This window comes from Bittarella sp. HCP28S3_D9 (assembly GCF_052065655.1).
Classification (GTDB): domain Bacteria; phylum Bacillota; class Clostridia; order Oscillospirales; family Ruminococcaceae; genus Bittarella; species Bittarella massiliensis.
The window spans coordinates 1-55,774 of record NZ_JBQHTP010000014.1; the positions used below are offsets into that span (position 1 = coordinate 1).

At 60.8% G+C, this 55,774-nt stretch carries 57 protein-coding genes and 2 pseudogenes; 19 read left to right on the top strand and 40 right to left on the bottom strand.

Features of this window, described 5'->3' with window-relative positions:
• The 7 genes and pseudogenes from ACTNAU_RS08465 to ACTNAU_RS08495 all read left to right on the top strand — a co-directional run.
• Positions 1–226 (top strand): annotated as a pseudogene (locus tag ACTNAU_RS08465) (hypothetical protein); the annotation flags it as partial.
• Positions 227–260: 34 nt separating this feature from the next.
• The gene (locus ACTNAU_RS08470) at positions 261–731 is read left to right on the top strand and encodes a DUF4860 domain-containing protein (protein ID WP_441098158.1); all 471 of its coding nucleotides are present in this window, start codon (positions 261–263) and stop codon (positions 729–731) included.
• Positions 728–1,159 carry a hypothetical protein gene (locus ACTNAU_RS08475; protein WP_441098159.1) on the top strand — a complete coding sequence of 144 codons (432 nt, stop codon included), beginning with the start codon at positions 728–730 and terminating at the stop codon, positions 1,157–1,159. Before ACTNAU_RS08470 ends, ACTNAU_RS08475 begins: the two co-directional genes overlap by 4 nt.
• A complete protein-coding gene (locus ACTNAU_RS08480; RefSeq protein WP_441098160.1) occupies positions 1,156–1,617 on the top strand; it encodes a hypothetical protein in 462 nt (153 codons plus the stop codon). Before ACTNAU_RS08475 ends, ACTNAU_RS08480 begins: the two co-directional genes overlap by 4 nt.
• Positions 1,618–1,657: 40 nt before the next feature.
• Complete coding sequence (locus tag ACTNAU_RS08485; RefSeq protein ID WP_216401360.1) at positions 1,658–2,725, top strand: type IV pilus twitching motility protein PilT; 1,068 nt, start codon at positions 1,658–1,660, stop codon at positions 2,723–2,725.
• Between the two features lie 25 nt (positions 2,726–2,750).
• Positions 2,751–3,959, top strand: coding sequence for an AfsR/SARP family transcriptional regulator (locus tag ACTNAU_RS08490; protein WP_256136472.1), 1,209 nt, complete (start codon positions 2,751–2,753; stop codon positions 3,957–3,959).
• A gap of 245 nt (positions 3,960–4,204) precedes the next feature.
• Positions 4,205–7,288, top strand: a complete 3,084-nt coding sequence (locus ACTNAU_RS08495; protein ID WP_441098161.1) for an InlB B-repeat-containing protein — start codon at positions 4,205–4,207, stop codon at positions 7,286–7,288.
• A 564-nt stretch (positions 7,289–7,852) separates the two neighbouring features.
• Here ACTNAU_RS08495 and ACTNAU_RS08500 read toward each other — a convergent pair.
• The 12 genes from ACTNAU_RS08500 to ACTNAU_RS08555 form a co-directional block, all read right to left on the bottom strand.
• Positions 7,853–8,677 carry an NYN domain-containing protein gene (locus tag ACTNAU_RS08500; RefSeq protein ID WP_185914784.1) on the bottom strand — a complete coding sequence of 275 codons (825 nt, stop codon included), beginning with the start codon at positions 8,675–8,677 and terminating at the stop codon, positions 7,853–7,855.
• Positions 8,678–9,475: 798 nt separating this feature from the next.
• Positions 9,476–9,757: a DUF3781 domain-containing protein gene (locus ACTNAU_RS08505; protein WP_441098162.1), complete on the bottom strand. Its 282-nt coding sequence runs from the start codon at positions 9,755–9,757 to the stop codon at positions 9,476–9,478.
• A complete protein-coding gene (locus ACTNAU_RS08510; RefSeq protein WP_441098163.1) occupies positions 9,754–10,176 on the bottom strand; it encodes a pyridoxamine 5'-phosphate oxidase family protein in 423 nt (140 codons plus the stop codon). The genes ACTNAU_RS08505 and ACTNAU_RS08510 overlap by 4 nt, the downstream gene beginning before the upstream one ends.
• A gap of 56 nt (positions 10,177–10,232) precedes the next feature.
• The gene (locus ACTNAU_RS08515; protein WP_185914780.1) at positions 10,233–10,646 is read right to left on the bottom strand and encodes a DUF3788 domain-containing protein; all 414 of its coding nucleotides are present in this window, start codon (positions 10,644–10,646) and stop codon (positions 10,233–10,235) included.
• 378 nt (positions 10,647–11,024) lie between these two features.
• Entirely contained in the window at positions 11,025–13,268 is a 2,244-nt protein-coding gene (locus ACTNAU_RS08520; RefSeq protein ID WP_441098164.1) for an ATP-binding cassette domain-containing protein, read from the bottom strand.
• A gap of 531 nt (positions 13,269–13,799) precedes the next feature.
• Positions 13,800–14,510 (bottom strand): alpha/beta hydrolase, encoded by a 711-nt coding sequence (locus ACTNAU_RS08525; protein ID WP_441098165.1) that lies wholly within the window; start codon positions 14,508–14,510, stop codon positions 13,800–13,802.
• 276 nt (positions 14,511–14,786) lie between these two features.
• Positions 14,787–15,089 (bottom strand): HIRAN domain-containing protein, encoded by a 303-nt coding sequence (locus tag ACTNAU_RS08530; RefSeq protein ID WP_256136465.1) that lies wholly within the window; start codon positions 15,087–15,089, stop codon positions 14,787–14,789.
• A gap of 16 nt (positions 15,090–15,105) precedes the next feature.
• Positions 15,106–15,246, bottom strand: a complete 141-nt coding sequence (locus ACTNAU_RS08535; RefSeq protein WP_185914776.1) for a hypothetical protein — start codon at positions 15,244–15,246, stop codon at positions 15,106–15,108.
• Positions 15,247–15,407: 161 nt separating this feature from the next.
• Positions 15,408–16,418: a helix-turn-helix transcriptional regulator gene (locus tag ACTNAU_RS08540; RefSeq protein WP_441098166.1), complete on the bottom strand. Its 1,011-nt coding sequence runs from the start codon at positions 16,416–16,418 to the stop codon at positions 15,408–15,410.
• A gap of 15 nt (positions 16,419–16,433) precedes the next feature.
• Complete coding sequence (locus ACTNAU_RS08545) at positions 16,434–16,850, bottom strand: secondary thiamine-phosphate synthase enzyme YjbQ (RefSeq protein WP_185914774.1); 417 nt, start codon at positions 16,848–16,850, stop codon at positions 16,434–16,436.
• Positions 16,851–16,864: 14 nt separating this feature from the next.
• Positions 16,865–18,628, bottom strand: coding sequence for an Rqc2 family fibronectin-binding protein (locus ACTNAU_RS08550; protein ID WP_441098167.1), 1,764 nt, complete (start codon positions 18,626–18,628; stop codon positions 16,865–16,867).
• Positions 18,628–19,377, bottom strand: a complete 750-nt coding sequence (locus tag ACTNAU_RS08555) for a Nif3-like dinuclear metal center hexameric protein (RefSeq protein ID WP_441098168.1) — start codon at positions 19,375–19,377, stop codon at positions 18,628–18,630. The genes ACTNAU_RS08550 and ACTNAU_RS08555 overlap by 1 nt, the downstream gene beginning before the upstream one ends.
• Before the next feature lie 832 nt (positions 19,378–20,209).
• Here ACTNAU_RS08555 and ACTNAU_RS08560 point away from each other — a divergent pair.
• Positions 20,210–20,638: a hypothetical protein gene (locus tag ACTNAU_RS08560; RefSeq protein ID WP_441098169.1), complete on the top strand. Its 429-nt coding sequence runs from the start codon at positions 20,210–20,212 to the stop codon at positions 20,636–20,638.
• Positions 20,639–21,249: 611 nt separating this feature from the next.
• Here ACTNAU_RS08560 and ACTNAU_RS08565 read toward each other — a convergent pair.
• The 4 genes from ACTNAU_RS08565 to ACTNAU_RS08580 all read right to left on the bottom strand — a co-directional run bounded on the left by ACTNAU_RS08565 (position 21,250) and on the right by ACTNAU_RS08580 (position 24,887).
• Positions 21,250–22,566: a WD40/YVTN/BNR-like repeat-containing protein gene (locus ACTNAU_RS08565; RefSeq protein ID WP_441098170.1), complete on the bottom strand. Its 1,317-nt coding sequence runs from the start codon at positions 22,564–22,566 to the stop codon at positions 21,250–21,252.
• Between the two features lie 102 nt (positions 22,567–22,668).
• Complete coding sequence (locus tag ACTNAU_RS08570) at positions 22,669–23,325, bottom strand: class I SAM-dependent methyltransferase (RefSeq protein WP_185914770.1); 657 nt, start codon at positions 23,323–23,325, stop codon at positions 22,669–22,671.
• Positions 23,306–24,574 (bottom strand): MFS transporter, encoded by a 1,269-nt coding sequence (locus ACTNAU_RS08575; RefSeq protein ID WP_441098171.1) that lies wholly within the window; start codon positions 24,572–24,574, stop codon positions 23,306–23,308. Before ACTNAU_RS08575 ends, ACTNAU_RS08570 begins: the two co-directional genes overlap by 20 nt.
• Before the next feature lie 103 nt (positions 24,575–24,677).
• Positions 24,678–24,887 carry a DUF1858 domain-containing protein gene (locus tag ACTNAU_RS08580; protein ID WP_185914768.1) on the bottom strand — a complete coding sequence of 70 codons (210 nt, stop codon included), beginning with the start codon at positions 24,885–24,887 and terminating at the stop codon, positions 24,678–24,680.
• Between the two features lie 333 nt (positions 24,888–25,220).
• Here ACTNAU_RS08580 and ACTNAU_RS08585 point away from each other — a divergent pair, with 333 nt between their 5' ends.
• Positions 25,221–25,586, top strand: coding sequence for a winged helix-turn-helix transcriptional regulator (locus tag ACTNAU_RS08585; RefSeq protein ID WP_441098172.1), 366 nt, complete (start codon positions 25,221–25,223; stop codon positions 25,584–25,586).
• Positions 25,587–25,786: 200 nt separating this feature from the next.
• Here the strand turns inward: ACTNAU_RS08585 and ACTNAU_RS08590 are convergent, their stop codons facing one another.
• The 9 genes from ACTNAU_RS08590 to ACTNAU_RS08630 form a co-directional block, all read right to left on the bottom strand.
• Positions 25,787–26,179 carry a VOC family protein gene (locus ACTNAU_RS08590; protein ID WP_441098173.1) on the bottom strand — a complete coding sequence of 131 codons (393 nt, stop codon included), beginning with the start codon at positions 26,177–26,179 and terminating at the stop codon, positions 25,787–25,789.
• A 584-nt stretch (positions 26,180–26,763) separates the two neighbouring features.
• Complete coding sequence (locus ACTNAU_RS08595; protein WP_441098197.1) at positions 26,764–27,534, bottom strand: amino acid ABC transporter ATP-binding protein; 771 nt, start codon at positions 27,532–27,534, stop codon at positions 26,764–26,766.
• Positions 27,535–27,584: 50 nt separating this feature from the next.
• On the bottom strand, positions 27,585–28,400 hold the full coding sequence (locus ACTNAU_RS08600) for an amino acid ABC transporter permease (RefSeq protein ID WP_441098174.1): 816 nt from the start codon (positions 28,398–28,400) through the stop codon (positions 27,585–27,587).
• A 72-nt stretch (positions 28,401–28,472) separates the two neighbouring features.
• Positions 28,473–29,312, bottom strand: a complete 840-nt coding sequence (locus ACTNAU_RS08605) for a transporter substrate-binding domain-containing protein (protein ID WP_185914764.1) — start codon at positions 29,310–29,312, stop codon at positions 28,473–28,475.
• 1,009 nt (positions 29,313–30,321) lie between these two features.
• Positions 30,322–30,600, bottom strand: a complete 279-nt coding sequence (locus tag ACTNAU_RS08610; protein WP_185914763.1) for a zinc-ribbon domain containing protein — start codon at positions 30,598–30,600, stop codon at positions 30,322–30,324.
• Between the two features lie 85 nt (positions 30,601–30,685).
• Entirely contained in the window at positions 30,686–31,249 is a 564-nt protein-coding gene (locus ACTNAU_RS08615) for a sigma-70 family RNA polymerase sigma factor (RefSeq protein WP_441098175.1), read from the bottom strand.
• A 176-nt stretch (positions 31,250–31,425) separates the two neighbouring features.
• Positions 31,426–32,808: an MATE family efflux transporter gene (locus ACTNAU_RS08620; RefSeq protein ID WP_185914761.1), complete on the bottom strand. Its 1,383-nt coding sequence runs from the start codon at positions 32,806–32,808 to the stop codon at positions 31,426–31,428.
• A 656-nt stretch (positions 32,809–33,464) separates the two neighbouring features.
• A complete protein-coding gene (locus tag ACTNAU_RS08625; protein ID WP_441098176.1) occupies positions 33,465–33,980 on the bottom strand; it encodes a DUF4352 domain-containing protein in 516 nt (171 codons plus the stop codon).
• A 163-nt stretch (positions 33,981–34,143) separates the two neighbouring features.
• Positions 34,144–35,334 (bottom strand): serine/threonine protein kinase, encoded by a 1,191-nt coding sequence (locus tag ACTNAU_RS08630; RefSeq protein ID WP_185914759.1) that lies wholly within the window; start codon positions 35,332–35,334, stop codon positions 34,144–34,146.
• Between the two features lie 287 nt (positions 35,335–35,621).
• Between ACTNAU_RS08630 and ACTNAU_RS08635 the strand changes: the two genes are divergently transcribed.
• The 3 genes from ACTNAU_RS08635 to ACTNAU_RS08645 all read left to right on the top strand — a co-directional run bounded on the left by ACTNAU_RS08635 (position 35,622) and on the right by ACTNAU_RS08645 (position 37,985).
• Complete coding sequence (locus ACTNAU_RS08635; protein ID WP_216401378.1) at positions 35,622–36,050, top strand: XRE family transcriptional regulator; 429 nt, start codon at positions 35,622–35,624, stop codon at positions 36,048–36,050.
• 89 nt (positions 36,051–36,139) lie between these two features.
• Complete coding sequence (locus tag ACTNAU_RS08640; RefSeq protein ID WP_441098177.1) at positions 36,140–36,994, top strand: pentapeptide repeat-containing protein; 855 nt, start codon at positions 36,140–36,142, stop codon at positions 36,992–36,994.
• 130 nt (positions 36,995–37,124) lie between these two features.
• On the top strand, positions 37,125–37,985 hold the full coding sequence (locus ACTNAU_RS08645; protein WP_441098178.1) for a prepilin-type N-terminal cleavage/methylation domain-containing protein: 861 nt from the start codon (positions 37,125–37,127) through the stop codon (positions 37,983–37,985).
• An 88-nt stretch (positions 37,986–38,073) separates the two neighbouring features.
• Here ACTNAU_RS08645 and trxB read toward each other — a convergent pair whose 3' ends face one another.
• From trxB to ACTNAU_RS08660, 3 genes are all read right to left on the bottom strand, one after another.
• Complete coding sequence (gene trxB, locus ACTNAU_RS08650; protein WP_441098179.1) at positions 38,074–39,000, bottom strand: thioredoxin-disulfide reductase; 927 nt, start codon at positions 38,998–39,000, stop codon at positions 38,074–38,076.
• An 89-nt stretch (positions 39,001–39,089) separates the two neighbouring features.
• Complete coding sequence (locus ACTNAU_RS08655; protein WP_216401382.1) at positions 39,090–39,416, bottom strand: thioredoxin family protein; 327 nt, start codon at positions 39,414–39,416, stop codon at positions 39,090–39,092.
• Between the two features lie 294 nt (positions 39,417–39,710).
• Positions 39,711–40,340: a Crp/Fnr family transcriptional regulator gene (locus tag ACTNAU_RS08660; protein ID WP_441098180.1), complete on the bottom strand. Its 630-nt coding sequence runs from the start codon at positions 40,338–40,340 to the stop codon at positions 39,711–39,713.
• Positions 40,341–40,450: 110 nt separating this feature from the next.
• On the opposite strand from ACTNAU_RS08660, the gene ACTNAU_RS08665 reads away from it, so the two are divergent.
• The 4 genes from ACTNAU_RS08665 to ACTNAU_RS08680 all read left to right on the top strand — a co-directional run bounded on the left by ACTNAU_RS08665 (position 40,451) and on the right by ACTNAU_RS08680 (position 42,847).
• Positions 40,451–41,404 (top strand): nucleoside hydrolase, encoded by a 954-nt coding sequence (locus ACTNAU_RS08665; protein WP_441098181.1) that lies wholly within the window; start codon positions 40,451–40,453, stop codon positions 41,402–41,404.
• Between the two features lie 292 nt (positions 41,405–41,696).
• A complete protein-coding gene (locus ACTNAU_RS08670) occupies positions 41,697–41,921 on the top strand; it encodes a helix-turn-helix domain-containing protein (RefSeq protein WP_185914751.1) in 225 nt (74 codons plus the stop codon).
• Positions 41,922–42,158: a DUF6514 family protein gene (locus ACTNAU_RS08675; protein ID WP_185914750.1), complete on the top strand. Its 237-nt coding sequence runs from the start codon at positions 41,922–41,924 to the stop codon at positions 42,156–42,158.
• Positions 42,159–42,361: 203 nt separating this feature from the next.
• Positions 42,362–42,847, top strand: coding sequence for a hypothetical protein (locus ACTNAU_RS08680; protein ID WP_441098182.1), 486 nt, complete (start codon positions 42,362–42,364; stop codon positions 42,845–42,847).
• 118 nt (positions 42,848–42,965) lie between these two features.
• Here ACTNAU_RS08680 and ACTNAU_RS08685 read toward each other — a convergent pair whose 3' ends face one another.
• The 3 genes from ACTNAU_RS08685 to ACTNAU_RS08695 form a co-directional block, all read right to left on the bottom strand.
• On the bottom strand, positions 42,966–43,385 hold the full coding sequence (locus ACTNAU_RS08685) for a flavodoxin family protein (RefSeq protein ID WP_185914748.1): 420 nt from the start codon (positions 43,383–43,385) through the stop codon (positions 42,966–42,968).
• 391 nt (positions 43,386–43,776) lie between these two features.
• Entirely contained in the window at positions 43,777–45,072 is a 1,296-nt protein-coding gene (locus ACTNAU_RS08690) for a tyrosine-type recombinase/integrase (RefSeq protein ID WP_050005381.1), read from the bottom strand.
• Positions 45,073–45,226: 154 nt separating this feature from the next.
• Positions 45,227–45,913, bottom strand: a complete 687-nt coding sequence (locus tag ACTNAU_RS08695) for a helix-turn-helix domain-containing protein (RefSeq protein ID WP_432213950.1) — start codon at positions 45,911–45,913, stop codon at positions 45,227–45,229.
• Positions 45,914–46,085: 172 nt separating this feature from the next.
• On the opposite strand from ACTNAU_RS08695, the gene ACTNAU_RS08700 reads away from it, so the two are divergent.
• Both ACTNAU_RS08700 and ACTNAU_RS08705 read left to right on the top strand, forming a co-directional pair.
• Positions 46,086–46,301, top strand: a complete 216-nt coding sequence (locus ACTNAU_RS08700; protein ID WP_050005379.1) for a helix-turn-helix domain-containing protein — start codon at positions 46,086–46,088, stop codon at positions 46,299–46,301.
• Positions 46,302–46,560: 259 nt separating this feature from the next.
• Positions 46,561–47,976, top strand: a complete 1,416-nt coding sequence (locus ACTNAU_RS08705) for a MobA/MobL family protein (RefSeq protein ID WP_441098183.1) — start codon at positions 46,561–46,563, stop codon at positions 47,974–47,976.
• 100 nt (positions 47,977–48,076) lie between these two features.
• On the opposite strand, the gene hcp is transcribed toward ACTNAU_RS08705, so the two are convergent.
• The 6 genes and pseudogenes from hcp to ACTNAU_RS08735 form a co-directional block, all read right to left on the bottom strand.
• On the bottom strand, positions 48,077–49,729 hold the full coding sequence (gene hcp, locus ACTNAU_RS08710; protein ID WP_118040989.1) for a hydroxylamine reductase: 1,653 nt from the start codon (positions 49,727–49,729) through the stop codon (positions 48,077–48,079).
• A 33-nt stretch (positions 49,730–49,762) separates the two neighbouring features.
• A complete protein-coding gene (rd, locus tag ACTNAU_RS08715; RefSeq protein WP_118040991.1) occupies positions 49,763–49,924 on the bottom strand; it encodes a rubredoxin in 162 nt (53 codons plus the stop codon).
• A 16-nt stretch (positions 49,925–49,940) separates the two neighbouring features.
• Positions 49,941–50,078 (bottom strand): annotated as a pseudogene (locus tag ACTNAU_RS08720) (ferredoxin); the annotation flags it as partial.
• A 27-nt stretch (positions 50,079–50,105) separates the two neighbouring features.
• Positions 50,106–50,768: a cupin domain-containing protein gene (locus tag ACTNAU_RS08725; protein ID WP_333490518.1), complete on the bottom strand. Its 663-nt coding sequence runs from the start codon at positions 50,766–50,768 to the stop codon at positions 50,106–50,108.
• The gene (locus ACTNAU_RS08730; protein ID WP_118040995.1) at positions 50,765–51,343 is read right to left on the bottom strand and encodes a hypothetical protein; all 579 of its coding nucleotides are present in this window, start codon (positions 51,341–51,343) and stop codon (positions 50,765–50,767) included. Before ACTNAU_RS08730 ends, ACTNAU_RS08725 begins: the two co-directional genes overlap by 4 nt.
• A 7-nt stretch (positions 51,344–51,350) precedes the next feature.
• Positions 51,351–51,566 (bottom strand): DUF1858 domain-containing protein, encoded by a 216-nt coding sequence (locus ACTNAU_RS08735; protein WP_050006789.1) that lies wholly within the window; start codon positions 51,564–51,566, stop codon positions 51,351–51,353.
• A 92-nt stretch (positions 51,567–51,658) separates the two neighbouring features.
• Between ACTNAU_RS08735 and ACTNAU_RS08740 the strand changes: the two genes are divergently transcribed.
• Positions 51,659–52,321 carry a Crp/Fnr family transcriptional regulator gene (locus tag ACTNAU_RS08740; protein ID WP_050006791.1) on the top strand — a complete coding sequence of 221 codons (663 nt, stop codon included), beginning with the start codon at positions 51,659–51,661 and terminating at the stop codon, positions 52,319–52,321.
• A 59-nt stretch (positions 52,322–52,380) separates the two neighbouring features.
• Here the strand turns inward: ACTNAU_RS08740 and ACTNAU_RS08745 are convergent, their stop codons facing one another.
• The 3 genes from ACTNAU_RS08745 to ACTNAU_RS08755 all read right to left on the bottom strand — a co-directional run bounded on the left by ACTNAU_RS08745 (position 52,381) and on the right by ACTNAU_RS08755 (position 55,411).
• A complete protein-coding gene (locus ACTNAU_RS08745) occupies positions 52,381–53,904 on the bottom strand; it encodes a DUF438 domain-containing protein (protein WP_050006790.1) in 1,524 nt (507 codons plus the stop codon).
• A gap of 238 nt (positions 53,905–54,142) precedes the next feature.
• Positions 54,143–54,520 (bottom strand): TnpV protein, encoded by a 378-nt coding sequence (locus tag ACTNAU_RS08750; protein WP_050006599.1) that lies wholly within the window; start codon positions 54,518–54,520, stop codon positions 54,143–54,145.
• Between the two features lie 351 nt (positions 54,521–54,871).
• Positions 54,872–55,411 carry a hypothetical protein gene (locus tag ACTNAU_RS08755; protein ID WP_441098184.1) on the bottom strand — a complete coding sequence of 180 codons (540 nt, stop codon included), beginning with the start codon at positions 55,409–55,411 and terminating at the stop codon, positions 54,872–54,874.
• Between the last annotated feature and the right edge of the window lie 363 nt (positions 55,412–55,774).

Genomic DNA, 55,774 nt, shown 5'->3' on the forward strand with positions numbered 1-55,774 from the left:
GGGGTTTGTGTGGTATGTGTGGCGGCTGGGGGGCGCCGGGGCCGCGGCGGCGGTGCGCCGGGCGGTGGTGCAGTGCTACGCCGTCGAGGGGGCCTACCCCGCCGACTTGCAGTACTTGGAAGAGCGCTACGGGCTGCAGATCAACCACCGGCGCTACATTGTGGACTACAACATCCTCGCCCCCAATGTGGCGCCCCAAATCACCGTGCTGGAAAAAGAGAGTTGACGGCAAGATTGGCCGAGGAAAGGGGGAAACCGGTGTGAAAAAAAGGCAGGCGGGAAGTCAGTTCGCCTCGGTGACGGCCGTCTTCTTCTCCTTTTTGCTGGCGATGCTGCTCCTGGTCATCCTGGGCTCTTCCAGCTACCGGGACACGGTGGCCGGGATGGAGGGGAACCAGGCCGCCCGAGCCGGGCGCGCCTATCTGCTGACCAAGCTGCGCAGCGGTGACCAGGAGGGGATGGTCGCCGTCGAGACCGGGGCAGCAGGGGACGTCCTGGTCCTCTCCGAGCGGGCGGGGGACGAGGTCTTTGAGACCCGCATCTACCTGGCAAACGGCAACCTGGTGGAGGAGTACCTCCCCGCCGGGGAGGGGGGCGACCCCTCTCTGGCCCAGGTGGTCTGCCCTGCCGGGCAGTTTTCCGCCCGGCGGGAGGGGGACACCCTGCACCTGCAAATCGACGGAAGCGCCTTTTCCTACGCCCTGCGCAGCACAGAGGAGGGAGAGCCATGAGCCGCCGCAACCGGAGCGCCGCCTTTTATGTGGAGACGGCCATCACCCTCTTTTTCCTCCTCTGCACCGCCGCGGTCATCGCCCAGCTCTTCTCCACCGCCCTGCAAAACAGCCGCCTGGCCGAGGAGATGACCCGGGCCGAGTTCGCCGCCGAGGAGGAGGCGGAGCGGCTGGCCGCCGCCCCCACCCTGGGGGATTGGGCGGCGGCCGTGCAGGGCGCCGGGGCCCAGCTGACCCGAGACGGGGATCGCTACACCGCCCGCCTCCCCCTCGGGGAGGGCGACGGTTGGGTGCTGGTGGAGCTGCAGGCAGAGGAGACCGACGGCGGCCGGCTGGCCCGGGCCCAGATCTCCGCCGGGCGGGGGGAGAAGGCCAGCTTCTCCCTGGAGACCGGCCGGTACTGGCAGGGAGAGGGGGAACAGCCGTGAGGCGGCAGACAGCGGGCCAACAGCCGGTCAAAACCGGGGCCCTGACCATCTTGCTGGTGGTGATGAGCATCTGCCTGGCGGCCCTGGCAGTGCTCTCCCTCACCACCGCCGCAGCCGACCGCAAGCTGGCCGAGCGCAGCGGCGAGACCACCCGCACCACCTACGCCCTGGAGCTGGCGGGCCAGCAGTGGCTGGCCCAGCTGGACGCCCTCCTCCTCGAGGCGGGAGACCAAAGCCCCGCCGACTTGCAGGCCCTGGCCGCCCAGCGGCTGGATGGGCAGCTGCGGTGGGAGGGCGAGACCCTGGTCGCCACCCTGGGCGACCAGGGGGAACGGCAGCTGCAGCTCACCGTCGAACTGACCGGCGGCACGACCCGCTACCGGGTGCGCGGCTGGCAGGTGATCACCCCCTGGGAGGGGGACGGCCCCCAGGGCGATCTCTGGGACGGCCAGAGCTAGGGCCGTCAACGCAACAAACGAGCCGGGAGGTATCAGGCCAATGGACATCACAGCAATTCTAAAGCAGGCGGTGGACTGCGGGGCGTCGGACATCTTTGTCATCGCCGGGCTCCCCCTCTCCTACCGGCAAAACGGACACATCGTCCGCACCGAGGGGGAGCGGCTGATGCCCGACCGGACGGCGGCGGTGGTCAAGGCCGTCTACGAGATCGCCGGGAAGGAGCAGTCCCCCCACTTCGCCCTGGAGGGGGACGACGACTTCTCCTTCTCCATTCAAAACCTGGGGCGCTTTCGGGTGAACATCTTTCGCCAGCGGGGCAGTCTGGCGGCGGTGATCCGGGTCATCCGCTTCGGCCTCCCCCGGCCGGAGGACCTGCACATCCCTCCGGTGGTGATGCAGATCGCCGAAAAGACCAAGGGGCTGGTGCTGGTCACCGGCCCCGCCGGCAGCGGCAAGTCCACCACCCTGGCCTGCATGGTGGACCACATCAACCAAAACCGCGAGGGCCACATCATCACCATGGAGGACCCCATCGAGTACATCCACCGCCACCAGAAGTGCATCGTCACCCAGCGGGAGATCACCAGCGACGCCGGCAGCTATGTGCGGGCGCTGCGGGCGGCCCTGCGGGAGAGCCCGGACGTCATCTTGCTGGGGGAGATGCGCGACTACGAGACCATCGAGGTGGCCATGACCGCCGCCGAGACCGGGCAGCTGCTCTTCTCCACCCTGCACACCACCGGGGCGGCCAACACCATCGACCGCATCATCGACGTCTTCCCCGCCAACGCCCAGCAGCAGGTGCGGGTACAGCTGTCCATGGTGTTGCAGGCAGTCGTCTGCCAGCAGCTTGTCCCCACCCTGGACGGGGCGCTGGTCCCCGCCTTTGAGATCATGCTGGTCAACCCCGCCATCAAAAACATGATCCGGGAGCAGAAGAGCCACCAGATCGACTCGGCCATCTTCGCCGGGGCCGACCAGGGGATGCGCACCATGGACCAAAGCCTGCTGGAACTCTGGAGACAGGGGGCCATCTCGGCCGAGACCGCCGCCATGTACTGCCTCAATTTGGAGACCATGCAGAAAAAGCTGCAGGCCGGCCGCTAGGCCCGCGGGAGAAAGGAGCATTGCCGTGAACACACTGACTGTCCGCCTCTTTGGGGGGCTGCGCGCCGTGCAGGGCGACCGGGTCCTGCTGGAGAGCAAAGGCCGCCTGGGCCGCCCGGCAGAGGCCTTTGCCTACCTGCTGCTGCACCGGCAGGAGGCGGTGACCAACGAGCAGCTCATCGAGGCCCTCTGGGAGGACGAGGACCTGGAGAACCCCGCCGGCGCCCTGAAAAACGCCATCTACAACCTGCGCAAACAGCTGCGGGACGCGGGGCTGGAAGGCGACTGCATCCGCAGTTCCAAAAACCGCTACCAGTTGACCCCCGGCTTCCCGGTGGAGCTGGACACCGAGGAGGCCGAAGAGTGCTATCGCACCATCACCCGCCCCGGCGTGTCCGACGACGACCTCCTCCGGGCGGGAAGGGCCCTCTTCTCCCTCTACTCGGGGGACCTGCTACAAAACCTCCCCACCCAGCGGTGGATCGTGCAGTACAACGTCTACTACCGCCGCCTCTACCTGGACGCGGTGGACAGGGTCTGCACCCAGCTGCTCAAAGACCCCTCGCGCGAGCACTGCGAGGAGGTGCTGGCCATCTGCCGCAAGGCCAACCTCATCGAGCCCCTGCAGGAGCCCATCTACCTCTATATGTTCACCGCCATGCAGCAGCTGGGGATGAAGAAGGCCATCCTCAACTACTACCCCATCACCGCCAACCTCTTTTACGACGAGCTGGGGGAGCGGCTGTGCGCCGAGATCCGCCAGATCTACTTCTGGGCCAGCGAGGGCACCAACCTCATCGAGCAGGACCTGCAGCAGATCCAGGAAGACCTGGCCGAAATCACCAAGGACCAGCGCCCCATCCGCGGCGCCTACTTCTGCCCCTACGAGATGTTCAAGCACATCTACCACATGGTGGCCCGCAGCGCCGAGCGGGCGGGCAACAACGTGGTACTGCTCCTCCTGACCCTCACCAAGCCCAGCGGCGGGGTGCTGCCCAAAGACCTCAACGTCACCGCCATGCTCAAACTCAAGAGCGCCATCTCCCGCGCCCTGCGCAAGGGGGACGTCTTCTCCCGCTACTCCAAGAGCCAGTACATCCTCATGCTCTCGGTGCGCCAGTTCTCCGACGTGGAGATCATCACCGAGCGGCTGCAAAAATGCTTCGCCGCCGAACAGCCCCCCAAAGGGGTGCGGCTGCAGCCCAAAGCCCGAGAGCTCTCCCCCATCGTCTAGAGATACCGTTTCCTCCCCGCCGCCCCGGACGCTGCCGTCCGGGGCCTTTTTTGTCCCCCCCTCGCCCGCCTGGACGGCGCTTGCCCCCTCGCGCTGGCAGCCGGTAAAAATTCTTTCTTCCTTTTTTGTAAAAATTTCGGTTTCGTGACCGGTTCTGTGACCGCCCACCGATAGAATGGGGACAGAAACAAAGAGAGTGCGCCCTTCCAGGCGCTTGAAACACTGCAGTAGAGGAGGAAATTCACATGAAAAAACGAGTGCTGGCCTGCCTGACCGCCCTTGTTTTGGCACTGGGCTGCTTTCCCGCCACCGCCTTTGCCAACAAGCCGGAACCCGGCATCGGCTCTTCTTCGGTCACCGAGCAAAATTCCAAGTATGACACCGAAGTCAAGTTCGACCACAAGACCTACTCCCTCACCGCCCCCCACAACATCGAAACCGTCACCTACAAGCTGACTGCCTCCCTGGCCGCCAGCCCCGCCAACCTCTCCCTCAAAAACGGGGAGAGCGGGGACGTCGCCTTCACCCCTTCGCTGGAAAACACCGTCGCCAAGACGGTGAGCGACAAGGGCTTCCAGCTCGGCTACAAGCTGGTGCGCGCCTCCTACACCCACACCTACTATGACATCCACCACATCGACTACACCTTCACCCCCACCGGCCGGGGCGAGACGGTGCGCACCACCGTCAACTACCCCCTCGACGGCAATCACAAGCTGGAGGGCTGCGGCAACGGCTACTGGGTCGAACAGCAGTTCATTCTCGGCGCCGGCGGCGGCAACCACGTCGACTTGAAACCCGGCACCAGCTACAAAGTCTCTGTCAAAGTGTACACCAGAGACCGCAACAACATTGAACACTCCCTCATCGCCTGCCCTGAAGTCGACAACTTCGGCAGCGTCACCATCCCCGAGGCCTATGCCGCCGAAATCGGCAAGACCGACCTGAGCGGCAGCTACCTGACCTTTGTCGGCAACGACGACTTCGGCGTCTCCACCAAGGGGAGCGCGAACACCTACACCGTCACCAAACTGCAAAACAACAACGCATCGGCGGTCCTCACCGCCCAGCTGCACCTGAAAGACGGCACCGTCGTCGCCAGCGCCGACGTGGCTCTGGGCGGCCCCCGCCTCAACACCGTCACCTTCCAGGTGGACGAGAGCGCCGGCTCCATCGCCAGCGGCAAACCGGTGCAGTCGGTCTACGGCGCGGGCAATGTCAAGGTCCCCACCGTCAATGCCAAATTCGGCTACGTCTTCACCGGCTGGGCCGCAGAGGGCAGCAGCAAGATCGCCATCGGCCCCAACCAGAAAAACGTCAAAGCGCCCCTCGCCAGCGACATCACCTACGTGGCCCAGTTCGTCCAGCAGACCAACGTGGTCTCCATCTTCTATGAAAACAGCGCCACCGGAGCCCCTCTCGGCCAGGTGAGCGAGCTGGTGGGCGACACCGAACAGCCCCTGACGCTGATCGACGAGCAGCACGACAGCCTCCCCGTCGGCAGCGAGTACACCCTCCCCACCGCCAAGACCCTGGTGGGCTACACCTTTGAGGGCATCTACGACAACTACGGCAACAAGGTGACCGCCGCCGCGGTGGAGGTCAAAGGGATGGCCAACCAAAACGCCTACTTTGTCCGCTACACCCCGGTCAACTACAACGTCACCCTGCACTTTGACAGCGCCGCCGGCTCGGTGGAGAGCGAGTCGATCTCGGTCCCCCTCTACGGCAAGCTGGCCGCCCCCGCCTTCAGCGCCAACGAAGGCTATGTCTTCCACGGCTGGAAGCTGCCCGACAACAGCGCCTACGACCCCTCGGTCCGCATCACCTCCGACCTGGAACTGACCGCTGACATCACCCACCTGTCCTACCCCGTCACCTTCCTGCCCGGCGAGCACGGCGCTCTGGAAGGGGCGCTCGACCAGCAGGTCTACCACGGCGAAGCCGCTGTGGCCCCCACCCCTGTCCCCAATGAGGGTTGGGCGTTTGCCGGCTGGGACACCGACTTCTCGAAGGTCACCGGCAAGCTGACCGTCACCGCCCTCTGGGAGGAGAAGACCTTCACCGTCAACTCCCAAATCAGAGACACCGACGGCAACCCGCTGGAAAACGTCTCGGCTCTGCAGGGCGACCAGGAGTCCCCTGTCACCCTGGAAGACAGCTCCCTGCCCGTGCAGGAGGGCACCGTCCTCCACGGCATGACCGACCGCCAGCTGTTCCCCACCCTCATCGGCTATGAGGCGGTGGGCGTCTACGACAAGGACGGCAACCTGCTGACCACCGACCCCAAGGTCACCGGCGACAACACCTACACCCTGGTCTACCGGGCCAAGGAGAACACCGTGACCTTTGTCCTGCCCGCTGCTGCCGGCAGCCTGAAGAGCAGCACCGCCAGCGTTCCCAACTACGGCAAGCTGGCCGACCTGCCCACCCCCGTTATGAACGAGGGCTACACCTTCCAGGGCTGGGCCGACAAAGACGACAACCTCTACGACATCAACACCCGCCTCACCTCTGACATCGAGCTGACCGCCCTCTTCAACCGGGCCTCCTACACCGTCACCTTCCTGCCCGGCGAGCACGGCACTGTCTCTGGCGACGCCCAGCAGACCATCTGGCACGGCGAGGCCGCCGTGGCCCCGCAGGCCACCCCCGACGAGGGCTGGGAGTTTGCCGGCTGGAGCGCCGACTTCTCGAAGGTCACCGGCGAGCTGACTGTCACCGCCCTCTGGCGGGAAATCAAAACCGAGCAGCCCGTGAACCCCACCCCGGACAATGAGGAGCCCCCTGTGGGTCCGGTCAACCCCACCGTTCCGACCAATCCCACCGTTCCCACGAATCCCACCACTCCGGTCAACCCGACCAACCCCGCCACCCCGGCTGTCACCCCCGGCGGCAATACCCCCGCTGACAACGCGCCGGCCAATAACACCCCGGCCGACCAGGTGACCATTCCCGACAACGAGACCCCCGAGGCCCAGACCCCGGTCGACGGCCCCACCGAGGAGATCCTCGACAACGAGACCCCGCAGGCCCAGGCCCCCGGTGCTGACCGCATGACCCTGCTCGACCTAATCGGCGCCGCCGTCGCCCTGATCCTCGCCATCGCCGGCGCTTTGAGCAAAAAGCGCACCCTCGGCAAAAAGGGGATCCTGGCCGGCCTCGCCACTCTGCTGGTCGTCCTCTTCTTCGTGACCCAGCCCATGGTCTGGCGCTTCCGCATCGCCGACATCTGGACCATCTTCTTCGCCGTCGGCATCGCCGCCCAGGCTTTCACTCTCCTCTTCAAGAAAGATGAAGAGGAAGAAGAGGCCCAGGAGAACTGCTAATCGGTTCAGGCGAACCCACATTTTCGGCAGTCTTATCCCAAACCGGATAAGGTGATAAAAAGAAGCCCCTGCCGCCCTCCCCAAAAGGAGGGCGGCAGGGGTTTTCTGTCGAGCGGGGCAGGGCTTCTCCACAGGGCGGACAGAGAGCAAGGGCAAGGGCAAAGGACAAAGAGCCAATAGCAGACAACCAAATTTTTATCTAAAGGCCCCCGCCGCGCCCTTTCCCCCCTGCGCGCTCCTCCCCTTTGGCGGACAGACCAACCAAAAAGAGGGCCCTGCTGGAAGGGCCCCCTTTTGTTCTTGATACGCTTTAGTGAAACGACACCCCCCAGCTAAGCCGGAGAGAGTAAAGAAACTTTCGATTCAAGCATCGAGCGAAACGAGAAATGAGCAGGGATCTCACTGCCAAAACGTTTTCTTAGTGCGCAATTGCTCGTTTACGGGCTGTGGGGCAGATGATGCAGGCGGAAGAATTTTCGTGCCTCTTGAGGGGTTTGTCGGCGGTATGCCCTTCAACAAGCTCTTGGCTTTGCAGAGGGGCCTGACTCTGCAAGGGGGAAATGCCTACCGACCGCCCCTGCCGCCGGTCTTTTTCTGCTCCAAAAGGCGGACGTAGACCACTTTGCTGTTGCCGTCGGCCGAGCGGATACCCTTGATGTCCAGCATCCCCAGGGACTTGAGAAAGGGGGTCAGCTTTTTAAAGCCGAAGTTGCGCACGTCAAAGTCGGGATAGCGCTTGGTGAGCACGCTCCCCAGCTCGCCAGTAAAGGCCCAGCCGTCCTCGTCGGAAATCTCCTCCACAATGTTGCGGATGGCCTTGCGGATGGTCTTCTGCGAAGTCATCTGCTGGGAGCCGCCAGTGGCGGGAGCGCACTTGGCGGTCTCGGGCGCCTCGGCCTCCGCTTCCAGCTGCTCCGTCTCCTCGCTCTCAGCCGCCCGGGCGGCGGTCTCGGCCAAGATTTCCAGATAGCGGAACTTGTTGCAGGCGCTGATAAAGGGCTGGGGGGTCTTTTTCTCCCCCATCCCCACCACGTACATCCCCGACTCCCGCAGGCGGGCGGCCAGCCGGGTGAAGTCGCTGTCACTGGAGACGATGTAGAACCCCTCCACATTCCCCGAGTAGAGGATGTCCATGGCGTCGATGATCATGGCCGAGTCGGTGGCGTTTTTGCCGGTGGTGTAGCCGTACTGCTGGATGGGGAGGATCGAGTTGTCCAGCAACAGGCTCTTCCAGGACTGGAGGAGCGGGCTCGACCAATCCCCGTAGATGCGCTTGTAGGTGGCGATCCCGTCGCTGGAGACCTCGTCGAGGATGCACTTGATGTATTTGCCCGACACGTTGTCGGCGTCTATCAGGACGGCAAAGCGCCGGTCCATGCTGTTTTCCATATAATTCCTTCCTTTTCCCTTGATACTTTCCAGTATACACCATTCCCCGCGCCGGATGCAATCGAAAAAGGCCGCCGGGGAAAAGACGAGACCGGCAGTTGCCGTCTCGCGGGCAAGCCAGACGGCCGGCTAGACGGCTCGGCCAATTGGATCTGCGGCGGAAGACAAAAGGAAGGGCCTTCCCAAAAAGCAGCCCCCCCTCGCCCGCACGGGAAGAATTAAAAAGGACGGCAAATGCGCCCAAGGCCATTTGCTGGGAGCCTCCATCCGATGCCTTTGACCCCAATTGCCGGAAAGGGCAACCAAACGGCACTGTTTTCAACCCCTCTGTTTTCCGCTCGAAAGCGAAACTTCGCCCCATGCCAACCCCTCATCGCAAGCTGGCTGTGGCTATGGCAACTTGCAGACGGTAGACGGTGGAGTTGGCAGAGGAGACCCAGTGGTGGAAACCCGGCGACAGGAATCCGACAACAGAGGCCCAGCGGCAGGAACTCAGCGGCAGGAACTCGGTGGCAGGAACTCAGCGGCAGGAACTCAGCGGCAGGAACTCGGTGGCAGGAACTCGGTGGCAGGAACTCGGTGGCAGGAACTCGGTGGCAGGAACTCGGTGGCAGGAACTCAGCGGCAGGAACTCGGTGGCAGGAACTCGGCGGCAGGAACTCGGCGGGAGAGACCCGGCGGGAGAGACCCGGCGGCAGAGACTTGGCGGGAGAGACCCGGCGGCAGAGACCCAGCGGCAGGACATAAAGACAGCTATCAGCTAACCGACGGGAAGCTACCGCGGTGTTGCCGCTGTCTTTATGCCCTCCCCTCGCCCACTCTCCGCCTGTTTTGATGGGCGGTAATCACTGTATAGCTGTGTACATTTACCGTTATGGTGCAGCCGTCAATTTGCACATACCAGTTCTTGCCTGTCCTGGTGATGACGGCACCGGGAGCGGCTATCTTCTCCCGGCACCACCCGAGCACTTCACCGGTGTCCAAGGCCAGGTTCTTTTTGATTCGCACATCACCCCCCGGCGTGGTGTGCAGTCTCTCCAGATGGAAGAGCAGGTCCCCCGCCTTCTCCGCCCCGCTCAAGCGATTTCAAAGCTCTGCGAGCGAAAGTCTGTGTAGTAGCGGCCTCTGGTCGCCACAAACTTTAAAACGCAGTAGTCCGGATCGGTCACCCCCTCGGGGTAGTAAAGGGGGTCTCCCTCCCGCCAAATCATCTCCTTGCTGGCGGGGTCTTCCAACACCTCCATGCGGCCGACCAGCATAACCCCTCGAAAAAGGCGGCTGTCGCAAAAGTAGATGCTGGCTTTGGAGGTCTTTCTATACTGGGCGACCCGCATGGAAGAGGTGTTGGTAGTAAAGTAAAACTCCCGGATGCCCACCCGCTTGCGGGGCGGGAGCATCGCCTTCATATGGGGAAAGCCGTCCTTCGAGATGGAGGCGATAAAGGAGACCCCTTGCCGGTCAATAAATTCTCCAAGCGTTGTTTCAACATCGCACAACATCTGTCTGTCCTCCCTCTGTCCGGTATGGCAAGCATTCTGCCGGCCAACCGCGAATTTTATTTTCTGTTTGGTTTTCTCTTGAGGGCGAGCAGCCGAACAAAATCGTCAACCATCGAAAGGTCGGTCGGCTCAAACATCACCCATTTCCCGTCGCGGTAGGTTTTCGCCCTGTCGTAAACCGCCTGAACCCGCTGGGAGTACTGTTCCCGCTCCGCCTCAAACGCCGCCTGCTCCTCCTTCCCGAAAATCACCATAAAGCCAATCGCCTTCTCCCTTGCGTACAGTGCGCAGAGCGTTCTGCCGCCTCTGCGGTACTTGTACTCGTAGGTCCACGCCCTGCCGCCGCTGTTCCAGAGGCGGTCCATATCGTATTTCTCGTCGATGGCGGCACACAGCGCGGCCCAAATATCGAACAGGGGCCGACCGACCAAGGCGGTCATCTCCTCTGCATTCGGCACTCTCTCCAGCACGGCATCCCACTCCTCACAATATTCAAATTTTCCTCTTCCTCTTTGCCCTCGCGGTCTCCCGACAGCGGGCAGCCAAGGCGTTCGCCTCTCTCGCCGCAATCTGACCCGTGTGCGACGGCCCCGCTCTCCCGCAGAGCTCGATACCCGGTCGGAGGGCAGGGTCCCGTCGACCATTCCACATCGCCTCTGCACTCTTCCAGCGGCCTTTTCCCCAAAAGCCATTTTGGTCGCGGCCGAATCCGCGGGTAGGGGGCAAATCTATCCTCTACTGAAAAGCTGCCCAACACCGCAGCCCAGGGGCGCAAAAATCGTCTCCTTCTTCGGGCGGGGGAAACACGCGTTTTTCGCTCTTCTGACTGTCTTCCAGCCCTCCCTCCTTTACCGGCGACAGGCGGCCCGCAGACTGTCGGCCGTCAGCGTTTTTCCGCGGTGCAGCATCTCCGCCGGTGTGCCGGTAAACACCACCTCTCCCCCGTTTTTGCCGCCGTCGGGGCCGATGTCGACGATCCAGTCCGCCTGCCTGATTACGTCCAGGTTGTGTTCGATCACCAGCAGGGTGTTGCCGCGGGAGACGATTTGGTCAAACAGCTGTAAAAGGGTTTGAATATCCGACGGATGCAGCCCGGTGGTCGGCTCGTCCAGCACCAGGATGCCGCCCTTTTTCCCCAGGTTTTTGGCCAGCTTGATGCGCTGCCGCTCCCCGCCGGAGAGGGTGCTGAGCGGCTGGCCCAGCGCCAGGTAGGAGAGCCCTACCCGCTGCATCGCCTGTAGGCGCTTTTGAATCTTTGTGCCCTCAAACACCTCCATCGCCTGAGAGGCGGTCAGGGCCAGCAGCTCCACAATGTTTTTTCCCCTGTAAGTGCAGGCGAGCGCCTCCTCGCTGTACCGCGCGCCGCCGCAGGTCTCGCACTCGGTCACAATCGGGTCCATGAAGGCCAGTTCGGTGACGATGACCCCCTTGCCGCCACAGACCGGACAGGCCCCCGCGGAGTTGAAGCTGAACAGCCCTTCGGGCTTGCCGTTTTCCCGGGCCAACAGCTTTCGGATGTCGTCAAAAAAGCCGAGATAGGAGGCGGGGGTGGAGCGGCCGATGGCGGTGATGGGCTTTTGGTCGATCACGACTACCTCCCCCTCGTACTGCCTGGCAAACACCTGGGTGATGAGGGTGCTCTTGCCCGAACCGGCCACGCCGGTCACGGCGGTCATGACACCCAGGGGGATGTCCACATCCACCCCCTTTAAATTGTGGAGACAGGCACCCCGCACCGGCAGGCTGCCCGTCGGCCGGCGGGGTGTCTGCTTCACCGGCAGAGAACAGCGCATGGCCCGCGCCGTCAGGGTGTCGGCCTGTAACAGCTCCCGAAAGCTGCCCTCAAACACGATTTCCCCGCCGTTTTGCCCGTCCAGGGGGCCCACGTCGATCACGTGGTCCGCAATGGCGATCACATCTCTGTCGTGCTCCACCACCAGCACCGTGTTCCCCTTGTCCCGCAGCTGCCGCAGGAGGTCGTTCATCCGGTATACGTCGCGGGGGTGCATGCCGGTGCTGGGCTCGTCAAAGATATAGGTCAGGCCGGTCAGACTGCTGCCCATGTAGCGCACCAGCTTCAGCCGCTGGGCCTCGCCGCCGGAGAGAGAGGGTGTCTCCCGGTTTAGGTGGAGGTAGGGCAGGCCGATTGCAATCATCCGGTCCAGCCCCTCGACGATGGTCTGCACCAGCACACTCACCGTCTGGTCGTCGATCTGCAAAAGGACCTCCCGCAGCCGCGTCAACTCCATCTCACAGAGGTCGGCGATGGAGTAACCGTTTATCTTGCAGGCCAAAACCTCCGCGTTCAGTCGCTTTCCGCGGCAGTCGCCGCAGGCCACCTCGGTAACCAGCCGGCGCGATTTCTCCCGGGTGTGCTCACTCTTATTGCTGATGTCCCGGTTCAAAAGCGCCTTTTGGTACCTGTGATACAGCCCGGTCACCTTTGGGTGCTCCGGCTCTCCCTCGCCGTCTCGGGAGCCGTACAAAAGAAGGTTGTACTCCTCGCGGGAATACTCCCCAAGCGGCTTGTCGAGGTCAAAGAGCCCCGACTGGGCGTACTGCTTCCAGTACCAGGAGCCGGGGCGAAACAGGGAGTCCCTTACGCAGCCCTCATTCCAGGACCTGTCTGGGTCCAGGATGGCCTTCACGTCCACCTCTGTGACCTTGCCCAGGCCGGAGCAGGTTTTGCACATGCCGCCCGGGTCGTTGAAGGAAAAGCGGGAGGCCGGGCCCACGCGGGGCCGCCCAACTCTGGAAAACAGCAGCCGCAAGCTGGCGTACAGCCCGCTGATGGTGCCCACAGTGGAGCGGGCGTTCCCTCCCAGCGGCGACTGGTCCACCACCACCGAAGGGGTCAGATCGTCGATTCGCTCCACAGCCGGTTTGGGGTACTTCGGGAGCCTGGCGCGCACAAATGCCGGGTAGGTGGCGCTCATCTGCCGCTGGGACTCGGCGGCAATGGTGTCAAAGACAATGCTGGATTTGCCGGAGCCGGACACGCCGGTAAACACCGTGATCTTCTCTTTGGGGATTTTGAATGTGATGTGTTTCAGGTTGTTCTGGGTCAGTCCGTGCACAGTGATGTCGGCCATCTGTCGATCCCCCGCTCTCTCATCCGTCTGTCGCAGCGCCCGTTTTTGCAGAGCGCCACCGATTTTCAGTATAGCAGGTAAATCTGACCCCTTCATGACATATTTTGCGCGGTTTTGTACGACCTCACCGGCCGCCGACAGTCTGGGGGCATGGCACTTTTTGCCGCCCGGACACCCAACTTCCAAAAATGCACCGCCATTGTGGAGGGCACAGCTCCGGACAGCGGGGGGACATAGCCCTGGCAGCGGGGAAGTATGGCCCCGGTCTGTGGGAGACAGCCTCTCCCTTGCGGAGTTGAGAACGGTCTCTGCAAAATGCGACAGGGAAAGAGAGGCTCGGGACCCTGCCGGCGCAGAATATGCTCCTTTAACAGAAGGCTCGATGGGGCGTCGCCCCAAGTTTGCCCCGGCAAAGGCGACGGCCGGGCAGAGCTGCAGCAAAGCGGGGCGGCAAAAGCGCCGCCCCGCCCAGGGTGTCAAGCCGGTTTGAATTGCTGAAATCACAGCCGCCGGGGTCCCTCATTCGCCCCCTCAAAGGCGGCTCGCCAGCCAGCGCAGCGCCCGCTCGTGGCGGGCGGTGATCCCGGTGATGTGGCCGCCCGGATTCCACTCCAACACGCACTGGTCGGGGGTCTCCAGCCGCCCTTGCAGCTGTTTACAGAGGGTGCGGGTACAGTCCCCCACCGGGGCCAACCGCGCCATCCGGGTGTGCTCCTCCCCCTCCCCTAAAGAGAGGTAGAAGAGGTCCCGCCCCCGCTGTGGCAACTTCTCCTCGGCGTACTCTCGCCAACCGTCGTACCAGAGGGAGCCCGAGAGGCTGGCAAAGGCCGCGAAGGGGGCGTTCGGTTGGGCCGCCGCCCAGAGGGCAAAAAGTCCCCCCAGCGAGTACCCCAGCAGGGCCGACCGCTCGCCGTCGGCCCCCAGGGCAGCCTCTGCCGCCTCTTTGGCCCGGCAGAGGCGGGGCAGGTATCCCGCCGCGCCGCCGCCAAAAGGCCTGTCCCCCTTTTTCAGGTTGGGGGCGGGCCAGGGGGTGTAGTCGTCGTCCCGGTTCCCGGTGCTGTGCAGCACCAGGGCCAGGGGCGGCAGGGCATCCCCCTCCCCCTCCAGCCCGGCCAGCAGTTCGGGCAGCATCCCCTCCACCATCTTGCCGTCCAGCAGGTGAACGGCGGGCATCCCCCGCTCCCAGCGCGCGGGCAGATAGCAGCGGGTCCCCTCCGGGCCAGTGCGCAGCGTTCCCTTCACAGAGCATTCCTCCCTCCCGGCGCGCCAGATCGCGCCGGTTTTTCTCCAGTATACCCCTGCAGACAGGGGGGCGCAACTCCCCCTACTGCTCCGGGCAGACCCGGCAGATGAGCTGGCTGCCCGCCACGAAGAGAATTCGCACCCAAAACACATCGGGCACCTGGCCGCAGAGAGGCAACCGGCGCTCATGTGCCCACTACAGGTCATCCTCTCGGCGCGCCAGACTGCGCCAATTTTTCTACAGTACCCCTACAGACAGGGGGGCGCAACTCCTCCTCACTGCTCCGGGCAGACCCGGCAGATGACCTGGCTGCCCGCCACAAAGAGGACCCGCACCCGGAATATATCGGGCACCTGGTCGTAGAGGCGGCCGGCGCTCATGGTCCCCTTGGCCACCGTGTAGGGACTGTTGGCCAGGTATCCCGCCTGACAGCTGGGGGACACCCCCACCCAGACGGCTTCGGCGTCGTGTGGGTTCTGGGGCTCTTTTTTGCAGATGAGCACCTGTCCGGGGGAGAACACCTCCGCGCCCAGGTAGTGCTTTCCCCCCACGACGGTCACAAAACGCTTTTTCTTCATCTGTGGTCCCTCCTTTTTACGCGGCCCGGTCGGGCAGCATCCAGCCGTCCCGCAAGTCCCGCAGGGCCTCCTGCTCGGTGTCGGCGGAAAACTGAAACCTCCCGCCCCTGTCGTACACTTCCACATGGCCGTTCACATAGCGAATCTCGCAATCCATCTCCCGTCCTCCTCACAGGTCGTCGGTTTTTGTTCTCTCTGGTACCAGTATACAAAACCAACTGTCCCATAAAACGGACTGTTTTTCTTATTCCCCCCACTGGGCGGGATTCTTTCTGGAATGCGACAAAAAAGGAGACAGCCGCAGGCTGTCTCCCCTCTCTATTGTTCCCCTTCCCCCTCCCCATAGGGGGCCAAGGTCTCTCTGGCGTAGCGCAGGTAGGCGTTTACCGCCTCCGGCGGCTCGAGGATGCGCGCCCCGGCCCCCAGGCCGAAGAGCCAGGACCAAAACTGGGGGCTGACCCTCACCTTGACCCGCACCGCAAACCCCTCTCCCACAGGGCGCAGGGGCGTCTCGGGGCCAAAGCGGTCAGCCACCACCCCCGCCAGAGCGGGGGCAAACCAGAGCAGCAGGGTCTCCTCCTCCCCGCCGAACATCCCAAATACCCCCTTGGAGTAGGCGCCCATGTCGAAATTGGCAAAGGCGTCCGCCCCCTCCCGGGGCATCTCCGGCAGTGGGCGGATGTGGGCCATCTTGTCCACCCGGTAGTGGCGGATGGCCTCCGCCCGGCTGTCGAAGGCGATGAGGTAGTAGTTTTCGTCGTCCCAGGTGAGGGCCCAGGGGCTGACCCGATAGGCCTGCCCGTCCCTGCGGGCCCGGCGGACAAACCGCCTCCCCCCGGGGGCCAGGGCCCACTCCTCGTAGACAAAGGAGACCTGCACCCCCTGGGAGATGGCTCCGTGCAGGGCGTCCACACTGAAGTAGACCGCCTCGTTCTCGGTCTTGACCCGGCCGGCCACATAGACCTGGCGCTGCAGCTGGCGGGCCTGGTGGGCGCTGCAGAGCCCCTCCACCTTGCCGATGAGCTGGTCGGACTTGCGCCGGGTGATGAACTTGCAGGCCTGCACCGCGTCCACCAGCAGCTTCAGTTCAGGCAGCTGAAAGGGGCGCTCGGCCACAAAGTAGCGCCGTCCCTCCCGCATCACGTCCAGCCCGTAAAGGCGCAGGGTCTCGATGTCGTCGTAGAGGCTCTTGCGCTCGGCGGCCAGCCCCCGCCCCTCCAACTCGCCCTGCAGCTGGGCCAGGGTGAGGCCGTGCTCCTCGTCGGTCTGGCGCAAGAGGATCTCCCGCAGGGCCAGCAGTCGGCCCTTCTGTCCCCCGCTCTTGGCCACAGCCCTTCCCCCTCTCTACTCGCCGATGATCTTGATTAAAACCCGCTTGTCCCGCATCCCGTCGAACTCAAAGTAAAAAATCTGTTCCCAGGTGCCGAAATCCAGCCGGCCGCCGGTGATGGCGCAGACCACCTCCCGCCCCATGACGGTGCGCTTGAGGTGGGCGTCGGCGTTGTCCTCAAAGCCGTTGTGGTCGTACTGGCTGTAGGGCTTTTCCGGGGCCAGCCGCTCCAGCCAGCGCTCGTAGTCCCGGTGGAGACCCGCCTCGTCGTCGTTGATAAAGACGCTGGCGGTGATGTTCATGGCGTTGACCAGGCAGAGCCCCTCTCTGACCCCGCTCTCGTCGATGGCCTGCTGCACCTGGGGGGTGATGTTCACCAGTCCCCGCCGGGCAGGCAGGTGAAAGTGAAGCTCCTTGCGGTGGGATCTCACAGCGCTCTCTCCTCTCACTTCTTCTGCAACCGGCGGCAGAGTTCCGGGTCGGGGGTGACATAGGCCGAGTAGTTTTGCTCGAACACCACCATCCCCGGCTTGGCGCCGGCGGGTTTTTTGATATTTTTCACCAGAGTGTAATCCACCGCCACCTGGGCGGCATCCCCGGCCTTGGAGTGGGTGGCGGCGATGGTGGCCGCCTGGGTGAAGGCCCGCACCGGGATGGCGTCAAAGTCCTCCCCCCCGGTCAGCAGGATGGCGTGGCTGCCGGCGATGTCCTTGGTGTGAAACCAGATGTCGGTCTTCTCGGCCAACTTGGTGGTGAGCTGGTCGTTTTGGGTGTTGTTGCGCCCCACCAGCAGGGTGTAGCCGTCGTCGAGGACAAATTCCAGGGGGCCGCGCATCTTGGGGCGGTTCCCCTTCTTCCCAGCCCGGCGCAGGTAGCCCTGGTCGCAGAGCTCCTGGCGGATGACCGCCAGCTCGTCCTCCCCGGTGGCCCGGGTCAGGCTGTCAAAGACGCTCTCCAAGTAGCGGATCTCCTCCTCCCCCTGTTCGATGAGGGCTTTGAGCTTCTCCTCGGCGGTGCAGAGCTTGCGGTATTTTTTGTAGTAGGCCTGGGCGTTCTGGGCCGGGGTCAGCCGCGGGTCCAGGGGGATCTCCACCGTCTCCCCCGCCTCGCTGTAGTAATTCGTCACCTTGGCCACCCGGTCGCCCTTCTGTATTTGGTAGAGGGCGCTCTGCAGCAGGTCGCCGCGGACCCGCAGCTCCTCCCGCTGGGCGCAGGCAGTCAGCTCCTCCCGCTGGGCGGTCACCCGGCGCTCGATGCGCTCGATGCGCCCCATCAGCAGGTGGAAGAGGTCGGCCGAGCGCTGCTTGGCCCGGTGGTAGGCGTCCTTCCCGGTGTAAAAGGCGTCGAGCATCTCCCCCAGGGTGGGGTAGCGGCGGGTCTCAAAGGGGTAGCCGAACTGGTGCAGCTCCATAAAGGAAAAATCCTTGGGGGCCTTCTGCGCGTCCAACACCACCGTGGGGGTGCAGTCCCCCGAGGTGACCGTCTCCTGCATCTGCCCCAGGAAAAACCGCAGCCGGTCCAGCTGTGCAGAGGTGAGTTCCCCACAGGGTCCCCCCTTGGTGACGTAGTGTTCGATTTCCCCCGCCACCACCGGCGAGATGCCAGCCAGGGTCTTCATGCAGGCCCGGTGCAGGTCCCCGTCAAAGCGGGCGGCCACCGCCTCGGCCAACTCCTCCTTGCTGTGAGAGAGGAGCCAGAGCTTGTTCTGGGCCGGGGGGAGGGTGTACTTTCCGGTAGGCAGGATCTGCCGCACCGAGGACATGCTCATGTCCACTCGCTTCACCGCGTCCAGGATGGTGCCGTCCTCGGTGAGGAGGACGATGTTGGAGTGGCGGCCCATGATCTCGATGACCAGACTCAGGCGCACCGCGTCGCCGATCTCGTTGCGGCAGTCAAAGTCCAGAAAGGCGATGCGCTCCCCCTCGGGCTGGCGGATGTCCACCAACCGCCCGCCGGAGAGGTGTTTGCGCAGCAGCATGCAGAACATGGGCGGGGTGGCGGGGTTGGGATACTGCTCCCCGGTCAGGTGGATGCGGGGGGCATCGGCCCGGGCCGAGAGAAAGAGCTTTCCCCCGATCTCCCCCTGTCCCGAGAGGGTGAGCACCAGCTCCTCCTTCGAGAGCTGGTGGATCTTGGTGATCCGCCCCCCCAGCACCTTTTGGCGCAGCTCACCGCAGAGCAGGTGAAGGGTCAATGCGTCCAGAGCCATTAGAAAAACACCTCCACATCTCGCTGGGTCGAGGGGAAAACCCGCTCCACCCCCGCCCCTTCCAGCAGCGCCTGCAGGGCGGGCAGCACCACCTGCTCGGTGGCAAAGTGGCCCGCCGCCACCAGGGTGATCCCCCGGTGGGCGGCCTCCAGAAACTCGTGGTACTTGCACTCACCGGTGAGGAGGGCGTCGGCCCCCATGGCCTGGGCCTCCTCCACCATGCCGCCGTCCATGGCCCCGCTGCAGAGGGCCACCGTCTCCACCGAGCCCTGCCCCAGGGCGCAGCGCACCCCGGAGGCGCCCAGGGCGGTCTTTACCTGCGAGGCAAAGGCTGCCGGGGCCAGGGGCCGCGCCAGCCGGCCGATGCGGCCCAGCCCGTCGGGGCGGAAGGGGGCCAGCTGCCCCAGCCCCACCGCGGCGGCCAGACAGTCGTTGACCCCGCCCTGGGCGATGTCCAGGTTGGTGTGCATCGAGATGACCGACAGCCCCTCTGCCGCCAGGCGGTGGGGCAGCGACCCGGCCTCCAGCCGGCGCAGACCGCCGAAGATGACCGGGTGGTGGGTCACGATCAGGTTGGCCCCGTGGGAGAGGGCCGAGTCAATGACCCCATCGGTGACGTCCAGGGCCAGTTCCACCCCCGTCACTGCGGCCTCGCCGTCCCCAATCAAAAGGCCCACATTGTCCCAGCTCTCGGCCAGGGCGGTGGGGAAGTGCTCCTCCAACAGAGCCAATATCTCTTTGATGCGCATACCTATACTCCTTCTCAAAAAAGCGGGCTCGCCCGCGAAAATTTTCCATTCAGTGCGACCCCCGCGGGGCACAAACGGCCTGTGTGGCTCCCCTCCGTCTTTGGCCGCGGGGAAGGCCCCGCTCGCCACCCCCGCCCCACGGGGTGGAAAGGGGGGCCAAACGGTTGGGGGAGGGTAGAGGCCGAGCGGGCCCTCGGCCGCCTGTCTTTACTGCGCTCACAGGCTCCACCAAGACCGGGAGCACAGGGCACAGCGCCGCCATGCGGTTATTATACCACAAGCGCCGCGGGATTTGGCTGTGGAGCAGGGAGCAAACGTCGTTTGCGCACCCGCCTGACCATCCCCGGCATCATCGCTACTGTATGGCTGGTATACCGCAAGCGCCGGGCACGCCGCGGGATTTGGCCGTGGAGCGGGGGGCAAACGGCGTTTGCGCGCCCGCCTGGCCATCCCCGGCATCATCGCCACTGTGTGGCTATTATACCACATCCCCTGCCAAAATCGTAGACGGCGGGGAGACAGTCCCGCCGGAGATCCCCGGGCTGGCTCCGCCCGTTTCACCGGCCGGCCTTGTGGCGGCCGAGCGGACATGGTAGAATGGGAAAACGCCGGTTTTCACCGGGCGGAGGAAGCGCGCACATTCCAGAGAACTGCCCGGCGAGCACGGCGCGAATGGGCAGAGATAGGAGGCCGTGGCCTGCAACAAGGCTATTTTCAGTAAATTTTCCATTGACCTTGCCCCCCTGCGCCATCCTGGGGGAGGTCCCCGACAAAGGGCCGCAGCGTTGCCGGGAGGCAGAGAGATGGGGCCGACATCGCGCTGTTTCCCGAGATGTGGAGCAGCGAATACAGCATCTGCGACCGCCCTGTGTGCGAGTGGCTGAACGACGCCGTTCCGGCGGACAGCGCCTTTGTCAGGGCGGTCGGCGACCTCGCTGGAGAACTGGGGACGGCGATCGGCATCTCCCGTTTGGAGAAATGCGGCCCCCTCCCCCGCAACTCGCTCATTCCATTCCACCGATTGGGAAAGCAGCCATTCGTCTACGCCATGGTGCACACCTGCGATTTTGGGGCGGAGAAAAACCCGGCGCCCGGCGGGGACTTCTGCGTCGCCGACCTCGACACCGCCTGCGGCGAGGCGGGTGTGGGGGCGAGGAGGGCATTTACATCGCCGAACTCGACCTCGAGCAGCTGTGCAGTTACCGCGAAAGGGGGGTGCGCGGGAACGCGTAGCGGCGACCCCAAAAATACAGCCTTCTGATCGACACGGCGATCGCCCCATCCTCCCTCCGGGACGACCGCCGGGGGGAGGGAGAACAGGCGGCCATTTCCCCTTTGGCGGAACGGTTGAGGGCCCTGTCTCTGCCCTTCGCCCCTTGCCCTTCACCCTCTGCCAAAGGGCGGCCCTAAGCAAGGAGCTGCCCTCGGCAGGACAGCCATTTGAGAGGAGGAGACGACAATGAACCGAGAAGACTGCCCGTGCAAGAGGAAAAAATGCAAGCGGCACGGCGATTGCGAGGCCTGTAGAGCCCACCACGCCAAGTCCAGACGAAAGCTTCCCTGCGAACAGGGGAAAAAGCCCCTTCCCCCGCCGGAGAACAGCGCCGTTTAAAGGGCGGGCTCCCCGCCCAGCGGGATGACCTCACCCGTCCGGTATCCGGCGCGGCAATCCCCTTTTCAAGGGACGGGGCGGCTTTCCCTTCCCCTTGCCTTACACCCCCACCTCGCCCTGGGCGCGTTTAGAGGAAAAATTTACAAACAGGGGCCGCTCCCTCTATGGGAACAGCCCCTGTTTTTGCCTTCAGGGCGCAGCCGGCGGGGGCGAAAAGAGGGAGGGGGGCCGCGCCTCAGCCCGGTGCGGCCCCCCTTTTATCACCCCAGATCCTCCCGCCGCTGACTCAACAGCTCGTCGGGGAAGCTGTCGCTGCAGAGGCTCCAGTGCTCCCCCCAATCGTCGCTGGCAAACCAGAGGGCGGTCTCGGCGGCGTCCCCGTCGTCCCCTTGGGCCACCGGCAGCAGCCCGTACTGCCCGTCAAAAATCGGCGGCTGCACCGCCCCGTAACCCCCCTCGTACTCGGCCGGGAGGGCCACTTCACACCGCTGCCAGCTGTCGCCCCCGTCGGCGGTGCGGTAGAGGCAGGGCAGCCCGTTTTCCGGCCGGTAGCAGAGAAAACCCACCTTCTCGCTGACAAATTTGGCGCCGATCACCAAGCTGGTCTTTCCCTGCGCGGCGGGGGTGGCGGTGGGCCGCCAGGTCTTCCCCCCGTCGGCGGTCAGGTAGACGCTGCAGCCCTCCTGGCTCATGGTCCGCCCGGCGCTAAAGACCGCATAGCCGCCGGTGTCGCTCCAAAAGCCGATGGCGCGAAAGCGGGTCTTCGCCCCCGACGAGGCCACTGCCGACTCCTCCCAGCTCGCTCCCCGGTCGCTTGAGAGCAGGGCCTTCAGCTCCTCGCCGTCCTGGTAGAAGATGGCCGTCTTCTCCTGGGTGACCCAGACCGCCCCCGGCGGCACAAATTCCTGGGCCTGTTGGTCGGGGCTGTACAGTTTGGCCACTGCCAGCGGGCCCTCCACCCATTCCAGCCCGCCGTTGTAGCTGATTTCCAGAGTGGGCTCTTTCTGGTAGAGGCCGGTGCGGTACTGGCAGCGCCCGTCCCAGCCCCGCTTGGCCTGAGCTGCCGCCGCATCGGCCTGGGCGGCGCTCAAGGCGTAGTCGGGGCCGTCGTAGGGGGGCAGGTCCCCGGCCTCCACCAGGTCGCCCAGTTCAGTCAGGGCATACCCATCCGCCCCGTAGCGGACGATCCGCATCTGCGCGGTGCCGCTCTGCCCGTCGTCCAGGCAGCCGGCCAGCAGGCCGGGGGCCCCCGCGTCGGCCGAGAGGGTGAACCCCAGCTCAGCGGTGTACTCCCCCCGCCCGCCGGCCAGCACATTTCTGGGGTAGCCGGGGGTCAGCTGGGCCCCCTGGCTGGCAGCGTATTGGATCAGCAGCTGTTTGGCAATGTCCAGCAGCCCGGCACTGTCCGTCTCCACCGCGGCCAGCGCGCCCTCTGGCGGCTGGGCGGCGGTGACCGGCGGGGAAGAGACCTCCCCTTCCGGCGGAATGCCATCCCCACTCCCCTGCTGACAGCCGGTCAAACAGCCCGCCGCCAGCGCCAGCGCCAGCAGCCAGACCCAGCCTCTGCATCTCTTCACAGAAATCCACTCCCTCTTTCCATATTGCGGGGAAAATCGGGGCGCAAAAGCGGCCTGCCTTCCCACCAGTGAGACTGGCCGGGAGGGCCGCCCGTTACACACTCAGTACAGCTTTTTGATCTCCACGATCAGCTCTTCGATGTGGGCGGCGTCCTTCCCCTGGGCCAGCAGCCCCTGTTTCTGGCTGTAGAGCTGCCCCAACACCTTTTCGTAGTAGAGGGCCCGCTCCTCCCCCGCACTCAAGGGGACTAGGCCCACCAGGCTCATGAGGGGGGAGATCCGCTTGGGCTCCCCGCTGTAGGTCGCCAACATCACCGTGTAGACCCGGCCGCGGTCGCAGACCACCTGCTCCTTCACCAGCTCAAACCCGGCCTTGTACAGGTCGATGCGCAGCTGGCCGGCCCGGCTCATGGGCTGCAGCACCAGGGTCTTGCCCGGCGCCCGCAGCCGCTCGTCGGCGAGGACGATGCTGGCAATCAGCTCGCCCCCCATCCCCGCGGCGATGACGGTGTCGGTCTCGGGCACCCCCTGCAGCCCGTCGGTGCAGATGCAGCTCACCGCCAGGCCGTTTCGCTCGGCCAGCCGCCGCGCCTTCTGCAGCGAGGGCTCTGAGATGTCGCAGGCATAGCCCTTGGTGACCCGCCCGCTCTCCACCAGGTGGCAGATCAGGTAGCCGTGGTCACAGCCGATGTCGGCCGCCGTGCCCGGGGGCACCAGGGCCGCCACCGCCTGCAGCCGCTTATCCGGCAATCGTATCAACGCGCTCTCCTCCCCTCTGTGCGTCGGTTTTGTCCATCTGTCTTTGCATGGTCTTCATCAGGAAGTTGCTGATGTACTGGCTGGCCCCCAACACCAAAAGCCCGGTGATGGTGGCCACGGTGGTCTGGGGCAGCATGGAGATGACCGCCATGCCGGCCGCGCCGCCAAAGCCCATGCAGAACTGGGAGAGGGTGATAAACTCCCCGCTGAGGCCCTGGCCGCCCGGCGTCTTCTTCACCGACAGGTAGAACATGCTGGTGTAGCCGTTGTCCAGCCAGCAGCCGAAAAAGCTGTTGACCGCCGAAAACAGGAGGATGGTGGTCACGTCCATCCGCCAGTAGAGGGAGGCGGTGGTCGCCACCAGGACACTCACCGAGATGTGCAGCAGCTTCACCCGGTTCTCCCGCTTCATCAGCCGCCCGCAGACCCAGCTGGCCAGGATGGCGCTGATGCCCACCAGCACGTTGTTGACACCCACCAACAGCTCGCTCTGGATGATGCGAAAGAGGAGGATGTTGAGGAAGAAGTTAAACACCCCCGAGCGAAAGCCCTTGATCAGCTCCGAGGCCACAAACATCCGCCAGAGGGGGGAGCGCACGGCGATCTGCGCCATCTTCTTGTACTGGGTCTTTTGCGAGTTGAAGGTGATGCGGGGCATCCGCACCACCTTGTACATGGCCACCGCCGCCACCGCCGCCGAGAGGCCAAAGACCACGTAGTAGCCGGTGAGCCCCTCAAAGCGGGAGATGAGAAAGCCCGAGAGAAAGGGCATGGCCAGGCTGACGATCCCCCTGGCAAAGGCCATGAAGGAGACGGTCTGGTCGGTGTTCCCCTCGCTGGAAAACTGGGAGACCGCGTTGGCGTAGGTGATGAAGAAGAACGACTGCCCCATGGCCGCCAAAAAGGCGATGAGCACCACAAAGTCGTCCAGCCGGTTCATCACCGTGAAAAAGGTGACATACATCACCAAAAAGTCGGCGATGGCCACCGTAAAGGTGAATTTGGCCGAAAAGCGCCGCATGCAGGCCACTGTTGCCACGGTGAAAAAGGGGCCCAAAATGGAGACCACCGTGTTGTAGAACATGGTGACCCCGCTGTCCCCCGTCAGCTTGATAAACAGGGTGTTTATGAACATGGTGTGCAGGTTGGTGAAGATGAGATAGCACAGATAGATCTGCAGCACCTTCAAAAAGTCCGGGTTGAGGCCCTCCATCCCCAACATCTGTCGCAACCGGCTGTTCTTTGCCACACAAACTCCTCCTCTTTTTTCAAAGCGCCGTCTCCGGCGCGGGCGCAGCCGCATGCGCCCAACGGGAAGGGGCCGCGAGACATTTGTCCCGGGGCCCCGCCCGTTATGCCTCTTTCGAGGCTAGGTATTGGTTGATGTTTGCCACCAGGGTGTCGCAATCCATCCCGTGCACCATACAGGCTTCGGCCAGACTCTCGCCCTGCGAGGCGGGGCAGCCGACACAGTGCATGCCGGCCTCCATCAAAATGGGGGCGATCCCCTCCGCGTCGATGCGCAGCAGTTCGCCAATCAAGATCTCGGGTGTAACAGTCATTTCGATACGCTCCTTTTGGTTGAAAAGTTTACCGAATGACTCTATTATAGCCTGTTCTTCCCCCCAACACAACCCCTGCAGGGGCCATTTTCTCTGGTGTTTCTGTCACAATTTCACTTCCGTTTTCCGTGCATAAAGACAGTTTTGAGCCGTTCTCTCCTCTCTCTTATCCGCCCTTCCCCGAGGCGCGGCAAAACCCGTGAAGCGGTGGCGAGAGGGAGATTTTTTCTCGCCTCCCGTTTGTGCTGTTTCCTTTTTTAGTATACAATGGGAGAAAGCCGATTTACAAGTACGCACTTTCTGGTGCGCTACTCACCAAAAGGAGAGTCGCCCATGAGCCCCAGCCAGCGCCCCCTCAACGAAAAGCCCTTCCTGTACGCCATGTCCCTCATCGAGGGCAAGTGGAAGCTACACATCCTCTTCTGGCTCTGCCGGGAGGGGACGCTGCGCTACGGCGAATTGAAGCGGGCCCTCCCCGGCATCACCCATAAGATGCTCTCCGCCCAGCTCAAGGAGCTGGAGCGCGACAGCCTCGTCATCCGTCGGGAGTACCCCCAGGTCCCCCCCAAGGTAGAGTACCGCCTCTCCCGCCGGGGCCACTCCCTCATCCCCATCCTGATCGCCCTCTCCGACTGGGGGGCCGACCACCTGCCCGAAGATTGGGGGGAGGGTTCGTCCCCGAAGGTCACAGCTCGGTGATAGGCTCGCCCTCCCTGTTGTAAAAAGTGTCGATAGCAAGCTCGGCAAACCGGCCTCCGTCAAAATGGTCATAAAAAACAAACAAACGCAACCCGTACAAATTGCGCTTATTTATTTGCCGCCCGCCCTCATGGAAGTGCCCCTACCGATCAGGCGCATTCAACTGACCTCATAAATTTTCATTTGACGGGCTTTAACTCTTACAGCCAAGGCATAACCGGAGGCAGTATACAGAACGGATGTCCCGCAGGGTCGATCATCACCCGCCAACGGTCGTCATATTGGTACTCCGATATGCTTGCGCCGCACGACAAGGCATATCTCACCCCTTCTTCCACATCCTGAACGTGAAAATCCAAATGCGCCATTTGCTGCTGCTCATCTGGTGTCGCAGGCCACACGGGCGGCACATAGTCATTCACCTGTTGAATGGTGAGCCAAGTTGGCGTTCCTGTTTGTTCCAAATTTACTAAGACTGTATACTCTTCCCCCTTGAACCGCGTCCAGCCAAGCAATTTTTCATAAAATGCAGACAGCTCGTCCGCGTGATCAGAATCCAAAACGACATTCCATCCCACAAGGTCAAGCGCCATTATACGATCCCCTCCCCATTTTCTAATCTGACAGGTATGCCTTCTCCTCCTAACGTGTACTGTTTTTCATGATACCTTACAGGCGATTCTTTCTCAAGGCAATGCGATAAAATCAGCGGAGCTTTTAGCGGACACACCATATCTGCAACCGGGCCGATTCGACCCAACACTTGACAGCCCTCCTTTCCCCTATCCCCATGGTAGGGCCCGGCCTTTTTGAAAGACGGTCTTGCCTGTGAAAAACCGCAAAGCGCTGCTGATTGCCGCCCTCTATCCAGCTCTCTTTGTCACCCCTGAAACGCAGGCCCTTCTGCCTCGATCTGTTGGCCACGGCCGCCATTCCCTGTGAAGCCATCTCTCTTCCTTCATTGGCGACCACCTGCCCCTCCCCCCCTGCAAGGTGAGTTGGCAGGCCATCGGGCCGTTTTCCCCCTTCTCCCGACTGCATCGGCCTCTCCCCAACCGCCGGCAAGAGCTGCGCGCCGACGAAAAAAGCGTCGTTATCTCCCCGCGCCATGACTTTCCCATCCAAACGCAAAACAGCCCCCGGCCGCACAGATGGCGGTCGGGGGCTGTTCTCCCTTTTACAGTCGGTGCATAAACCGGCTCAAAAATTCTCTGGTCTTGGGGTTTCGGGGGTTGCCGAAAATCACCTCCGGGGTGTCGTCTTCGGCGATGAAACCGTCGAGCATGAAGACCGTTCGGTCGGACACCTCGCGGGCAAACTCCATCTCGTGGGTGACCACCACCATGGTCATCCCCTCGTGGGCCAGCTGTTTCATCACCCCCAGCACCTCGCCCACCATCTCCGGGTCCAAAGCCGAGGTGGGCTCGTCGAAGAGGAGGACGTCCGGCTTCATGGCCAGGGCGCGGGCGATGGCCACCCGCTGCAGCTGCCCGCCCGAGAGCTGGGCCGGCTTGGCGTCGATGTAGGGCACCATCCCCACCTTGTAGAGGTAGCGCAGGGCCAGCTCGCGGGACTCCTGCTTTCCCTTTTTCAGCACGTACCGGGGACCGGCCATGCAGTTTTCCAGCACCGTCTGGTTGGCGAAGAGGTTGAAGGACTGAAAGACCATCCCCACCTTGGCCCGATAGCGGTTCCAGTCAAAGCCGTCCCCGCCGGCCAGCTGGCCATGGTAGTAAATTTCTCCCCCGCTGGGGATTTCCAGCCGGTTGATACACCGCAGCAGGGTCGATTTGCCCGAGCCCGAGGCCCCGATGACGCAGACCACCTCGCCCTGGTGTACCGTAAAGTCGATGTCCCGCAGCACCACATGGGTGCCAAAGGTCTTTTGCAGGTGCCGCACCTTTAGGATCGATTCCCGCTGCCACAGCTCCCGCAGGGCCGGGGACATCTCGTCCCCGCCCGGCCCTGCGCTCCGGCACTCCTGTACTGCCTGCCCGCTCATCTCGCCGCCTCCTTTTGCATCTCCGCCTTCTCCCGGTCGCTCTCCGCCGCGATCGCCTTGAGTTCGGGGATGGAGGCGGGGTCTGCCAACTCATAGTCCCGGGGGCCGTTCATCCGCCGCTCCACCAGGTGGAGCAGGGCGTTTGCCAGGGTGGTGAGCACCAGGTAGATGCAGCTGACCACAAAGAACACCTCAAAGTATCTAAAGTAGACGCCCGCCGCCGACCGGGCCGCGTAGAACAGCTCGTTCACAGTGATGACGCTGAGCACCGAGGTGTCTTTGATGTTGCTGACTAGGTAGTTGCCGATTTGGGGGGTGATGTTGCGAAACGCCTGGGGTACCACCACCGAGAGCATGGTCCTGCCGTGGGACATGCCGATGGCCTTGGCCCCTTCGATCTGGCCCGGGTCAATGGACTGAATGCCGCCCCGCACCGTCTCGCACATGTAGGCGCCGGTGTTGATGGAGACCACCAGCAGCCCCGCCATCAGGGGCTGAAAGTGCACCCCGAAGATGGCGGCTGCACCGTAGAAGATCACCATCGCCTGCACCATCATGGGGGTGCCGCGGAAAACCCAGACGTAGAAGCGGATGATCGCCCAGACGATGTTCATTCCCACCCGCTTGAAGAGATTGTCCTCCTTGGTGAGGGGGATGGTGCGCACCGTCCCCGCCAAAAAGCCGATGATACAGCCCAGCAGGGTGCCCAGCACCGCCAGGTAGACCGAGGTGCCGGCCCCCTTTAAAAAGGCGACGCCGTACTTCTCGGCGATAAACGCCACCCATCCGAAAAATGTGGTGGGCAAATTCATGGTTTCTCTCCCCTTTTTCTTTGATCGCTCATCCCGTTACAAGGGGGCGCGCCCGCCCCACGCGAAAGACCGCTACTGGTTGACCGGCTGCACCTCGATGGCGTGGCGGAGCATCTCCTCCTTCTCCTCCTCGGTGATCTGGCCCAGGGCGGCGTTGAGCTTTTCCTTCACATCACTGCGTTTTTTGCTGACGGCGATCCCCAGGTCGGTGTCCTCGTCGGAGAGCTGGAACCCGCTCCCCTCGGCCAGCTTGACCATGGCCAGGTCGGGGTTGGCCGCCACGGCTGACAGGGCGGTGGGCTCATCCATCAAGAGCATATCCACTATGCCCGACTGCAGCGAGACAATCATGGCCGGCACGTTGTCCATGGCGGGCATCTTGTTGACATTCGGGATCTGGTCGATGATGTCGTACCACAGGGTGTTGAGCATCGAGGTGCAGCTGGCGCCCGACAGGTCCTGCAGTTTGGTCTTGCCGGCGTACTTGCTGTCCTTTTTCACCAGGGCCACGATCTGGCTGCGGTAGTAGCAATCGGTAAAGTCCATCGAGGCCTTGCGCTCGTCGGTGATGCTGATGGCCGAGATGGCGCAGTCGATGGTGCCCGTCTGCACCCCCAGCAGCAGCCCCTCCCAGTCGATCTTGTAGGCCTCCATCCGGTAGCCGGCCTTGTCGCAAAGCTGCTTCATCAGCTCCACCTCAAAGCCATAGGTGTACTCATTGCTGCCGGTGATGGGCACCGCCCCGTTGGAATCGTCCAGCTGGGTCCAGGTAATGGGGGCGGTCATGCACTCAAACCCGACCTTTAAGACTGGGCGGTCATCGCCGTTTGCCGCAGATTTGTCCCCGCAGCCGGTCAGGGGCAGACAGAGGGCCGCCGCCAACGCCATAGCGATGATTCGTTTCCCTTTCACGATAAAAACCTACCTTTCCATCTTGCCTTTCGGCAATGCCACTTTCCAATAAGGCCGGGGGCGGGTCAATCACCCGCCCCCTCGCCTTTGCCTGTATTATAGTGACTTGCCCCCTTCTTTTCAATGCGCTGGGGAGAGGTTTTATGCTATCTTAACGATTCCACTGCCATTATTTACATTGTATTCCATCATTGGTTACAAAATATGCGATTTCTTCCCTTCATTCCTTGACCCCCTCCACTTCCCTGGCCCCCCTTTGACCCGCCAGTTTTGCCAGACGGCCGGCCCTTTCTAGGCCCTCCGCTTTTGCTCCCGCCGCTCTCCGCTCCAGCTGCCGCGAAGGCCGAGCAGGCCAAACCATCCCCCTATTCCAACTCCTCTGCTTCTTGCTCCCAACCCTCCCGTTTCAACTGTCGCGGCATCCGGGTAGGCCAGACGGTTCTCCCTTTCAACCCTTCTGCTCTTTTGCTCCTGTCCCTCGTCCCTCTCCACTCCGACTGCCCGCAAAGACCGGGCAGGCCCAATTGCGCCAGCCGCTCGGCCAGCCGCGGCGGGGAGAAGGGAGGGCAAACCACCCCTTTGGGGCCGCCCTCTCCCCCTGCGGGCCACAGGGGTGAATAAACGCCCCCCAATCGGCAGAGGGCGAATTCCCTCCCCTTTCCCCCTGTTCGCTTTCCCCTTCTCCCCGCACACCAAAAGCGCGGCTTCTCCTCGCAGACCGCCCTTCCCCCGCCCCCGCCGTCAGCGGTGTTCCGGTGCATTCTTGTATCGGTAGCAGTCCAGCCAACCACCGCCCCCCTCTGGGCAGACCGAGGGTTCTTCCTCTCCTCCTCCCTTGCCGGCGCGTCCGCCGGGCACCCGCCCGCTGGAGCTGGGACCTCCTCTGCCGTCTGCCGCCCCGCCGGGCCGCCCACCGCCCTCTCTCACCAGCCCTTTCGCGACGGCAGACAAAAAAAGCCCTTCGCTCCGTAGAGCGAAGGGCTTTTGATTGACGAAAAGAAACGGTAGCTTACTGCTCCTCTTTCATCTTGGCGAAGCAGTCGCTGCAGTAGACAGGACGGTCCTCGCGGGGCTGGAAGGGAACCTGGCAGGGAGCGCCGCAAGAAGCGCAGACGGCGTCGTGCATCTCTCTGGGGCCTCTGAGGTTTCTCTTTCTGTTGTCACGGCACTCTTTGCAGCGCTGGGGCTCGTTCTCAAAGCCCTTCTCCGCGTAGAACTCCTGCTCACCAGCGGTGAACACGAACTCTTTGCCGCACTCTTTGCACACTAAAGTCTTGTCTTCGAACATTTGATTGTACCTCACTTTGGAAAGATAAATTTGGCCCGCACCGGAATTGAACCGTCTTTTAGAAAAACCTAAACGCTCCCCTGAGCTATTGGGCATATTTTAATTTTTTTCTCACTCGTTGCAGGGCGTTATCGACAGATTTCTCCGGCTTGTGCAAGAGGCGCGAAATGTCCTTGTAACTGTACCCGTCCAGGTGTAGAGACAATACCTGTTTCTCAAACGAAGACAAAACACTCTCCGCCTGCTTCATCAGGCGGGACACTTGTTCTCGCTGTGCAACTATCTGCTGAGGGTCGCTGGCCCCGTCGGCTCCGTCTTCCCCGTCCAGGTAGGGCAGTTTTTCCTCGCCGCCGCCCCGCTTGCGCGCCCGGCTGCGCCGATAGCTGGCAATCATGGCGTTGCGAAGGCAAACTGTCGCGTAGGAGGAGAAGGGGATCCCTTTTTCCGCATCAAAACTGCTCACCGCGGCGGGCAGGGCCATCAGCCCCTCCTGCGCCATGTCTTCGCAGTCGGCGGAAAAGAGTTTGTGCGCCATCGCCTCAGCGATGGGGAGGTAGGCAGAAACCAACTGATTGAGGGCTTTCGCATCGCCCCCCTGTGCCCGGCGCAGGAGCTCGGTCTGTGCGTCATCCGATTTCCAATCGCCCATAAGACCCTACCTTTAGCGTTCTCTCAACATCCCCATCCTAACCTATAAACCACTTCCTGTCAAGGAATTTTTTCACTCTCGCCAAAAGCGCCAGATTTTTCAGACAAAAGTTGCGCAAACCCTCCAAAACCCGTATGGCAGAGCAGAAACTTGCCCCCTGCCGCCACGAGAAAACATTACTCCGCCGCCAGTTCAGACTCGTCCCGGGTGACGTTTCGCATCCAACAGCCGCTGCGGATGCGGAAAAAAGAGACCACCGTCTTGATGGGCGAGTCGATGCGCAGCAGCACATAGACCACCGGCGCCGCCACCTTGGCCACCAGGCCGAAGTAGGCCCCCAGAGGGGTGGCCACCGCCCAGATAAAGAAGACGTCGATGAAGAAGGTGAACTTGGTGTCGCCGCCGCCGCGCAAAATCCCCATGGTGGAGATGACCTCCACCGAGATGAGAAAGGTCATGACCGCCGCCGCGATCATCATCTCCCCGGCCATGGCAGTGGTCTCGGGGGCGATGTTGTACAGCCCGATGACCGGCTTGCGGATGGCCAGCACGATCGAGGCGCCCACCGCCCCCACCCCCAGGGAGAGCAGCTGCATGGTGGTGGCCATCTTCCGCACATACCCGGCGGGTTTTGAGCTGACGGCCTTGCCGATTTGGATGGCGGTGGCGTTGGAGAGGCCGAAGAGGAAGATGAAGGCCAGCTGGGTCACCACGTTGACGATGCTGTTGGCCGCCACCACCGACGCCCCCATCCGCCCCAAAATGGCGGCGTGCACCGAGGTTGAGAGCCCCCAGGCGATCTCGTTGAAGGCCACCGGCAGGCTGGTCTTGACGTAGTCGCCCAGCAGCAGCCGGTCCATCTTGTGAAAGAGGTGGCGCAGCCGAAAGCCGGTGCGCTTTTCAAAGCGCTCCATGTAGACGATCGACATCACCAGCTCGCTGATGCGGGCGCAGAGGGTGCCCACCGCCGCGCCCGCGACCCCCAGGGCCGGCGCGCCGAAGGCGCCGAAGATGAAGATGTAGTTGATGATCACGTTGATGACAAAGGAGACCGAGTAGATCACCACCGAGATCTTCACCTGCTCCACCCCCCGCAGGGAGGTGATGTAGCAGTTGGAGACCCCGTAGAAGAAGTAGGAGAAGGCGATGATCTTCAGGTAGCGCACCCCTTCGGCCACCACCTCGGGGTCGGCGGTGAAGAGGCGCAAAATGGCCTCGGGGAAACAGAGCACCAGGGCGGTGACGAGCAGGGAGAGCACCACCACGAACTTCAGACCGATGGCCATAATGCGGCTGATGGCCGCCGTGTCACCCTTGCCCCAGTACTGGCTGATCATCACCGAGCCGCCGGCGGCAAAGCCAAAGGAGAACATGCTGAAGACGAAAAAGGGCTGGTTGGCCAGGGAGGCCGCCGACAACTGCACCTCGCCCAGCTGGCCCAGCATCACGGTGTCCATCATATTGACGCCAAAGCTGATGAGGTTTTGCAGGGCGATGGGGATGGCCACCGTCAGCAGGGCCCGGTAAAAGGACTTTTCGGTCAAAATCTTGTTGCGCACGATCTCAATTCCCTCTCTGTCTGATTTCGCCCCCGGCCCCCCTCTCGCAGGGGGAACAGCCGGGCAAGGGCACAAAAAACAGCCGCCTGTGGGGTCCGCCGGGCCGAAAGGCGACTGGTGGGAGGGGGCAACCCTCCCTGTGACAGCAGCAGTATACCACATTCCCCGCCCCGCGCCAACACCTTTTGTCCAAAAAGCGACTTCTTTTTTGACCGTCTTTTTCCGTCCCCCCTTGTCTTTATCATACCGCCGCTCCGCCGTCTTTTTCGTCCATCTTCCCCGCATTCCCCCACAAAGGGTGCACTGCCTCCTGCCGGCGACTGCAAAAGGGAGACCAGACGACAAAAGCCCCGGCCCGCCTTCGCGCAGCCGCCCCTGGCCTGCTGCCAAGGGCAGTGTCCCCTCCACCCGCAGCGGAAGGGGGACCGCCGGAGCAGCTGGAGAGCCCCCCTGTCCGGCCCACCGGGGTCGCCCGTCGAAAAGAGGCTGCTCCCCCCTACCTGTCGACGGCCGAGCGGGACAGCGCCAAAGAGCGCCGTCTCGCCCAAAAGCCTCGACGCAGCAAAAGAGCCGGCGCCGCAAACCAGCGGCGTCGGCTCTCTAAAGGGGATCTCCCCCTTGTTTGCTGCGGTGTTCAGCCCTCTCTCGGGGCGCGACTAGGCGTTGGTGGCCACAAAGCTGACCGTCTTGTCCAAAAAGAGGTTGGGCTTGTACTGCAGCTCCAGTTCTTTCCAGTCCGCTGGCAGCTCGTAGCCGATGATGCCGGTGAGCTTTTTCCCCTTGGCGATGGTGCCGCTGAGGTCCTTGCCCTGCTCGTAAGAGGCGCTGATGCTAAGGCTGATGGCTTCGTCGTCGGCATAGGCGTCAAAGGAGGCGGCGGTGACGAGCAGCTCCTTGTCCGACCCGTTCTCCACGGTGAACTCGCAGACAATAAAGGCGTTTCCCTTTTCGGGCTTCAGGTACTGGGTGCCCTCGTTCTCCTCCACCTTGTTGAGGGTGATCTTCACGCCGTCCTCCTCGTAGGTCTCGCCCACGCCGAAGGAGGTCTTTTCCTCCATCTGCGGAGAAGAGCTCTCGCCCGACCCGCTTCCCCCGTCGGTGCTGGAGCCACAGCCGGCGCAGAGCACCAGGGCCGCCGCACAGAGCAGAGACAACAAAATGCGTTTTTTCATCTTTCCAAAACTCCTCTCATTGGCAAAATGGCCCGGCTGTCTTCGCCGGGCGACCCTCCGGCCCAGGCCTCGGATGATCGCCCCCATTGTACGAAAAAACCGGGGCAAAGTCCTATGCTCCCAGCATAGGACTTTGCCCCGGGACCCGCGCGTCTGCCGGCTGTCAGGGCACCCGATAGAGGGTGTGTCCAACTTGCACCAAGACGAGCAAAACCACCAGCCAGACGGCCAAATAGCACAGCCCCGCCAGCCAGCGCTGTCCCCGCCTGTCCAGCGCGCGAAAAGGCGGGCGGGTGCGAACTCTCCCCAAATCCAGCCAGTAGGCGGCATGGGGGAGAAATATCCACAGGTAAATCAGGCAGCTGACCACCGCCGCCCCTGCACTCTCAAAGGGGCGGCTGGTCAGGGCGGCCCAGAGGACAAAGGCGGCGAAGGCCAAAAACGCCACCAGCCGCCAGGCATTTTCCCGGCCAAATACACTCTGCCACCGGCGGGGCGGCCCCTCGCCCACAGGATCGGAGGGGACAAAGGCGGTCGCCGGCAGGTCCGCCGCCACCGCCGCCCGGTCCTGCTGCAGAGAGGCAGCGGCCGAGGGCACAGCCCCCGCAGGGAAAACGCCCCCCTCTTCGGCGGACAGCCCCGCCAGCGCCTGCTGCACCGCCCCCCGCAGTTGGGTGGCCGACTGGTACCGCTGGGCCGGGTCGATGCGCAGACAGCAGTCGATCACCCCCGCCAGGGGGCCCTTCCAGCGCCGCTCCTCCGGCAGCTTGCCGCAGAGCAGCCAGTTGGCCAGCGCCCCCAGGGCATAAAGGTCGGTGCGGGCGTCTGTCTGGGCGTAACCGTACTGCTCGGGGGCGGCATAGCCCTTGGTCCCCAGGTAGACCGTGTCGTTTTTCTGCCGGGGGTCGTACTGGCGGGCGGCCTCAAAGTCGATGAGGAAGAGTTGCCCATCCGGCCTCACCAGCACGTTTTGCGGCTTGATGTCTCGGTGCACCAGACCCGCCCGGTGCAGGGGCTCCAAAATATCGCAGAGGGCGCAGAGCCACCGCCCCACCTGTGCCACTCCCAGACGCCGCCGCCCCTCGGCACAGCGGGCCATGGTCTCCCCGGGCACGTACTCCTCCAGCACCACCGTCTCGCCCGCGCACTGGTAGAGGTCATAGACCATGGGGGTGCCGGCGAAGTGCCGGTCCCGCAGCTGGGGATAGACGGTGTCTGCCCGGTGAACGGTCTTTTTCACCGCCACCAGACCGGTATTTTTGTCCCGCACCAGCTCCACCCTCGCCCGCTCGTTCTCGGAAAAGGTGTCCAGCACCTGGTATCGGTCTGTCAGGTAGTCGGTCAACTCTGTCATCGCTGTCTCATTCCTCGGCTCTGTAAATTCTCCCGCTGCGGACTCGCGGCGGGCCCCCCTCGCAGAAAGGCGCGGCAGGGGAAGGCTTTCCGCCCCGCCGCCAGGCCCCGGCAAACAGAAGCGGTCACCCGTCTTTTTTCACCCGCAGCTATTTTTTATTCTACCACAACCCGGGGTAAAAGGCACTCAGCTGCCAGCATATTGCAGCAGGGGGCGCGCTCCTATATAATGAAAGGTACTTCTTTCGCCCAGACAGGTTGGGCAGTTTCACAGAAAGGGCTGATCCTGTGTCCCAAAAATCCACCGGAGAGCTGCGCAACGAGCTGCAAGAGGCGCCGTCTCTGGACGTCTATATCCGCGAAAACGAGGGGGAATTCCTGCACAAGGAATTCTCCCAGTACCTCGTCGAGTGCTTGGCAAAGCGGGGTCTGCGCAAGTCCGAGGTCATCCGCCGCAGCGGTTTGAGCGAAGTCTATGCCTATCAGATCCTGGCCGGCAAAAAGCGGGCCGAGCGGGACAAGCTCATCTGCCTGTGCCTGGGCGGCGGTCTCTGTGCCGACGAGTGCGACCGCGTCCTCCGCCTGGCCGGGCGGGGCAAACTCTACCCCCGCGACCGGCGCGACGCCATCTTGCTCTACTGCCTGGACAAAGGGCTCGGGGTGGCCGAGGCCGACGACCTGCTCTACGAGGCGGGGGAGCCCACCCTTCTCAGCTAGCCCCCTTTCGCAGAGCGCCGGTCGGGCCGCAAGGCACACCTCGTCCCGTCGACCCGCCGAACCGTCATTTTAAAAAGGAGGGATCTGCCGTGCGACCCATCCGCCGGGAAGAGCCCCTTCCCCAGCTGCGAGAGGCCCTCAACGCCGACTGCCGGCGCTGCCGTGGCCTCTGCTGTGCCGCCCTCTACCGCGCCCGCGCCGAGGGGTTTCCCGCCGACCTGCCCCCGGGCCGCCCCTGTCCCCACCTGGACGGGGGGTACCGCTGCGCCATCCACGGCCAGCTCACCGCCCGCGGCCTGCACGGCTGCACCGCCTACGACTGTTTGGGGGCCGGGCAGCGGGCAGCCGCCACCTCCCCTGCCGACTGGCGCCGCGACCCGGAAGAAAAAGAGCGGCTCTTTGCCCGCTTCCTCTCCCTGACCGCCCTCCACCAAATGCTCTGGTACCTGGCCGAGGTCGCCTCCCTCCTCCCCGCCCGCCCCCTCTGGGAGGAGGCCCAGCAGCTCATCGGCGAGTGCTGGGCCCTGGGCGAGGGGGACGCCCCCCTCGACGCCGCCCTGTTGGAGCGGCAGCGCGCGCGGGTCAACCGGTTGCTCCGCCCCGCCCACGAGCAGACCCTGGCCGCCGCCGGCGGCCGGGCCTCTCCCCGCCGGAACGCCGACTGTTCGGGTCGGCAATTTCGGGGAGCGCCCCTGCGCGGGCGCGATTTCTCCATGGCCCTCCTTCTGGGGGCCGACCTCTCCGGCTGCGACCTCTGGGGCAGCAGCTTCCTGGGCGCCGACCTGCGGGGGGCCGATCTCCGCGGGGCCGACCTGCGGGGGAGCATCTTCCTCACCCCCATCCAGTTGGGGTCTGCCCGGGGGGACGGGCAGACCCGCCTTCCCCCCTTCCTCTCCCGCCCCGCCTCCTGGGATCCCTCTCCACGGCACGACAGGCCCCGGTAACCCCTTCGGGCGGCTGTATCTCTTTCCTTTTTCCGCCTTTTTGCGCATCTTTTTCCCGCCCAGCGGCTTTGTGTGATATAATGGGGAATAAATGAACACACGCCGGACGGGTGCGGGGGTGGAATGAGCGATGACAGAAAAGGCAAACACGGGCAACGGACGGGGCCGCCAAAAGGGGTTCACCCTGGTGGAGGTCATTGTGGTCCTGGTCATTCTGGCGGTCCTCGCCGCCCTCCTCATCCCCTCCATGGTGGGCTGGATCGACAGGGCCCACAAGCGCACCTGCGAGGTGAGCAAGGCCGGCCTGGCCCGCGACCTGCAGGCGGAGGAGATCTATCAGACCGAGGGCGGGGGCAAACTCACCACCTCCCAGCTGCAGGAGTTGGCCCAAACGTCTGAATTTTACTGTAAGCAGGGCGGGGTCTACCACGTGCTGCGCGACGGCGCAGGGGAGATACAGGTCGTCTGTCCCCTGCACGACAGCGCCTACACCTTTGACATGAGCGAGGTCATCCGAAATCTCATGGCAAACCCCGGCAGCGAGGAGCTCAAGGCCCTGTTCCAGTCCTTCACCGGCGCGGGCAAATACATCGACTCCACCAGCAAGCAGGGCACCAACCGGGAAAAGCTGGAGGGCGCCCTCAAAGAGGCGGGCTTTGACCTGCAGGCACAGGGGGTGCAGAGCTGGTCCTTCCAGGGGGTGGGGAGCGGCCAATTCCTGCTCTACTGGACCACCGAAAGCCTGGCGGACTACCCGGTGGGCAGCCAGGTCAAGGTGATGCGCTACAACTCCCGCCGGGGCACCTACACCGCCGGCTATGTCACCGTGCAGGAGACCCAGCTGGAGGGGAAGGGCGAATACTACCCCGTGCTGGGCCGGGGCGACGCCTCCTGGAGCGAATTCACCGACATCCCCCAGAGCGACGCGGACAAACAGCAATTCGACGCCATCTACCAGGTGTTCGGCCAGATGCCAGCCGGCGCCAACTGACTCGCCTGTACCAAAACAGGGGGGCGGGAGCAACCAACTGCTCCCGCCCCCCTGTTTCTTCTTTGTCCAAACGGCTGCGGCGCTGTTTTCAGCCGCCGAGCTGGGCCAGATACTCCTCCACAAATTTGGAGGCCACCGCCCCGTCCGCCGCTGCGGTCACGATCTGCCGCAGGGGCTTTTGGCGCACATCCCCCACCGCAAAGACCCCCGGCAGGCTGGTGCGGGTGGTCTCGTCGGCCACCAGGTAGCCCTGCTCGTCCATCTCCACCTGGCCGCGGAAAAGGGCGGTGTCGGGCACCCGGCCGATGGCGACAAAGACCCCGTCACAGGCCACCTCGCGGGTGGCGCCGCTGCCCACCTCCTGCAGCCGGACCCCGCTCACCCGCTGGCCGTGAAGGACCTCCGCGACCGTTTGGTTCCAGAGGAATTCCACCGGGCTGCCCTCCAGCGCCTTTTGATAGACAGCCGACGCCCGCAGCGCGTCCCTTCGGTGTACCAGGTAGACCTTTTTGCAGATTTTCGAGAGGTAGAGGGCGTCCTCCGCGGCGCTGTTCCCCCCGCCGGCGACCACCACCGTCTTGTCCCTGTAGAGCATCCCGTCGCAGGTGGCGCAGTAGGAGATCCCCCGCCCCCGCAGACCGCGCTCTTCGGGCAGCCCCAGTTCCCGGGGAGAGGCCCCGGTGGCCAGGACCACGGTGCGGGCCAGCACTGGGCCGTCGCTGGTCTCGATCCTCTTGGGGGCCGCTTGCAGGTCCACCGCCTCCACCTCGGCGAAGGCCGTCTGCGCCCCAAAGCGCTCGGCCCCCCGCTCCATCCGCTCCCCCAGCGCAAAGCCGTCGATCCCCTCGTCAAATCCGGGGTAGTTGTCCACCTGGCCGGTGGTGGCCATCTGCCCGCCGGGGGCCATCTTCTCGATCACCAGCACCGAGAGGCCGCTCCGGGCACAGTAGAGGGCGGCCGCATAGCCGCCCGGCCCGCCTCCGATCACCGCCACATCGTATATTTTTTTCGCCATCGCGCACACACATCCTTTCCGCCTTGGCGCGCCCTCCGGCACGACCGGACAGGTCGTCACAGAGGGCTCTCCGCCGATCTCTCGCCCTTTTAAAGGGCCCCATTTTCCCGAAGCCAGTTCTCGATCTCCGCCGCCGAGCCGGGGTTGACCAGGGGCTCGCTTGCGCGGCCGCCGGCAAAGAGCCGCAGGGTGGGAATGGTGTCCACCCCGTAGTGCTCGGCCAACTGCGGCGCCTCGTCGATGTCCACCGTCTTTACCGCCAGCCGGTCGCCGTACTTTTCCGCCAGCCGCGCAACGGCCGGGGCCAACCGGCGGCAGTAGCCACACCAGGGGGCGGAAAAGTCCACCAGCACCGGCTTCTCGCTGTGCAGCACTCCCTCTTCAAAGTGTTCTCTATCAACTGCTAAAACTGCCATCGCAAACGCGACCTCCCTTTCTTTCGGGCGGAAGGATCGGCGCTGCCTGCTGCAAGGGCCCGTCCCTGTTGGGGCGGCCAATCTCCCTTTTGGCGCAGGCCGGCCGAAGCTCTATCTCCGCAAACTGTTTTTGCTATTATTACAGATTGTATTGTAATAATATCAGTTACAGAATCTCCTGTCAACCCCTCTTTCCCAATCTCTTTCCCATTTCTCGACAAAAGACCGGGCCCCGCCGTGCACTGCGCACGGTGAAGCCCGGTCTTTCTGTCCGCCCCTTGGCCCAGCTGTCCCCTACTGGGGCAAAAAAGCATTCAGCTCCCCCTCGTCGAGCACCCGAAAGCGCCGCTTCTCCCAGCAAAAGATCCCCTCGCCGGCACAGGCGGCCACAGCCCGGTTGACGCTGCGCAGCGGAGCCCCCGCCTCCATCACCAACAGCTCTTTGGTCAGTTGGGGCAACTTTCCGGCCCGGTGCCAGACCGCCACGGTGCGCAGCACCCGCTCCCGCACCGTGTAGCGACCGAACTTGTCGAAGAGAACGGTGTTCTCGGTCAGCTTGCGCACCAGCTGGGACACCACGTACTGGGTAAAGTCAAAGTCGGCCCGCATCCACTCCAAAAAGGCGCTGCGGGAGAGGCGGTACAGCCGACAGGGGCTGATCGCCGCCACATTGATGACGTTCTCCCGCCCGCAAAACACCTCAAACTCGCCGAAGAGGCTGGGGGCGCAGTAGTGAAATACCGGCGACACCTGCCCCCGGACGCCCTGCAGGTACCCCTCGGCGTCCCCCTCCAGGAGGATGTAGACGGCGCTGTTCTCCATCCCCTCCCAGAGGATGGGGGCCCGCCGCGCAAACGACACCTCTTCCAGCTGGCGACCGACCGCCGCCGGCGCCGCCTCCAAAAAATCGATCAGCCCTTTCATGGGGCACCTCCAAACAAAATATCGCGTTTTGGTCAGGTGACCTGGATTTTGCCGTTGGCTTCATTCTATACTGGGGAAAACCAACCGTCAACCGAGAGAGGAGAAGAGAGATGCGACACTTTATCATCGACACCGACACCGGGGGGGACGACGCCCTCGCCCTGATGATGATGCTCATGGACAGCGGGGTCCAGGTGGAGGCAGTCACCACCGTGTTCGGCAATGTGGACCTGGAACAGGCCACCCAAAACGCCCTGGCAACCCTGGAATTGATGGGGGGTGAGCTGCCGCCGGTCTACAAGGGCGCCCCCCGCCCCCTGCTGCGCGAGCCCCTCACCACCGTGCACGCCCACGGCAGCGACGGCATGGGCGACTGCGGCCTGGTGCACCCCCGCATCGCCCCCCAAAAGGGCCACGCGGTGGACATCATCTGCCAGCTGGCCAAGCGCTTCCCCGGCGAACTGGAGATCCTGATGATCGGGCCCGCCACCAACGTCGCCCTCGCCCTGATGAAAGAGCCGGAGGCCATGCGGGGGGTCAAACACATCTACTCCATGGGGACCGGCGGGTACAGCCTGGGGATGGAGACCGCCGTGGCCGAGTTCAACGTGTTGGTGGATGCCGAGGCCTACGACGCGGTGCTGCAGAGCGGGATCCCCCTCACCATCGCCGGATTTGACCTCTGCCTGGGCGAGACCGCCTTCAGCGCCCAGGACCTCGACCTCCTCAACCGGTCGGACACCGCCCTGGCCTCGTTCGTGGTGCAGAGCAACCGGGTGCTGTTGGAGATGGCCACGGCCCGCCTGGGCTACCCCACCGTGCCCCTGCCCGACGCCCTCGCCGCAGCCGCCGCCCTCTGGCCGGACACGGTGTTGGAGGCGGAGGACCGCTTTTGCTACACCTGTTACCGGGAAGAGGCCACCTACGGCCAGGTCATCCCCTTCCTCCCCAACGCGGTCGCCACCGCCGGGGGCTACCAAAACCGGCCGGCCAACGCCCGCCTCATCAAGCGAATGGACGCCGCCCTCTTCAAAGAGCGCATCCTAAAGATGCTGCTGCAATAGAGCCGTCCCCCACCCCGCCTTGCCTGTGCAAGGCGGGGTTTCCTTTCGCCCTCTTTTCGCACCGCCGTCTCACCTCTTTTCCCGGGCAAAGCCGGTTCAAACGGAAATACCGCCCTTCTCTCACGCCTCTCTTCCCCCCTCCATTCTCCCCCTCCTGGCCGCCCTTGGGCCTCTCTTTTCGCCTGAAAAAGCCTCTTTTCGGAAAGAATTTACAAAAAATAGCAAATTGCGCACGACTGTTCATTGTGCTGTTTTGAAAATTGGACTATTATTCCAGCATGGAGGTGGCAAAGTGGACAGATTCAAGCGAGTAGCGGTGCAATTTGGGGTACAACTCAAACTGGCCAGGGAGGCGCGCGGCCTGACCCAGGAAAAGACGGCGGAGCTCTGCGGCATCAGTCCCCGCCACTATCACAATCTCGAAAACGGGCACACCAACCCCAGTCTGGCGACCGCTTTGCAAATCTCTTCTCAACTGGGTTTCAGCTTGGACAGCCTGCGAGAGGAGGTGATGTAGTTGCAACTCGAGTACGCGGTGTTTCAGGAACTCCGCCGGATCGCCGACAGCGGCACCTTTCTCACCTACGGCATCCGCGTCTGGGGCAGAGAGGGGGGCGGCAAACGCCTCCTCCGCCAGGTGTCCGACGTCTCGGTCTCCCGCCCCTTTGTCGAGCGGATCGCCGCTCTGTGCAACCGGTACGAGCTGGCGCCGGAGCACCTGATGGACGTGATCGAAGATGCATTTGGAAAATAGGGCGCACCGCGGCAAAAGGCCTCCTCTCGGAGGCTTTTTTACGTCCCTTTTGAAAAGGCGGCGGGAAACCCCACCGCTCTACTCGAAAGGCAGCCCTTTACTTCACCAAATTTCTCTCCCTTTCGACAAACTTTTCGCGACAGTTCACCCCTTTCCCGCTAGGATGGAGAAAACCCCATCCAATCAAACGGGAGATGTTTGTCGTGAAAAAATTGTTGGCCCTTTTGCTGGCAGCCGCCCTCTGTTTGGCCGGCTGCTCCTCTGCCAAAGGCGGGTTGGACGCGCTGGACGAAGCCCCCTCTTCCTCGGCCCCCTCGTCCAGCGCCTCCTCCAGCAGGGTTTCCTCCTCCGCCTCCAGCAGCCAGGTGTCTTCCAGTTCCTCGACCTCTTCGACCTCCTCGGCTGCCACATCTGAAAAGAGCGCCGCCCCCGCTCCATCCAAACCGGCGTCCTCCGCCCCAGCGGCCTCCCAGCCGCCGGCCGAAACGCCCGCTCCTGCCGCCCCGCCCAGCAGTTCCGCCGCCCCCGCCCCAGCGCCCCAGCAGAGCGTCACCGTCTACGTGACCAAGACAGGGGAGAAATACCACCGCGCCGGCTGCCAGTACCTAAAAAAGAGCTGCATCCCCATCTCGCTGGACGACGCCAAGCGCAGCTACAGCCCCTGCTCCAAGTGCAACCCGCCGCGGTGAGGCCTTTACAGGCGATGCGCTCGAGCGCTGCTCTCCCCTGGGCCCGCTCGAACTAAAAATGGGCCGCCCGACAAAGATTTGTCGGGCGGCCCATTTTGCAGTTCTGCTGTGCGCTCTATCACTCCGCCGTTTTTACATCTTCATAACTCACGATTTGAACTCCCTTTGAAGCGGCAAGCGCCATCGTCTTTTCTCTGCTGCCAGTCGAATTTCCACTGCCAGAGGTGATGATCAGTTCGACTTTTGCTCCCCTGGGCAGCAGTTCCAATATGCTGTTGAATGCCGGTGCCGGGAATCCAGCCCAGAGGGGAACGGCGACAACGATTTTGTCGTAGTCGGCAAAGTCAGCGGCAACCGGCTCGATCTCCGCTCTCTTCTGACGTCTTGCCGCAAGAGAACCCAAAACATAAGCGGCAACTGTAGAGCGGCGCTTTTTCTCTTTGATTTCAATCAATTCTGCCTGCTCTTTGCCGGCCCTTTTTTCTGCCAGCGCCCTTGTCTTCCCAGTATACGAATAAAAAACGAATGCTGTTTTCATCTTATCTCCCTCTCTCGCGCCTGCAATTTTTCTGGGCAAACCGCTCAAATGCCCGCTTTGAATCACGACCGCCTCAAAGGCCCTCTGGCAGCCTTTTCATCCCTTCGGCAATCCTCCCACACAGAAGCGCTGCCTGTATTCCCCCTCCTGAAAAGGGATGGGGCCATATTGGCGGATATTGATTCTGTGCCCTCAAAGGGATCCCATTCGCCTAAACTCTATAGCGGTCTCAAGAATGGACAATGCGCCTTCTCCCCCAACAATCCAGATTTATCTATCCGATTCTCTGAAACCCCTTGATTTTCCTGCATTTTCCGCAGGTCTGCTACCATAAAAAGCTCCGTTTTCCCTTGTTTTTGCCCTTGTGGGACAAAACAAGGGAAACTTTTTATCAGTCGCCTACTACCTTATCCAGCAAGCGGGCTGATGAGCGTTTCGCTTCCCTTGTCGAGTGAGCGTAGATGTTCATGGTGGTACTGACGTCGGCGTGTCCCAAAAGCTCCTGCACGTCCTTCGGCGCTGCCCCGTTGGAGAGCAGGTTGCTGGTGAACGTGTGGCGAAGCTGATGGAAGTGGAAGCCCTCAAGCCCCGGAATTTTCTTTGAGGCTGTCCGGCAGGCAATGCCGACCGTGCTGGACGATTCAAAGCACCCGTCCGGGCGGAGACAAACGAAGTCGATCTCCCGGTAGTCCACCGGCACTTCCTCCGACCTTTGCAGACTGTACAGCTCATAGTAGCTGCGGCCTTTTTCCTGCACCTGCTTATAGTAGTTCAGGCTGTATAGCTCGCCGTACTTGAAGCGGTTTTTGTGCTGCTCGGTCCTGGCTGCCTTGAGGATCGTCGCCAGCGTGTCACAGAAGTCTACCGTGCGGATTTTGCTCCGCTTGGTGGTGCCGACCTCCGTCTTGTGCCTTGCCCCGTTGTAGCGCATACTGCGCCGCACCGTGATGGTCTGCTCCTTGAGGTCAATGTCCTGCCATGTGAGGGCGCAGACCTCGCCGATCCGAAGCCCGGTGTAGTAGGCGATCTGAATGGGCAGGAGCGCCGGGTTATCCTTCTTTTTCAGATAGTCCGTCAGGGTCTTGAACTGATCATAGGAAATCGTCGGGACTGTCAGCCCGTCCTCGCTGTCCTCATTGAACAGCTCGTAGCATTCCTGCTTCTGCCTGATCTTGATATACTGCATGGGGTTAAAGGTAATGAGCCGCTTGGGGAAGACCGCAAACCGGAACGCTCCCTGCATCACCGCCGAGAACTGCCGCATATAGCCCTTGCTGATGGGCTTGACCTTCGTTCCGTCGGCATTGGTGCCTCCGAAGGACAGGAGATCGAAGAACATCTGCAAATGCTCCGAGGTCACGGTTTTGAGCTTCCGGCTGCCGATGGGGAATTGCTTGATGCGCCCCACAGCGCCCTGATAGGCCATCACCGTGCCGTTGGAGAGATTGCCGGGCTTGACTTCTTCCTCAATCCACATATCCAGCAGATCGCCCACCGTGACATTTTCGGACCTGGCAACGAACTTCTTTGCCTCGTAGTCCTCCATCGCCTTTCGGAGCAGGGCTTCCGTCTCGGACTTGCTTTCTGTTCCGGCGTATTCCTTCTGCACCAGATTTCCGCTCTCGTTTTCCACGTAGAAGCGGTAGTACCACTTTTTGCCTTTCTTTCTGACAGATCCTTTTGCCATAAATACTTTTCTCCTTTCCGTATCCGTGGCAATCGGGTCTGTGACATATGGTTGTGCGTAAAAGTAATCGCTGTGCGATAACTTTACCATATCCGCCGGTCTTTATGACCGGCTTTTTTCGTTCCCGTATTCGTTTTTCAAGGTGCCACGGTACTTATGTACCTTCATGCTCCGCTATCTCTGCGGATGCTTCTCTGAACTTTCTCTGTGCTTCCTCTACCATGCCGAACTGTTCCTGAAGCCTGGTCTTTGTCCGCCCTTCATCGTAAAGGTGGAGGATACCGTCCAGATATTGCTTCATGTCCTCTATGGGCTCCGCCATTTCCTTCCGGTAGACCTGCTCCGTGATGGATCCGATGTTGATGGCGTATCTGCCGATAGATTCTTTAAGCCCCTCGTCCTCTGCCACAGCGTCGATCTTTGTCATGGAAAGCGCCCAATACTTGGCAAGGACAGCATACAGATCAACAAGCTGTCCAAGGAAGGTGGTTAAAAGCTGCTGGTGCGGTTCTCCCTTTACGGAGGCTGTCAATGTTTCCAGATAGTCCTTTACATGCTTTTCCAGATCCATCTGGCAGACGGTATAGCTATTGTATTCCTTATCTTCGGATAGTCCTGTCAGCCATTCTGAGGTAGTGAGCAAAGCGTGAGCCAGCCCGTCTATGATCATGGTGCGCTTCGGATCGACCCCGTCTGCCTCATATCTCTGGATGGTGGACTTGTTGACCCCGAGCCGCCTTCCCAACTCCGGCATGGAGAGCTTCAGCTCTGTCCGGCGTTCACGGATACGCTCACCGACCTGTTTTGGGCCGAACGATTTCTTTTCCTTCAAGGCTTTCACCTCCTAACGAGTCTACTATACCACAGATGATTTTAATTTGCAACACCATTTTGCATATCTATTTGTAAAATAACTTTGAATGACGCCAAAACAGGTTGACAAACGATAGCAGAATAAGTATAATGGCGGAGCGATGGTTGCAAAATGAGTATTTACGAAAGGAGGTAATATTATGACGAACATCAAAATGGGACTGACCATCGAAGAAGCCGCCGAAATGTCCGGAATTGGACGGAACACCATGCGCAAGCTGGTGGACTGGGGCAAGCTGCCCGTGCTCAAAGTGGGACGAAAGACGATCATCCGAAGGGATGCGCTGGAGAACTTCATGACCGTCAATCAAGGGAGAAACCTTCTCAATCAGGCAGACGTCCGGGAGGTGCGCTAAGGATGGATTCAGCAGGTAAAAGGCCTCGCCGTTTGAGAGCGAAATACACCCCTCGCACAAATCTGGCGATTTGTACAAGGGGTATTTCGCTCCTGCGGAGGGCCTGCGTCTCTGTCCTGGCGTTAACGGACAGAGGCGCAGCCGGAAACCGCCCGGCGCTTTCCGGTGTTGTCCCACCGCTGCGGCGGCGTGACAACATACGGGGAGACGAAAGGCGAAAGAACGGAGGTGAACGATGGCACGGCACAGCTTTATCCAGATGTCGAAGCTGTCCAATGTCAAGGGAAGAATATCGTATATCTCAGACCCCAAGCGGCAGGAATACCTCTACGCCACCTTCTCCACAAGGGAAGATATGACCTTCTGGAACGATCTGGCGAAGGAGTGTCAGGAAGAATTCAAACGCTTCGGGACAGAGGGAAAATGTATCGAGGCGCGGGAATTAATCATTGCTCTGCCGGAGGAATACACGAAGTTTGATCCCAACCAGGTGCTGCGGGAGTTCACGGAGCAGTTCAAGAAGCGGTACGACGTGGAATGTGTCTCGGCGCTCCACCACAACAAGACGAAGAAAAACTATCATATCCATCTGATCTTTTCAGAGCGGCGCTTGCTGCCAGAGCCGGAGGTCAAGATCGCCACCCGCAGCGTGTTCTATGATGAACTCGGCAAGCGGGTACGGACAAAGAAGGAGATCACCGGTGAGGATGGCCAAATTCGTGAGGGCTGTATCGTCATCAAGAAAGGCGAGGCCTACGAAAAACACCTGTTCACGGCAAAGGACGAGGTATTCAAGAATGAGCTTTTCTTGGATGAAGCCAAGCAGTTCTACACCGCTCTGATCAACCGCCACATTCACGACCCGGAGAGGCGGCTAAAGGTCTTTGACCCGAACAGCGTCTACCTCCCCACCAAGAAGATCGGGAAGAACAATCCGAAAGAGGCTGAGATCGAGGCGGATAATGCCGCACGGCAGGACTGGAACAGGACGGCGGATATGGCGCTGGTATCCGGGATCGAAGAATCCAAGATCATAGAGATCAGAAATGAACACGTCTACGACGAGGCCACCCGGTCCGTACAGAAGCACGGCTGGCTGCCGGGACTGTTCCGGGGTATCATCCAAAAGGCCAAGGAAATCCTACAGGTATTGATTCGGGAGACAGAGATCCCGCCCAAGCCTACGCTGTCAGTTGATATGGCGGAATACCGCACCATGCAGAAGCTGATGGTCAAGGTACAGGACGAAGCCAGGGCCATCAAGCAACTCATGCACGGGGAGCTTCCAAAGTTGGAAAAGCAGCTTGCCGAGACGACCGGGCTTTTCAGGGGCAAAGAGCGTAAGGCCTTACAGGAAAAGATTTCAGGTGTACAACAGGAAATTGACCGTCGGATGGACCTGTTGCCCGGTATCCTCAAAGAGGACGGTTACCCCGACGTACAGGCGTTCAAGAGGACGTATGACGACGCCACCGCCCTTGTGGAGCAGTACAACCGTGACCTGGCCGCATGGGAGCGGCAAGTCCACGGAGGGCAGCAGCCCCAGCAGAAACCGCCTGAAAAGGAGAGCATCCGAAAGAAGCTCCGGGATATGGAGGCGGAGGCCAAACGCCGGAATGACGCACGGCGGCAGCAAACACGACCCCGCAGCCACGATTATGACAGAGGACGCTAAGACAGAAAAATACACCGCAGGAAGCCCCTGCGGTGCATACATAGGAACGCCCTGCAAGTTTGAGGCTTGCAGGGCGTCAATATAAACTGAAGGTATGTTTTTATGCTGTCTCACCGACAAGAAGCTTTAGGTCTTCGTCCACCGTGCCGATACCGGCGATGCCGAAGTTCTCCACCAGCACCTTCGCCACATTGGGAGAGAGGAAGGCGGGGAGCGTCGGACCCAGATGGATATTCTTGACGCCCAGATACAACAGGGCGAGAAGCACAATGACTGCTTTCTGCTCGTACCATGCGATATTGAACGCAATCGGCAGGTCGTTGACATCGTCCAGCCCAAAGACCTCCTTCAATTTCAGGGCAATCAGCGCCAGAGAATAAGAGTCGTTGCACTGTCCGGCATCCAGCACGCGGGGAATGCCGCCGATATCTCCCAAAGCAAGCTTGTTGTACTTGTACTTGGCACAGCCTGCGGTTAGAATTACCACATCCCTCGGCAGTTTTTCAGCAAATTCCTTGTAATATTCTCTGGACTTCATTCTGCCGTCGCAGCCCGCCATAACTACAAACTTGCGGATCGCGCCGGACTTGATGGCCTCCACGACCTTATCCGCCAGAGCAAAGACCTGCTCGTGCGCAAAACCGCCGATGATGCTTCCGGTTTCGATTTCCTGCGGCGGTGCACAAGTCTTAGCCTGTTCGATGATGGCAGAGAAGTCCTTGACGGTTCCGTACTCGCCTTCGATGTGGCGGCATCCCGGATAACCTGCGGCACCGGTTGTCCACAGTCTGTCCTTGTAGGAATCGGCAGGAGGAACGATGCAGTTCGTGGTCATGAGAATCGGTCCGTTGAAGGTCTCGAACTCCTCCTTCTGCTTCCACCATGCGTTTCCATAGTTCCCTGCAAAGTGATCGTACTTTTTGAATGCCGGATAATAGTGCGCAGGAAGCATTTCGGAGTGAGTGTAGACGTCCACTCCCGTGCCCTTTGTCTGCTCCAGAAGCTGTTCCAGATCCTTCAGGTCATGACCGGAAATCAAAATGCCGGGGTTGTTCCGGACGCCGATATTGACCTCTGTGATTTCAGGATTTCCGTATGCGCCGGTATTGGCGGAATCGAGAAGCGCCATGCCGTCCACGCCGAACTTCCCGGTCTCCAGCGTCAGCGCCACCAGATCGTCAACTGTGAGGCTATCGTCCAAAGTCTTTGCCAGTGCGCGCTGAAGGAAAGCGTCGATTTTTTCGTTGTCCTGCATCAAGGCGTTGGCGTGCTTGGAGTATGCCGCAAGCCCCTTGAGACCGTAGGTAATCATCTCGCGCAAGGAACGGATGTCTTCATTCTCCGTCGAGAGAACGCCGACCGCGTCGGAATCCGCTTTTGCGTCGAACTCACTCTCGCTTCCGTTCCAAAGCGCCGCTTCCGGCAGGGAGTCCAGGTCAGTCAGCTTCGAGCGCAGGTCTTCCTTGACTTTGAGCGTTTCCTTGATTCTCGCAACGATTGCGTCGCGATCGAAGTTCGCGTTGGTAATCGTAGTAAACAGGTTGACGGTCACGAGATGGTTGACGTCCTTTCCGATCTCTTTTCCTTCCTCCCGGAGTTTAGTGGTCACGCAGGAAAGCCCCTTCGTCACATAGATCAGCAGATCGAGCATGGACGACAGTTCGGGTCTCTTTCCGCATACGCCGACCTTTGTGCAGCCGGTGCCCCTCGCCGTCTCCTGACACTGATAGCAGAACATTTCACATTTTTTCATTGGTTTTTGCTCCTTTCGTTTTTTGCCATTCACTTAGTCGGCCTTTACAAACATGTCTTTTCCCACACCACAGATTGGGCACACCCAATCATCGGGAATGTCTTCAAATGCTGTTCCCGGAGCTATTCCACCTTCCGGATCGCCGATCGCCGGATCGTAGATATATCCGCAGGGCTCACATAGGTACTTGTCCATTTCGTTTTCTCCTCATTTAATCAAGAATTCTTCCGTCGCGGGAAATCGTCACAATCTGCCACAGGATGAACTTGCCGCTTGCTTGAAGCGCATTTTTTGCCCCCATTTCGAGGCCTCCGCAGCAGGGCACCTCCATGCGCACGATGGTTACACCCTTGTCAGATCTTCGCCTTCTTCGTTTTTATGATTCTAGGGTCAACAGCAGTGCCATCTTAAACCGCTTGGCTGCCTTGACGCTGTGAATTCCTGCTTTGGCAAAACGGAAATTCTCACCGGCTTTGATGGGATGTTCTTTTCCTTCGTAGCCAATCACGCCCTCGCCATCCAACACGAAGATGAGCGCTTCGCCCGGAGCGGCGTGTTCGGACAATTCGGTGCCCGCATCAAAGGCCATGATAACAAACTTCATCTTGTCGTTATGCACGACATCCATGTTGACGATCTTGCCGTCCTGATAGGGGACAATTTCTGCCAGTCTGAAAACTTCACCCGCCTTGATTGCCTCGTTCATGATATCGCTCCTCCTGATCGAAACTTCTGTATAAACAGCACCTTCCGCTGTTCGTATTCCCATCGGTGTATCCGTTAGGGTTATAATGCTCTCGCTGGTATGGAGGTTCCGCCTAAAGCCGTCTGCCCCGTAGATCTCTATGACGCCTTCCGCCATAATAATCAGTTTGTGATACGGATAAATCTCTGCGCTGATATCCGTATTCCTGGCCAAGGAAAAGCAAATGATGTCGTTTGCTCCGTCATGCACGGCTTTGGAGATCGTGCAGCCGGGAATCGCCGGATTGTCCATTGCGATGGAGAATACTTCTCCGACCTTCTCCTTCATCATCATGTTCTTTTGATCGTAAAGCGGGCATCGTCCCGACTGTCAAGCGCAAAAGGAGTACCATCCAACATGCCGCGCATCACGCAGTCTCGGAGCTCGTAGTAGATATTCGTCTCTCCGTTCCAGTACTGTGCGTGAATATCCTGCGTCATTTGCCAAGAGACTTCATCATCGGATTCAGTTACGACAGCATTCACTCTGTCACACGGCATACCGTTGACGAAGAAATCTTCAAAGATGCGGAAAACGTCCGTAGCTTTTTCTGCGTCCCTTCCGTTCCTCCGGCCATAGCGAAACGCGACTTTGCTGATTTCCTCCAATCTTTCGGGATGCGTGGTAAGGACAGTCTGAATCAAATCCGCATACCTCGTTTCCGCATCATGAATCTGATCTTGAAGCCAGCCGTGGATATTGCTTTCATCAATGACGTCTTCCAATGCGGGCAGGTCTCTGATGTAAGCAGTACGATCTGAAATCCAGCCGTTCCCGGCAGCCATGGAGGCAATCGCTTTGGTGAGTTCCTCCTGCTTGCCAATCTTGTTATACAGCCAGAAGTGGATTGGTCCTAAAAATGCGCTCATGATCCGCTTACTTTCCGCTATCGGCGATTTTATCGTTGATGGCCTTTATGACGCTTTCAGGATCAACCCCATGAACGGCGCAGGCATCCTCAAGACTCTCCGCCTGGGAAGCTGGACAGCCGAGGCAGTGCATACCGATTCCGAGCAGCACCTCCGCCGTTTCCGGGTACTGGTTTACGATTTCACCGATCAAGGTTTTCCTGTTTACAACTGTGGTTCCCATAAGTTTTTCCTCCCTGTTCTTGATTTTCTGCTCTGATTATACTATAATCGAAACAACGCGTATGTTGTTGCAACAACGGAAGGATGATTTTCATGAATACTTTTTTTCTTTCCAACACGCCGCTGTTTCATGGAATCAGCGAGAGCGAAATCTCGGAGCTGCTTAGCTGCCTGGGTGCGAAAGAGCGCAAATACAAAAAGGATGAGATTATTATCCGGGCGGGGTCCTCTGTCAGCGAAATCGGGCTTGTGGAATCCGGCAGTGTGAATATCGTCGTCAATTTTTACTGGGGAAACAGCCATATTTTCGGTCATGTGGGAAAAGGACAGGTTTTTGCAGAAAACTATGCGGCAATTCCCGGCAAGGAGCTGCTTTGCGACGTTGTTGCCTGCGAGGAGACCGAAGTACTCTTTCTGAGTATGCGGAATATGCTGACTACCTGCCCGAGAGGATGCGCATTCCATACCCGCATCATTCAGAATATGCTTCGGATTTCCGCACAGAAGAACCTGAATCTCTCTTCGCGCATGATGCATACCGCGTCAAAATCTCTCCGGGAACGCCTGCTTTCTTATCTTTCGGAGCAGGCGCTGGAACACAGAAGCTCGCGCTTTACCATTCCCTTCGACCGCCAGCAGCTTGCCGACTATCTTGCCGTAGACCGCAGCGCCATGTCCAATGAACTGTCCAAGATGCAGAAGGACGGATTGATTACTTACCACAAGAACGAGTTCACGCTAAATGGATCAACATGATTATTAAGCAAAAAGTCTTCTCGCCGACTTAGACGGGAAGACTTTTGTTTTACCCGGCACTACTTGTTTTCGCCAAGAAAAAATGTTTTTGCAAACTCCATGTCTTGCACAAGCTCCACCGTACCGAGATACGCTCCTGAATTGTCACGCACCGCCATGTATTTCACCAGCATCGTGCGGCCACCCTTTTCCATCCAGACAGGCACCTCGTCACGGCGATTGTTCCTGAAATCGTCGATGATCTGGCGCACCATCGGCTCGATCTTTGGCGGATGGCAGGAGAACACTTCCCGGTCAATGGCCATGCCGGGGCGCTTGAAGACCTTCGGTCCTTCATTGAAGAAGCGGTTAATGTTATCCGCATCCACAAAGGTAATTTCCATCGGGATCGTATTCAAAAGCGCGGTCAGCTGTTCCACGGTCATGTGACCGCCGGGCATTACGATCTCGCCCACCGCATCGAAGACTGTGGAAACCTTCCTGCCCTCCGCAGTCTCCCAGCGTTCCTGTTCCACGCCGAAGCACAGGTCGTAATCCTTCTCGTCGTGGTAGATGCCGTACCATTCCTCCTCTGTGAAGTTCACTGCGCAGATTGGGAACAGGATGTTCTGCTCCTTGTAGATCATTTCCTCGGCCCGGGTCAGCACGGCGTCCAGCCTGGCGCTCCATTCTGCGCCGTGATCGTTTTCCTTTGCAAGCGCACTAAGTTCATCGCGAATCTCGTCGTCCACCGTCCACATCACATCGGAGGGACCGGAGACGCCGTATTTCACCTTCAGCAGGGGATAGAGCATATCGCCCTTTTTGGCATAATGGATCGAAAGATCACGAATCGCCGGGATAAGCGATTCATCCTTGCCCTCCTTAAATCTGGCAAGCAAATCGGTAAGCGCGTCGTTTTCTTTTGTCAGCGTGTACAGAGGATGCCCGGCTATTGCCTCCAGTTCGGCGGCGCGGGCGTTCTTATCCGTGTAGTCCTTTTTGGGGAAGGAGTCTCTCTTCGCCAGCTCCTCATGCGCCTTTTTTCGCAGGAGGGAGGCTTCGACTTCCTTTTCTGCATTGGCTATTTTCTCCTCGGTTGTCGCGCCATGGAACAGGGCGGAGTGGACGTCGCAGAGCCTCTGCACTTCAGAAAGCGGTGTTCCCTCTTTCATGAGCTCCTGTTCCGCCTGCATGATCTCCGATGCCTCGACGTCGCTAAACTCACGGACGAAGTCCGCCCGTACAGTCTCCAGTTTTTCGCCTTCGCCCAGCCTTTTCAGATAGGTCTTGAGCTGTTCGGTGCGGCTTGCGGGAGGATTGTTCACATTTGTTTTCTCCGCACCAGCCTGCGGCGCAGAAGACATGTCCGGCATCTCACCGACAAGCTCGAAGCCTTTGCCCATCAAGGTTGTCACGACATCCATCATAGAGATATTCTTCATCTTCGCGCCTTTGGGAATCGTCATGATCTTGCCGACGGAGTGCAGCATGGGCTTTTTAATGATCTCGGTAAAACCGAGCCCTGCCATGATCTCGATCAGCTCAGGGTATTCCTGTGTCAATTCATAGACAGTTTTATTCAAATCAAGCTTCTTTGCCATAGTGATAGACCTCCTTTGTATTTTTCTGTATTTATTATAAACATACTTAGAAGGATTGTATGTTGTTCAAACAACAAAGCAACACATTTTTTCTGGCCACACTCCAAAGCAAAGCTGATTGCAAATTTGGGCGGAGAATATACTCCTACCTATATCTACTTCTGAATAAGCCGTACAATTATTTGTCAAAAGAGATAAGAGTGGCGGGGATTGCTCCCCGCCGCCCGATACCTTTACCTTATATGTAGATCAGATCATGATTAACGATCTCTGTTGCCCTGTCACGGATGTTATTCATCCGCTGCACCCATTGCATCTGATCCTGCGCTTTGAGCTGTTCGGTGACCCCCTCACGTTCGGCCATTTGCTCTGTCAGCAGGAGCATTTGTTCCGCTGCCTGTTCGTTGATGTCGGCAAGGTATGTATTCAGCCTGCCGCTGGTCAGCAGTTCCGTGTAAAGAGCTTTTCGCTCCTGCTTTATGTGCCGCAGATGCCGCTGCCCCCAAATGCCAATAGGTTTTTCTTCTTCGGCTGGTACTGTCAAGCATGGAATGTAGTAATCGCCCTGCAGTTCGTACCATAAACCGTTGCTTTCGTTATAAATGGTCTTTTCCATTGTGAAATCCTCCTGTATAATAGTTCCGTTGATGTATTCGCACATATGTCACAGGCTCCCGATTGCCACACCTTGTTATATCCTGTTATGGGTTTTTCTTGCCCTTGCTTTTGCCCTTATGAGCTGCGCGGGCGTTGTAGAAACGGTGTAACATTTAATAAAGGGATTCGGTGAGCAGATTGCGAAAAATCCTTTGTTTGGGGCGGTTTCAGAGGACTTCATTAACGCCCTATAATCAGCGGCGAATGCCTATGATTTTGAGGAATTCAAATCCAGATTTGTCTTTTGGCCGACCCATTTTCCCTATTCAAACCAACTATAAAGACACTATACTACAAACCGACCGTTTCCTCAATGAGGAAAAAGCCAGAGAAACGGCGGCCGCAGGCTGTCCATTGGCGCTTCTCCGGCCCCGCTTCTTGGCAGGCGCAAGACCGCTTTCCAATGTCGCTTCAAAGCCCCAAGCGCGCGGGGATGCAATCTGTTCTCTAAAAGAGCGGCACTGTATTTGCAGGCACAAAGCAGTCGGTGAAAAAGCATTATATATGGCTCTCCCACTTGCGGGGCAAGGCTTTTGCCTGGATTTGCGCTGTAAAAGGATGCCCGGCTCACAGCACGGGCACTCCACTCTGGGCAAAAAATTGGAACAAAATTGGCGTTCAAACTCTTTTTTGAATTGATGTGCTTTCGCGAAACGCCCCGGGGGAGTAAAGAAACGTCAGTTTCAAGCATCAAGCGAAGCGAGAAATGAATGGGGATCTCACGATCGTGATTTGCCTGCCAGTATACAGATTCAACCATGCGCAATGCATTTTCACCAAAAATCGGAGGGTCTTGTAAAAAGCACACCACTGCTGGACCATCAGCTTCAAATAACTCTGATTTTGCCATACGGGCGGCTCCGTCATAATAACTTCTCCAGTATCATACATATATCATTCGCGATTTACAAAAACATGCCTGTCAAAATGGCCTCCTCCTCAACAGTAATCCGAAAAGATTGCAAGTGGAAAATATCTTCGGATTTTAGGAGAGGTGTCGATAAAACGGACACCCCCTGCCGACGCGGGCCTAAAGAGGGAAAAAAGAAAGAGCCTGGAACGCGAACTGCGCCCAGACTCTGTCTAATGGGAAGCATTGACAAAAAAGATACCGACCCAAAATGAAAGATCCGAGGTCTGAACTGTTTTGCACTATAAATATTTTCATTTTTGCTTCTCGATATCTCGTGTTACCAGAAAAGAAACTGTCACA

What these genes read in the sequence shown, in the direction of transcription:
- ACTNAU_RS08630 (WP_185914759.1), bottom strand. Translation starts at nt 35,334, where the DNA reads ATGACAGAGTTGACCGACTACCTGACAGACCGATACCAGGTGCTGGAC.
- ACTNAU_RS08550 (WP_441098167.1), bottom strand. Translation starts at nt 18,628, where the DNA reads ATGGCTCTGGACGCATTGACCCTTCACCTGCTCTGCGGTGAGCTGCGC.
- ACTNAU_RS08725 (WP_333490518.1), bottom strand. Translation starts at nt 50,768, where the DNA reads ATGATGATGAAGGAGAAGGTCGGAGAAGTATTCTCCATCGCAATGGAC.
- ACTNAU_RS08625 (WP_441098176.1), bottom strand. Translation starts at nt 33,980, where the DNA reads ATGAAAAAACGCATTTTGTTGTCTCTGCTCTGTGCGGCGGCCCTGGTG.
- ACTNAU_RS08560 (WP_441098169.1), top strand. Translation starts at nt 20,210, where the DNA reads ATGTGGAGCAGCGAATACAGCATCTGCGACCGCCCTGTGTGCGAGTGG.
- ACTNAU_RS08500 (WP_185914784.1), bottom strand. Translation starts at nt 8,677, where the DNA reads ATGGAAAACAGCATGGACCGGCGCTTTGCCGTCCTGATAGACGCCGAC.
- ACTNAU_RS08730 (WP_118040995.1), bottom strand. Translation starts at nt 51,343, where the DNA reads ATGAGCGCATTTTTAGGACCAATCCACTTCTGGCTGTATAACAAGATT.
- ACTNAU_RS08700 (WP_050005379.1), top strand. Translation starts at nt 46,086, where the DNA reads ATGACGAACATCAAAATGGGACTGACCATCGAAGAAGCCGCCGAAATG.
- ACTNAU_RS08535 (WP_185914776.1), bottom strand. Translation starts at nt 15,246, where the DNA reads ATGGATTGCGAGATTCGCTATGTGAACGGCCATGTGGAAGTGTACGAC.
- hcp (WP_118040989.1), bottom strand. Translation starts at nt 49,729, where the DNA reads ATGAAAAAATGTGAAATGTTCTGCTATCAGTGTCAGGAGACGGCGAGG.
- ACTNAU_RS08590 (WP_441098173.1), bottom strand. Translation starts at nt 26,179, where the DNA reads ATGGCGCTTGACCTTGTGGGATGGAATGTCGTTTTGGATTCTGATCAC.
- ACTNAU_RS08655 (WP_216401382.1), bottom strand. Translation starts at nt 39,416, where the DNA reads ATGGCAGTTTTAGCAGTTGATAGAGAACACTTTGAAGAGGGAGTGCTG.
- ACTNAU_RS08755 (WP_441098184.1), bottom strand. Translation starts at nt 55,411, where the DNA reads ATGGCAAAATCAGAGTTATTTGAAGCTGATGGTCCAGCAGTGGTGTGC.
- ACTNAU_RS08585 (WP_441098172.1), top strand. Translation starts at nt 25,221, where the DNA reads ATGAGCCCCAGCCAGCGCCCCCTCAACGAAAAGCCCTTCCTGTACGCC.
- ACTNAU_RS08520 (WP_441098164.1), bottom strand. Translation starts at nt 13,268, where the DNA reads ATGGCCGACATCACTGTGCACGGACTGACCCAGAACAACCTGAAACAC.
- ACTNAU_RS08610 (WP_185914763.1), bottom strand. Translation starts at nt 30,600, where the DNA reads ATGTTCGAAGACAAGACTTTAGTGTGCAAAGAGTGCGGCAAAGAGTTC.
- ACTNAU_RS08555 (WP_441098168.1), bottom strand. Translation starts at nt 19,377, where the DNA reads ATGCGCATCAAAGAGATATTGGCTCTGTTGGAGGAGCACTTCCCCACC.
- ACTNAU_RS08735 (WP_050006789.1), bottom strand. Translation starts at nt 51,566, where the DNA reads ATGGGAACCACAGTTGTAAACAGGAAAACCTTGATCGGTGAAATCGTA.
- ACTNAU_RS08530 (WP_256136465.1), bottom strand. Translation starts at nt 15,089, where the DNA reads ATGAAGAAAAAGCGTTTTGTGACCGTCGTGGGGGGAAAGCACTACCTG.
- trxB (WP_441098179.1), bottom strand. Translation starts at nt 39,000, where the DNA reads ATGGCGAAAAAAATATACGATGTGGCGGTGATCGGAGGCGGGCCGGGC.
- ACTNAU_RS08495 (WP_441098161.1), top strand. Translation starts at nt 4,205, where the DNA reads ATGAAAAAACGAGTGCTGGCCTGCCTGACCGCCCTTGTTTTGGCACTG.
- ACTNAU_RS08580 (WP_185914768.1), bottom strand. Translation starts at nt 24,887, where the DNA reads ATGACTGTTACACCCGAGATCTTGATTGGCGAACTGCTGCGCATCGAC.
- ACTNAU_RS08510 (WP_441098163.1), bottom strand. Translation starts at nt 10,176, where the DNA reads ATGTTGTGCGATGTTGAAACAACGCTTGGAGAATTTATTGACCGGCAA.
- ACTNAU_RS08595 (WP_441098197.1), bottom strand. Translation starts at nt 27,534, where the DNA reads ATGTCCCCGGCCCTGCGGGAGCTGTGGCAGCGGGAATCGATCCTAAAG.
- ACTNAU_RS08705 (WP_441098183.1), top strand. Translation starts at nt 46,561, where the DNA reads ATGTCGAAGCTGTCCAATGTCAAGGGAAGAATATCGTATATCTCAGAC.
- ACTNAU_RS08665 (WP_441098181.1), top strand. Translation starts at nt 40,451, where the DNA reads ATGCGACACTTTATCATCGACACCGACACCGGGGGGGACGACGCCCTC.
- ACTNAU_RS08645 (WP_441098178.1), top strand. Translation starts at nt 37,125, where the DNA reads ATGACAGAAAAGGCAAACACGGGCAACGGACGGGGCCGCCAAAAGGGG.
- ACTNAU_RS08660 (WP_441098180.1), bottom strand. Translation starts at nt 40,340, where the DNA reads ATGAAAGGGCTGATCGATTTTTTGGAGGCGGCGCCGGCGGCGGTCGGT.
- ACTNAU_RS08600 (WP_441098174.1), bottom strand. Translation starts at nt 28,400, where the DNA reads ATGAATTTGCCCACCACATTTTTCGGATGGGTGGCGTTTATCGCCGAG.
- ACTNAU_RS08485 (WP_216401360.1), top strand. Translation starts at nt 1,658, where the DNA reads ATGGACATCACAGCAATTCTAAAGCAGGCGGTGGACTGCGGGGCGTCG.
- rd (WP_118040991.1), bottom strand. Translation starts at nt 49,924, where the DNA reads ATGGACAAGTACCTATGTGAGCCCTGCGGATATATCTACGATCCGGCG.
- ACTNAU_RS08475 (WP_441098159.1), top strand. Translation starts at nt 728, where the DNA reads ATGAGCCGCCGCAACCGGAGCGCCGCCTTTTATGTGGAGACGGCCATC.
- ACTNAU_RS08615 (WP_441098175.1), bottom strand. Translation starts at nt 31,249, where the DNA reads ATGGGCGATTGGAAATCGGATGACGCACAGACCGAGCTCCTGCGCCGG.
- ACTNAU_RS08740 (WP_050006791.1), top strand. Translation starts at nt 51,659, where the DNA reads ATGAATACTTTTTTTCTTTCCAACACGCCGCTGTTTCATGGAATCAGC.
- ACTNAU_RS08745 (WP_050006790.1), bottom strand. Translation starts at nt 53,904, where the DNA reads ATGGCAAAGAAGCTTGATTTGAATAAAACTGTCTATGAATTGACACAG.
- ACTNAU_RS08690 (WP_050005381.1), bottom strand. Translation starts at nt 45,072, where the DNA reads ATGGCAAAAGGATCTGTCAGAAAGAAAGGCAAAAAGTGGTACTACCGC.
- ACTNAU_RS08750 (WP_050006599.1), bottom strand. Translation starts at nt 54,520, where the DNA reads ATGGAAAAGACCATTTATAACGAAAGCAACGGTTTATGGTACGAACTG.
- ACTNAU_RS08685 (WP_185914748.1), bottom strand. Translation starts at nt 43,385, where the DNA reads ATGAAAACAGCATTCGTTTTTTATTCGTATACTGGGAAGACAAGGGCG.